Source organism: Streptomyces palmae, from assembly GCF_004684805.1.
GTDB lineage: Bacteria > Actinomycetota > Actinomycetes > Streptomycetales > Streptomycetaceae > Streptomyces > Streptomyces palmae.
The window spans coordinates 1-56,839 of the sequence record NZ_SRID01000004.1; the positions used below are offsets into that span (position 1 = coordinate 1).

Sequence of the window (56,839 nt, forward strand, 5' to 3'; positions counted from 1 at the left end):
GGGTTCGCACGGGGTGGGGTGGCAGTGGGCACGTCGAGAACTTCGTGAAGAGCCCGGCAGGCTCGGAAGCGGAGTCGGCGCCGGCGTGGTCACCGGCCGAGGCCGGGCAGGTGCCGAGGGGTCGGTGCTGCCCGCGGAGTCCCGTTCCGGACGGGGCCGAGCCGGCCAGCAGTCCCTCATCCTCACAGAAGCGGCGGGCCGGTGAGGGGCGGCCGAGGCCGCCGAGGGCACCTCGGGACCCGGGGACCCCTTGGCCCGCAAGGGATCCCCGGGCCCCGGTGAGGTTGACCACAGGGGCGCCCGGCGGGGCCGGGCTGTGCGCCCGGTCACTCCCGTTCGGGCGCCCACCTCACCGCCCTGCGGCCCCGCTTGTGGAATGGCACACTTTCTCCCGGTACGAGGAATTCCAGGCGCCATCCGCGGAGCCGGCGAAGGAGCGATCCCCATGCGGAGTTCCGTTCGGCAACCGCCCCGCGTCCTGGTGCTGCGGGCACTGGGGCTCGGCGATCTGCTCACCGCCGTGCCCGCGCTGCGCGCCCTGCGGCGGGCCCACCCGGACCACGCACTGGTGCTCGCCGCGCCCGGCCGGCTGGCCGAGGCGGCAGGGGCCACGGGCCTGGTGGACCGGCTGCTGCCCACCGGGGACGGGCCCGGCAGACCGGTTCCGCCCCGACTCGACTGGTCCGGCCCGCCCCCCGAGGTGGCGGTGGACCTGCACGGCAACGGCCCGCTCAGCCACCGGCTGCTCAGCGCGCTGGCGCCGGGACGGCTGCTCGCCTACGCCCACTCCGCGATTCCCGGCGTCCCCGGGCCCCCGTGGCGGGAGGACGAGCACGAACGGGCCCGCTGGTGCCGGCTGCTGGCCTGGTACGGACTCCCCGCCGACCCCGACGACCTCCGCATCCCGGTGCCGCGGCGGCGGTCCCCCGCGCCCGGCGCCCTGGTCATCCACCCCGGCGCGGACGCCCCGGCCCGGCGCTGGCCGCCCGAGCGGTACGCCGCCGTGGCCCGCGCCCTGCACACCGCGGGCCACCGGGTGGTCATCACCGCAGGCGCCGGAGAGGGCCCACTGGCCCGGCGCGTGGCCACCCTGGCCGGACTGCCCGCCCGCTCCGCTCTGCTGGGCGGTGCCGCCGACGTGCCCTTCGCCGACCTGGCCGCGCTGGTCGCCCAGGCCCGCGCGGTGCTCGCCGGCGACACCGGCCTGGCCCACCTGGCCAGCGCCCTGGGCACCCCCTCGGTGACGCTCTTCGGCCCGGTCGCCCCCCGCCTGTGGGGGCCGCCCCCGCTGCCGCTCCACCGCGTGCTGTGGCACCCGGACCCCGGCGATCCGCCGCGCCCCGGTGACGCCCACGGCGGCCATCCCGACGCCCGGCTGCTGCGCATCACCACCGCCGAGGTCCTCGGCGCCGTCGCGGACCTGCTCGCGGCGGGCCGGGACATCGCCGCCCCGGTGGCGCCGTGAACACCAGGGTGCTGCTCACCGGATGGTTCAGCTTTCTGCACGGCGAGGTCACGGCGGGCGACCTGCTGGCGGAGGCCAGCGTCCGGCAGGCCCTGAGCGAGGCGGCCGTCGCCGTGGAGACGGCCTGGTCGCCGGTGTTCCGCCCGGGGGCGCTGCGCCTGGAGGCCGCGGATCCGGACCGGTTCAGCCATCTGGTGTTCGCCTGCGGGCCGGTGCACTCCACCCCCGGCCCGGGTGCGGGGCCCAGCCCGCTGCTGGAACTGCACGCCCGTTTCGCACGCTGCCGGCGCATCGCGGTCGGGGTCTCCGTCACCGATCCGGCGGATCCGGCGGTCACCGGCTTCCACGAGGTGCTGGCCCGGGACACGCCGGGCGTCCCGGTCGCCTCCCTCGACCTCAGCCTCCACGCCCCGCTGCCGGACCGGCTGCCCCCGCTCGTCGGGGTGATCCTCACCGAGGGCCAGCACGAGTACGGACCGCGCCGGCTGCACGCCGGGGTGTCGAAGGCGCTGACCGACTGGCTGGGCGGGTCGGACGCGGCCACCGTCGTCCTGGACACCCGTCTGGACAGCCGGGACTGGCGCCTGCCCACCCGGCCCGAGCATCTGCAGGCGGCGCTGGTCCGACTGGACGCGGTGGTCACCACCCGGCTGCACGGGCTCGTCCAGGCACTGCGCGCCGGGACCCCGGTGCTGGCCGTCGACCCGGTGGCCGGCGGAGCCAAGGTCAGCGCACAGGCGGCGGCCCTGCGCTGGCCCGCGCTGCTGCCCGGCGAGCGGCTGCGGACCGCCGACCTCGACCGGCTGCTGGCCTGGTGCCTGTCGGCGGACGGCCGCGCCGCGGCGGCCCGCCACACCGCGCCGCCGCGGGGCAGCGAGCTGCTGACCGGCCTGGTGCGCGAGGTGCTGGCGCACTCCGGCGGCGACCGGTGAAGGGGGGACCGCCGGCAGCGGTGGGGGACCGACCGCCGGCAGTCCCGGTCAGAACAGGCCGCGGTAGGCGCCGCGGTGACGCAGCAGCGGCCGGCCGCCGGTGTGCCGTGCGTGGCGTACGTCCCCGACCAGGATGGTGTGGTCGCCGCCGGGGTGGGTCTCGTGCACCCGGCAGACGATCGTGGCGACCGCCCCGTCCAGGACCGGCACGCCCTCGCGGACGTGGTGGGCCACGCCCGCGAAGCGCTCCAGGAGCGGGCCCTGGGCGAAGGCCGTGGACAGTTCGGCCATGGTGTCGGCGAGCACGTTCACCGCGAACGCCCGGTGCCGCAGGATCTCCGCCAGGGTGCCGGAGCCGTTGGCCACGCAGACCAGGACGAGCCGGGGCGCCAGGGACAGCGAGGCCACGGCGCTGGTCGTCATGCCCACGGGACCGGCCGCGGCCATGGTGGTGAGCACCGTGACCCCCGCGGGGAGTTCGGCCATGGCATCGCGGAACCGCTGCTGGTCGGGGTCCAGGCACGGCCGGGTGCCGCGCGGGGCGCGGGGAACGGTGGAGGAGGCCATCTAGGTCAGCTCCCCGGCCGTGTAGCGCTCGCGCAGCTTGGCGCGCTGGCGCTTGCCGCTGGTGGTCCGCGGGATCCGGCCGCGGCGCACCACGACCACCTCGCGCGGAGTGAAGCCGAAGGCCTGGCGTACGAGCATGGCGACCTCCCCCTTGATCCTGGCGGCGGCCTCGCCCCGCGCCTTGCTCTCCACCACGGCCACGACCTGCTCGCCGGAGTCGTCCGTGTGGGAGAAGACGGCGCTGTTGCCCGCCTCGATGTCGGGGTGGGCCTCGATGGCCTGCTCGACGTCGTAGGGGGGCAGGTTGCGGCCGCGGACGATGAGCATCTCCTTGAGCCGGCCGACGATGTACAGGTCGCCGTCGCGCTGGAAGCCGAGGTCGCCGGTGGCGTGGGTGCGGGCGTCGACCGGTCGGGGGGCGCCGTCGGGCCCGAGGTAGCCGGCCATGACCGAGTCGCCGCGCAGATGCACCTCGCCGATCTCGTTCTCCGCGCAGCCGCCGCCGTCGGGGCGGCGGACCTCGATCTCCAGGCCGCCGACGGGCCGGCCGCAGGCCACCACGGTGATGTCGGGCCGGCCGTCCCGGGCGTCGGTGACCCGGTTGTGGTGGTGCAGCTCGGAGCGGTCCAGCCGCAGGGCCTTGACCCGGCCCCAGCTCAGCTCCGCGGACGGACGGCGCGCCAGGGACATGGTGGAGGCGAGCACCGTCTCGGCCATGCCGTAGCAGGGGATGAGGGCGCTCTCGTCCAGCCCGTGCGGGGCGAAGGCGTCGCGGAAGTCGGTCAGCACCGGGAACGGGATGGGTTCGGCGCCCACATGGGCCTGCCGCAGCGAGGACAGGTCCAACTCCGCCAGGGGCGTTCGCCGGTGGCGGTCGGCGGCGGAGCGGTACCCGAACGGGGGCGCGCTGGTGATGGTCGCGCGGCGTTCGGAGATGTGCCGCAGCCAGGACAGCGGGTCGCGCACGAAGCCGATGGGCGTCATCAGGTCCAGGGGCGTGCCGCTGTGCAGGGCGGTGAGGGCCACGACGAAGCCCATGTCGTGGTGGAGCGGCAGCCAGTTGCAGATGCGGTCGCCGCCGGGGTGGCGGTGCAGCTCGAAGGCTTCGGTCAGCGCGGTGACGTTCGCGGTGACCTGCGCGTAGGTCAGGGCGGCGGCACGGGGCGCGGAGGTGGAGCCGGAGGTGAGCTGGATGTGGTGGAGGTCGTTCGGCCGCGGGGCGGCGGGCTGGGTCGCGGGGTCCCCGTCCAACTCGGCGGGGGTCAGGTACACCGGGCCGGCGATCGCCGCCAGGGCCCGCGCGGTCGCCTCGTCCGGGGCGATGACCGCGGCCGGTCCGACCGCGGAGACCACGGCGGCGAACTGGCGCATGCCGGGGGACCGGGGATCCTCCGGGTTGGGCGGCGAGACCACGGTGCACGGGACGAAGCCGCCCAGCAGGCAGCCGGCGAGCGCGGTGAAGTACGCGGGGCCGGTCGGCATCGGCAGCAGCACCCGGTCCTGGAAGCGCACCCCGCGGGCGCTGAGGGCACCGGCCGCCCTGCGGGCCTGCTGGGCCAGGTCCGCGTAGCGCAGTCCACCGGTGACTCCTCGGGAGTCGAGGAAGCTGAGGCCCTCTTGGTGGCCGCCGAGGAGCCGGTAGTCCAGCACGGGCTGCGCGAGCGTGGTCACGCGTCCCCCCTCCGCTCCGCGGTACCGGCGGCCTTGGCCGCCTTGGCCGCCTTGGTCTCGGCTTTCTCGCGTACGAAGTCGACGAGCTCGCCGACCTTCTTGAAGGCGAATGCCTTCTGCTCGGGGATGAACACCCGGAAGCTCGTCTCCAGGAAGCTCATCGCGGCGACCAGGGTGAGCGAGTCCAGCGGCAGGCTCAGCAGCGGTGTGTCCCGGTCGATGGCGTCGAGGTCGACCTGGGCGAGGTCGGCCGCGTCGAGGACCTCGGTGAGAGCCTTGCGCAGGGTGGCCAGGACCTCGTCGTCGGTGGGCACGGCGGGGGAAGGGGTGGCGGCGGTCACGGCCGGGTGTCTCCTGTCGGGATGGTGACGGTGTCACTGCGGGGGTCCAGGCCGAGGGCCGCTTTGCCGATCATGTCGCGCAGCGCGTCGAGGTTGCTGCCCATGACGGCACCGGCGCGGGCGTCGCGGTAGTGGCGCTCCAGCGGGTTGGCGCGGAGGAAGCCGTGGCCGCCGGTGACCTGCATGGCGGTGTCGGCCACGTTGATGGCGGCCTTGTTGCACACGTACTTGGTGGTGTTCAAGGCGCCCAGGACCTCCAGCGGGTCGTTCTCCGCGGTCCAGGCCCCGTGCAGCAGGGTGAGGCGGGCGGTGTGGATGGCGGTGGCCATGTCCGCGATGTGCAGGCGTACGCCCTGGAAGGCGGCCAGCGGTTGGCCCGTGGGGGCCAGCTTGCGGCGCATCACATGGTCGTTGGCGAAGGACTGCGCGGCCCGTGCGATGCCCAGGGACGCCGCCGCCAGGCCGAGGATGAGGGCGGGCAGGGCATGGGTGAGGCGGGGCATGCCGCCGCCCGGGCCGCCGACGCAGTGGTCGAAGGGGACGCGGCAGTCCAGCAGCAGGGTGTTGGCGCTGTTGGCGCGCATGCCCATGGCGTCCCAGGTCTCCTTGACCGCGAGGCCCTCCACACCGGCGGGGACGACGGCCATGGTCTGGCTGCGGCGGAAGTCCTCCTCACCGCTGTGCGCGTTGATGACGTAGTAGTCGGCGTGCCCGGCGCCGGTGCAGAACGCCTTGGTGCCGGCCAGGTGCACCTCCTCGCCGTCCACCGCGGCTCGCAGTTGGGGGATGAGGATGTTGCCGCCGGTGCCGGGCTCGGAGAAGCCCCAGCTGAGCAACGCGCCGTCGGCGGTGATCTCCTTGAGGACCCGCGCGGCCAGCGGGTTGTCGGCGGCGTCCGCGGCCAGCAGCCGGGCGGCCCCGGAGTGCATGGCGAAGACGAGGGCGGTGGATCCGCAGGCCTCGGCGAGTTCCGCCACCGCCAGGGACCAGGCGGTCAGGTCGGCTCCGGTGCCGCCGTACTCGGTGGGTACGAGCAGACCCAGCAGTCCGGCCTCGTGCAGGTCGGTGATGTTCTGCCGCGGGAAGGTGCCGGAGCGGTCGTGCTCGGCGGCGCGCGGCGCCAGGCAGCGGCGGGCCACCGCACGGGCCTGGTCGATGATGTCTTGCTGGTCGCTGCTCAAAGCGAGGTCAACCATGAGGATCTCCTAAGGGGACGCTGTCACCGGCTGCTGGGAGCGGAGTACGGCGACGCGCTCTGCCAAGGCGGTGCGAGGGTGGAAGCGGGCATCGACGATCACCTCGCCACCGGGCGCCGGCGCGGCGGGTGCGGTGGCGTAGACGGCGTTGCCGTAGACCGTCAGCGGGGGCTGGTGCGGACGGTCGGCCACCGCGATGGGCTCGAGGTGGCCGTGCCCGAGTTGCCAGCGGTGGGTCGCCGAGATGGCGAGCGGTGTGTCGCAGGCGGACCGGCAGGCCGTCAGCGGGAGTCGGTGGTGCCGCGCGGTGGGGCAGGAGCGTGCCCAGGCCAGCGGGACGGCGTCGGTCAGCCGCCGTATCCGCCAGTGCGCCTCCCGCGGTACGACCGCCGTGGGGTCGGCTTCGAGCACCCGGGGGCCGAGGCCCTCCAGTTCGCCGAGGAAGGCGGGCTCGTACACGATGGGCTCCAGGACGCTCCTGGGGTTCTCGGCCGCGTCGTGGGGCCGGCCGGGAAGCAGGGCCAGGCCGACGGCCAGTTCGCAGTCGGGCAGGTCGACCGCGGCCAGCGCGGCCAGTGTTCCCAGGTCGTTGACGGTCACCGTCAGCGCTCCGTGCCGGGCCAGCCCGACGGCCAGCTCGACCAGTGCCTCGGCGCCGCGCTGCCAGGCCGCCGGCAGCACCAGGCCGGCCCGCAGCCCCGCCCCGCGCACCCGCTCCAGGGCAGGGCCGAGCGCGGCCGCGTCCGGGAGCTTGGCCGCACAGCCCTCCTGCCCGATGCTGATCGCGTCCACCGCCAGGCCCAGGACCTCGTCCAGCCGGTCGGGCGTGGAAAGTCGCACTTCAACTGTCATCCGGACCTCCCGGTCACACGTGGGCGCGGCGGTGCGGGGTGTCGCGGAAGCGGCAGCGCTGCTTCTCGCACATGCGCGGCACCCAGCCCATCTGCCACGTCAGCTCGATCCGGTCGATGTCCTCGATGGTCTGCTTGGTGCTCCAGCCCCTGGCGATGCCGTCGAGGGCTCGCCGGTACATCTGCGTGATCTTGGCGTTCTGGCGGACGATGGGGCTCTCCCGGCCCGGGATCTGCAGGGCGGTCACTCCCAGGGCCACCAGGGCGGGCACATCGCACAGGGCGCAGTCCGAGGCGCCGTCCAGGAACGCCGCCAGATCCTCGGCCGCGCCGCCGGCCGTGCCGCCCCGGTATCCGGCGCGGCAGCCGAGCCCGGCGCCGCGCTGGTCCGGCAGCCGGCAGGAGTGGCAGCTCGCCCCCGATCCGGTCTGCACCGGCACCTCGACCTCGAGTCCGTCCACGGCGCAGAAGGCCGCGATCTCGTCCAGGCCCATTCCGTGGGGGACCACGACGCGCCGGAACCCGTAGGTCTCCCGCAGGTACCGGGCGGCCGAGACGGTGGTCACCCCCAGGCCGGAGGCCGCCACCAGGGGCGTGTCCGGGTGGTCCCGGGCGATCCAGCGGGCGGTGGACAGGGCGCCGACCACCACGGTGTCGGCGCCCGCCTCGACGCCCTGCGCCACATGGGCCAGGAAGTGGGCGCGGGATGCGGCGCCGACGGCGGGCGCGTCCGCGCACAGGTGCACCCGCAGGCCCGCCTCGTGCGCCTGCGTGATGATCTCCTTGAGCAGGCGCCGGTTGGAGATCTGGGTCGGCTCGCCGTCCCGCCTGCCGGGCAGGGCGTCGAAGCTGCCGCCCTGCCCGGCCGGGGCGCGGTGGGCGACGTAGATCTCGTCGGCGCCGCCGGCGATCTGCAGTTCCAGCATCTGCAGATTGCGTACGGGGGCGTTCAGGGCGACCCGCGCGGCGGCGGTGGGCTCGGGCAGCCGGACGAAGGGCGCCTCGCGCTCGGTGTGGCCGGGGGCCATCTTCCATTGCTCGCTTACTGCGGTCATCACTTCACTTCTTCGCGCGAGTGGCGGGCGGCACGGCCGGGCCCAGCGAGCGCAGCCTGGTGACGGCGTCGACCGTGGTGGCGGCGGCCTCGGTGACGGCGTCCACGGTGGTGGTGCGTCCGGCGCTGAACCGCACCGCGGCCTTGGCGCGCTCGGCGGGCAGCCCCATGGCGGTCAGCACATGGGACGGCGCGTCACTCCCGGCGTGGCAGGCGGATCCGGCCGAGACGCAGACGCCGCGCACGGCCAGCACGTCGACGAGGGTGTCACCGCGCAGGCCGGCGAAGGACACGTTGAGGATCTCCGGCAGGCAGGACGCCGTATCCCCGTTGACCTCCAGGTCGCCCGCCTGTTCGAGCCCCTTGAGCAGGCTCGCCCGCAGCGCGTGGCGATGGTCCTGGAAGCCGGGGTCGGCCAGTCGCCGCACCGCGGCGGAGGCCGCGGCCGCCATGCCGAGGACGCCGGCTACGTTCTCGGTGCCCGCGCGCAGACCGCGCTCCTGGCCGCCGCCGCGGATCAGCGGGGCGAGCCGCACCCCGGCGGCGACCTTGAGCGCACCGACCCCCTTGGGGCCGTAGAACTTGTGCGCCGACACCGAGATCAGGTCCGCACCGGATTCGGCGAGCGGGATCTTCCCCGCCGCCTGCACCGCGTCGGTGTGCATCAACGCACCGGCCTGATGGGCGAGTTCGGCTATCTCGGCGACGGGTTGGACGACACCGGTCTCGTTGTTGGCGTGCATCACCGACACCAGCACGGTGCCGGGTCGCAGGGCGCGCCGTACCGCCTCGGGGTCGACCCAGCCGCGCCCGTCCGGCTCCACGAGGGTGACCTGGGCGCCGAGTTCCCGTGCGAGGCCGCACGACTCCAGGACGGCGGAGTGCTCGATCGCCGTGGTGATCACATGCGGGGTGCGGTCCCGCGCGGCCAGGACCGTGCCGCAGATGGCCAGCGCGTCGGCCTCGGAGCCACCGCCGGTGAACACCACCTCGTCGGCGGTGCAGCCGAACAACCGGGCCAGCTGCTCCCGGGAGGACCGCAGCGCCTCGTGGGCCTCGTCGCCCGCGCCGTGCCGGCTGGACGGGTTCCCGGTGATCTCCATGCCGCGCAGCACCGCCTCGACGGCCTCGGGGCAGACGGGGCTGGTGGCGGCGTGGTCGAGGTAGATCCCCCGCGCCCCGCCCGGGGGCTCGGGCCGGTCAGGAGCAGACGAGGGGGGCTTCATCGTCGACTCCTTCCCGGTGGTTGCGGACCAGCCGGTGGGCGACCTGGCGGCCGAGCGTGGCCACGTGCCGCTGGTCGGGGCCGAGCCCGCCGAGCAGGCTCGTGACGTACGCGTCGTCCCACTGCTCAAGGTCGGTGATCGGCAGTCCCTGGGCGGCTTCGGTCAGCACGCTGGCGGTGGCCAGGGAGGCCGCGCAACCGTGTGCCCGGAAGCGGATCTCGGTGATGGTGCCGTCGGTGACGGTGGCGGTCAGCATGATCTGGTCCCCGCACACCGGGTTGCCGATGAAGGCCCGGACATCGGGGTCCTCGAGTTCGCCGGCGTTCCGCGGGTTGGTGAAGTGGTCCACCACGGTGGGGCTGTAGCGAGCCATCGGCTCAGCCTTCCGCGGGGGCGGCCTGGGGGACCTCGCACTCGGCGACGATCTCCTGGCTGTCGATGAACTTCTCGATGCTGACCGCGCAGCAGCCCAGCTCGGCGCCCTGCAGGCGGCGGCGGAAGGACACCGTCTGGCCGGTGCGGCCGCACGGGCACGGGGTGTGGTCGACCTCGCCGACGTCCTCGCTGAGGATGAAGCCCGGGTAGCCCGTGTTGAGGGCGTCGAGCAGGGCGATCACGCCGGTCTTGCCGGGGGCGAGCTCGACGTCGGTGTCCTCGACGTCGCGGATGGAGATGTAGGACCACGGGGGTACGTGCTTGCGGTGCTGCTCGCACTCCATGGCCAGCATGTTCGACTCGATCATGCCGTACATGTCACGGACGTTGGCCGCGGGGATGCCCAGGTACTTCTCGATCTTGGCGTTGAACTCCTCGCGGCTGATGCTCTCGCCCGTGTAGCGCTTCCAGCCGCCCAGGGTGATGACGTGCGAGCCCGGGTCCAGCTTGAGGGTGATGTCCTCCATCTCCAGGTAGCGCAGCAGGCGCCCGACCAGGAAGGGCGGCCCGATGATGTGGCGGGTCATCCGGTCTTCCCACGCGTCGAGCCGGCCGAGGGCCTCCTCGGGGTCGAAGGCGTAGTCGCGTACCACGTAGGCGTGGTCGTCCAGCAGGCCGTTGAGTACGTTGAACGCCTTGACCATGCCCATCTCGGGGGTCTCGGCGGTGGACGGGCACAGGAACAGGCCGGCTCCGTTGCCGATCCCGAAGAACTCCCGGTACTGGGCGAAGATCGCCGTCAGCACGCGGCTGGTCGTGGTGGTGTCCCGGCGGGCCACGCTGGGCACTCCGCCGGTTCCGGTCGAGCGGATCTCCAGCTCGACGTCCGTGAGCGGCGCGGTCATCAGCACGTGCGCGTCGGGCTGCTTGAACATGCGCACCGGCAGCAGCGGGATCCTGACCAGGTCCGAGAGGGCGGCGAAGTCCTCGGCTCGGACGCCCGCCGCCTCGCACTGGGCGCGGTAGAAGGCGTTCTCCTCGGCGTGCTGGGCGAAGGCGCCGCGCAGGGCCTCGGTCACCGAGGCCTGCCAGTCGCCGTCGGCCTGCCGGAATGCCGCTTCCGGACAGCCGAGCATGGCGGAAAACTCCATGGGTCCCCCAAAGGAAAAAGTAAAGAAGAAGGCACGCGGAACCGACGCCGATGACGGTCGTCCCTCAGCCGCGGCCAGGGCCTACTATCGCAGTAGTACTACGGCGATAGTCAAGGGTCTTCGGATGGCCTATGCTGCTCGGCATGGCACAACTGGGTGATCTCGAACGGGCGGTGCTGGGCTGTTTGTGGCAGGCGCCGGGACCGCAGACCGTTCGCGAGGTGCAGGAGTCGCTGGCGCGTGAGCGCAAGCTCGCCTACACCACCGTCATGACCACCCTGCAGCGCCTGGCCCGCAAGGGTCTGGTGGAGCAGGACGCCCAGTCCCGGGCCCACCGGTTCAGTGCCGTGGCCACCCGGGAGGAGATGTTCGCCGAGCTCATGACCGACGCCCTGGGCATCGCCGGCGACGACCATCAGGTGATGCTGCGGTTCGTCGACGTCATCAGTCCCAAGGCCCGTGAGGTCCTCGCCGAGACGCTGGACAGGCGGGAGCGGGAAGCGGACTGAGGTGATCCATGGCGCGGGTGGTTCCCGCGCCGTGCCGTCGCGGGTGGCTGGTCCAGGGGTGGGTTGTGCCCGCTGTGCAATCGGCAGTTCGTGAAATACGGGGGGTTACGTGGATGCGCTCTGTCTTGTGCTGCTGTCGGTGGTCCTGTCGGGCTTGACCTCTGTTGTCACCATCATGTTCAGCTGGCCGTACCGGGCGCCCTGCGCGGCCCTGGGGCTGTGGTTGGGCGGGGGAGTGGGCTCGCTGACGGGCCTGCTGCTCGCCACCTGTTCCCTCGCCTTCGGCCTGGGCAGCCCGGAGCACCGGGTGCTGCGGCTGTTAGTGGATGTGGTGGCCGTGATGGCGGCCTGGGCCTTCGTCGCCTGGGTCGCGAAGGCATTCGTCGCCATCCACCGCGGTGCGCGCAAGCGGCGGGAGCGCCACCGCGCCCTGCTGGCCCTGTTCGGTGAGTCGGTCGAGCACCTGAGCGCCGTGGTGCTCCCGAGCCGCCAACTCCTCGCCTACAGCGTCCCGGGCCCGCGCGGCGGCCACGCCGTCATATCCGACTCCCTGCTGACGGAGTTCACCCCCGAGGAGATCGCCTCCGTCCTCGCCCATGAACAGGCTCATCTCAAGCAGCGCCATCACCTGTTCGGCGAACTCAGCGACGCGCTGCGCACCGTCTTGCCGAAGCGGCGGTTCACCGGTCGCTTCGCCGAGCGGTTCGGCAGCCTGATCGAGATGCGCGCCGACTGCGCGGCTCGTACCAAGTGCGGACGGCAGGCCACCGCTCGGGCCCTGGCCCGCTGGTCGGGCACTCGGGAGGCCGAGCCGGTCCCGGCCCTCGACTGCCCGGTCACCATACGCCGCCGCCATCTGCTGGCCAGCGAGCGATGTTGCGGCTCACTCACCTCCCAGGCCGTCTTCGGTGCCGCACTGCTGGCCGCCGTCGCACCCCTGGCGCTGATCACCACAGGCGGCATGGCCGCCGTCTGCAGGTGGATCTGCCACTGAACACTCCCCAGGCCCCGCGCCGCCGAGGGCCGGACACCGACGTACCGAAGGGAAACCGATGCCGCAGACCGTCTCCGAGACCATGGAGATCGCCGTCCCTCCGCAGCTGGTGTACGACACCGTCACCAATGTCGCCGAGATGGGGAGATGGAGCCCGGAGTGCACCGGCGCCACCGTCCACGAAGCCGGCCGGGCCGCCTGTGTGGGGATGCGCTTCACCGGCCGTAACGCCTCGCACCTGAAGAAGCGGCCCTGGTCGACGAACTGCACCGTGGTGGCGGCCGAGCCCGGCCGGCTGTTCGCCTTCAGCGTGACGGCCATCGGACTGCCGATCTCCATCTGGAGCTACCGCTTCGAACCGCTGGACGGCGGGGCGGCGACCAGGGTCACCGAGACCTGGACGGACACCCGCGGGAAGGCCATGCTCTTCATCGGCCCCAAGGTCAGCGGCATCCACGACCGCGTCACCCACAACCGCCAGGGCATGCAGGTCACCCTCAGGCGCCTCAAGGAAGCCCTGGAAACCGCGCACCGGTCAGGGTGAGGGCCTGCGGTCCCCGGTCCCGGCCCGCCGCACTCAGCAGCAGCCCTCGGTGTCGGCGTCCGGGCAGGTCCGGTCGGCCTCGACGGCGATGACCGCGGCCCGCAGGTCGTCCAGCGCGTGCCCCAGCCGGTCGTCGGCCAACTCGTAGCGGGTGCGCCGTCCCACCGGAACCGCGACGACCAGTCCGCAGTCGCGCAGGCATGCCAAGTGGTTGGACAGCCGGGTCCGCGAGATGTCGAGCCGCTCCGCGAGGTCCGCCGGATGTGCCGAGGCCTCGCGCAGGGCGAGCAGCAGCTGGCAGCGGATCGGGTCGGCCAGGGCGCGGCCGAACCGGGCGAGGACTTCGATGTCCGGGGCGATGGTCAGCACCCTTCCAGCGTACAGAGGGTGGGTGCGCACGCCTTCGCGCATTCGGCGGCGTGTGAGTTCAGGAAAACGTGAATTCACGCTATCGTGTACTGACATCCCGTGCGACACCCGTTCCGCCGTCTCGCGGACCTGACGCCACCGCCCGCCGAGCCCGCCGTCCCAGCGGCGGCCAGCCCCGTCAACCCTCCGAAGAAAGGCCGCCGTTCATGGCCGCCGAGTCCACCTCCGGCCTCTTACCCGCCCGACGCGAGGCCCTGGTCCGCCGCATACGGTGGCTGGTCGCCGCGACGATCACGTACAACGTGCTCGAGGCGATCACCGCCCTCACCGCCGGCACCCTCGCCTCCTCCACGGCGCTCATCGGCTTCGGCCTGGACTCGGTCATCGAGGTCTCCTCGGCGGCCGCGGTGACCTGGCAGTTCTCCGCCGCCGCACCCGCTGTGCAAGAGGCCCGCGAGAAGACCGCGCTCCGTGTCATCGCGCTCTCGTTCTTCGCCCTGGCCGGGTATGTCGCCCTCGACGCCGTCCGCGCCCTGACCGGGACAGGCCAGGCCGAGGAGTCGATCCCCGGGATCGTGCTCGCCGCACTCTCCCTGGCCGTCATGCCCTTCCTGTCCGCTGCCCAGCGCAGGGCGGGGCGCGAGCTGGGATCCGCCTCCGCCGTGGCCGACTCCCAGCAGACCCTGCTGTGCACCTACCTGTCCGCCCTGCTGCTGGTCGGCCTGGTCGCCAACGCGACGCTGGGCTGGTCCTGGGCCGACCCGCTCGCCGCCCTGGCCATCGCCGCCATAGCGGTCAGGGAGGGCGTCGAGGCCTGGCGCGGGGGCGGCTGCTGCGCCCCCGCCGGACTCGCCCAAGCCCGTGCCGGCCGGCCGACCGAGGAGGGCGGCTGCGCCTGCGGCAACGGCTGTACGTGCTGTGACTGACCACCCCAGACCGCGGCTGCCACGCCCATGGACGGAGCCGACCGGTCCGTCCGGGCGCGACAGCCGTACCGGCCCCCACCGCGCGCTGTCCGCCGCTCGGGGGGCGAACTCCCGCTCCGTCCGATGACCACCCCACCGCAAGGTGCCGAGGACCGCTGATGACAACCTCCAGCAAGACCACGTCCGACACCCCAGCACCGCCGGCAGACGGCCTTGCCCGCAAACGCTGGCTCGCCCTGGCGGCTCCCGTCTTCGGCCTGATGATCGTCGGCCTGGACGCCACCATCCTGACCGTCGCCCTGCCCACGCTCGCCACCGACCTGAAGGCCACCACCACCGAACTGCAGTGGTTCACCGACGCCTACACGCTGCCCTTCGCGGGCCTGCTCCTGCCGCTCGGCGTCCTGGGCGACCGGGTCGGCCGCCGGATCGTCCTGGTGTCCGGCCTCCTGCTGTTCGGCGCCGGCTCGGCGCTCGGCATGGTCGTGGACACGGCTGACGGCCTGATCGTCGCCCGTGTCGTCATGGGCGTGGGGGCCGCGGCCATCACCCCGCTGGCGCTGTCCATCGTCCCGCTGATGTTCCCGCCCGAGGAACGCTCCAAGGCCATGGCCATCGCGACCGCGGGCTTCGCCCTGGGCGTCCCCCTCGGCCCGCTGGCCGGCGGCTGGCTCCTCGACAACTACTGGTGGGGCTCGATCTTCCTGATCAACCTGCCGATCGTCGCCATCGCCGTGATCGGCATCCTGGTCTTCGTCCCCGAGACCAAGGCCGCCAACCCCAAGCGCCTCGACCTCGTCGGCACGCTGCTGTCCGTCGCCGGCGTGACCGCGTTCGTCTACGGCGTCATCGAGATCCCCAACGCCGGATGGTCCGACCCTCCGGTGCTGGCGGCGACGGTCGGCGGCCTGGCCCTCATGGCGCTGCTGTTCGTCTGGCTGCGCAGGACGGCCAACCCCCTGGTGAACCTGGGGTTCTTCCGCAACGCGCGGTTCACCTGGTCCAGCGTGGCCGTCTCCGTGGTGATGTTCATCCTCTTCGGCGTGCTGTTCGTCGTGCCGCAGTTCTTCCAGCAGGTCCAGGGCAAGGACGCCCTCTCCACCGGACTGCACCTACTGCCGCTCATCCTGGCCCTGGTCGTCGCGGCCCGTGTCGGCGGACGACTCGTCGAACGCGTCGGCACCAAGGCGGTCGTCGCCACCGGCATGGTGCTGTGGGTCGTCGGCCTCGTCGTCCTCGCCCTGGTCGAGGTCGACACCGGCTTCGGCACCACCGGCACCGCGCTGGCCATCATGGGGGCCGCCCTGGGGTTCACCATGCCCACCACCCTGGACGCCATCCTGGGCTCACTGCCCGCCGACGAGGTCGGTGCCGGCTCGGCCCTGGCCAACTCCATGCGCCAGATCGGGGCCTCGGTGGGCGTCGCCATCCTCGGCAGCTCCCTGAACTCCGCCTACCGCAACGGAGTCGACGACGACATCCCCGCCGCCGTGCCGGAGCAGGCACGCGAGGCGATCCGCGACAACATCGCCGGCGCGGCCCAAGCCGCCCAGCGGCTGCCCGGCGAGGAGGGCCGAGCGGTCATGGAATCCGCCCGGGAGGCGTTCGTCTCCGGCATGTCCGCCGTGGCCGTCATCTGCGCGGCCCTCGCCGCGGTCACCACCCTGGTGGTGATGGCCCTGCTTCCGGCACGCCAGGAGGCGGATCGGCAAACCCCCTGACAACCCCGCCGCGCGGCCCCGCGTGCGGCGTCTGGTCTTCCCGGGCGTGCTCGTTGCGAGTGGGCGCGGTGCGCGGCGCCCGGGTCGGCGCCGGGGGGAAGGCTGCCGCGTCCCGCGCGGGTTCCCGACGTGGTGCCGGACCGCGGCGGCCGATGAGTCGGCCGCCGCGGTCGGAAGGGCGTCCACCGCCCCCGCATAGGGAGTGGGATCGAACCCCTGCCATGCGACCTGGTCTGGGCCACCGACTGGGAGGAGGAGGCCGATATCGAGCTGGCACCGCGACTTGGCCTGCCGCAGTTGCCGGTCGTGAACCGGCCAGAGCCCTCAGCCACCCACCGAACGCGCAGACCAGTGGTTCGGGCTCCATTGGAGGACCCGAACCCTCGTCGCATGCGCGGCCTTACCGACCGGCGAGCTCATCGGGACGCGCTCGACCTGGGGCGATGCGTCGCGGTCGGGTCGGGGACGGCCTGCTTCCTTCTCGGATGTCGGGCCGCAGGTAGGCACCCTGAGCCTCGCGGCCACCCGGTGTCACGGCATGCCCGCACCGTGACGCCCCGGCTGCACACTGCGGACGGGCTACGTCATCAACTCGATGTGCGGATGCTCGGGCTCCGCCGGGCAGACGAACAGGTGCTGCCGGTAGCCGCTGCCTATCTGGACACCGGACGCGTTGTAGCCGCGGTGGCCGGGGTACGGTCCAGCACCTGGGTGGGGGTGCGGAGACCAACTGTTCCCGGCGTCGTCCCCTTCCTCGAACGTGGCGACGGTCATCAGGAGCTCCATGCCGGTGCCGCACTCGGAGCAGGGCCGCGGGCTGGGGTCGGTGGAGTTCCAAGCGGGCCAGCCGCCGACCTTCCAGCCGGGTGCGTTGGACAGCACACAGTCGTAGTACGTGTCCGGGTCCATGTCTTCCTCTGCTGCCTGCGGCACACTCCATTGCTTGAGCTGCTCCTGCAGTTCTTCGCTCAGCTCCAGATGGTCGGGGTACTCGGTGATCTGCTCCGGTTCGAGCACGCACGGTTCCGGTAGATAGCCGTCGAACTGCACGGCGGGCGGCTCGGGGGGCGTGTCGAGGATGTCGGTGACGGCGGCTGCCGAACGCCAGAAGAGCAGGGTCCTGGGCATGATCGGATGATCGAAGGGGCACCACAGAACCTGCAGCAGGTCCTTGCCCTCCGGCGGGCTCAGATCGGGCACATCCCGTGCGTACAGCTGCGCGACGGGCAGCATCGCCATGGGGCCGTCGTACGACTGGACCGCCGGCCTCACCGGATACGTCCGAGGGGGCCGGATCCGCTTGAGAGTCTCCCGTTCCTCCGGAGTCAGGTCCCGGCCGTGCGAGGCGGCGAAGATCCGTCGTTCCAGCCGCAGATCCGCCGGGGACTGGGCTGGGTTGATGCCGTCCACCACATGCGGTTCCTCACAGTGCGGCCACGGCTCCTCAGCGGGCCACAGCAGCGGCCCGCCGATCGAGCTGTCGTGCCACGTCGGCGCCCCAGGGCGGGGGTGCAGGCGGGTCGCCGTGCGGGCCAGCGGAGCCAGTTGGGGAATGACCGCGGCGACGTCGATCGGCCGTGGCGGAGTGACAGGAGTGACATGCATGGCCGTAATCTTGCCAATCGCCTCGGACAACGGCCCTCGTGGCCGCTCCACGAAGAGCCCCGGCACGGGCGCCACCCGGGAGAGCGCTACCGCCGGTCCGTTGCCGGCAGATGCCCCGCGAGCAGGTCCGTGATCGCCGCGTGGATGTCCGTCCACGCGCGCGGTTCGTCGCCAATTACCACCTGGACAGGGACGACGCGTCCATTCCGTCCGCACCGCCGCCGGTCAGGAGATGGTCCATCACGATCTCCATCGGCCGGTAGGTCGTGGCCGAACCCCTTGAAGTTGAGCATCTCGCCGATGGTGAGTACGCAGACGGCTTTGGTGCCGCCCCACGGGGAGAGGGCGGCACCAGGGCCGATCTTCGGATAACCGTAGCGCTGACGTGCTGGTCAGGGGCGGCGAAGCGGCAAGCCGGGCTGTTCGCGTGAGGCGGGACTTCGGGGACGTACGACACGAGGTCGGGCACCGGCCTGCCGGTGGGCTGGGTGTCGACGACGAGGCGTGGGCTGCCGTGGAAGACCCGTCGGGGCCGTCCCGCGCGAGGAGCAGCCCTTGCTGCGAGCAGCCGACCAGGACGGTACGGTCACGTCGCAGGTCCTGGCGCCACTGCGATTCCAGGGCGCCGAATGCGCGCTGGGCCGCGCGCCGCCAGTCCTGGTCCGACCAGCGGTCGTCACTGGCGTCGTCCGCGTTGCGGATGGCGGCACGGATGAGGTCGTGGACATGGAAGGGCCATGTACCGGAGGGGGACTCCCGGATGAAGGGGCGCTCGGTCAACCGTAGGGCGGGCGCGTCGTGGTCCATGCCGGCGACCTGGGTGGCCAGAGGAACAGAGAACGCGTCGAGCAGGCTGACCGAACGGAGCACGTGGCGTTCCTCGGCGGTCAGGTCGCTGAGGGTACGGGCGATCAAGGCCGGGAAGTCGTGGTCGAAGTCGGTGACCTGCGGCTGTCTGCCGCTGCGCCGAAGCTCCAGGTAGCGCATGACCGACAGGTCCAGGTACAGAGGCAGCCCGTGGGAGCGCTCAGCGATGATCCGGCGGACTGGTTCGTCGATCAGCGGCCGCCCGTCGCGGCTGAGCCTGCGGGCCAGGTAGTCCTCGCAGTCTTCGGGGGAGAAGTCGCCGATCAGGATCTGGCGGCCGGATACGCCCGAGCCGGTATGTGACGTTTGGGAGACCAGGCCGGGCCAGGCATTCGGTCCGGTCCAGTCGAGTTGCCCTTCCAGACTTGTCTTTGCCCACTGAAGACGGTTGCGTCCGGTGACGACGAAGAACGCGTTGGGCATCAACCACACGATGCGCTGGAGCAGTCGTTCGAGGTCGCGGTGGACGCGGTCACCGGTGTCCTCGAAGGTGTCCAGCAGGATCACAGGTAAGCGCGCCCTTGTCGGCTGGGAGTTGGGCCAGGTCCCAGGCTAGAAGGTGCGGGTAGAAGCTGAGGGCTTCCAGGTCGGGCTCGGCTTCCAGGAGGTCGGCCAGACGGGAGCAGCCGGTGAGGGCGCGTACGGATCGGCGTCGCTCGCGTAACGCCTTGATGAGCGCTCCAGTGCCGTGCCCGAGCGCGCTCCCGACAGTGCCGGGCAGGAGCAGGGCCTGGGCGACGTCGCTGAGGGCTGACTGCATCTGTTGGGACAGGGCGGCAGCGGCGCTGAAGCGGCTCAGCAGCCCGCCCCTGCGCAAGTAGTCCTCGATCGGTTCGCCCGGGTGGTTGTGCTCCCAATAGCGGCGGAGGGCGAGGACCAGGTCTTGCCGGTCCTCGTCCCGGCCGTCGCGAGCGTCCCGATGGCCACCGCACCGCGATCAGGCCGGCCGGGGTCGGCGTGATCGCGGTGCGGAGGGGTCAGTAGGAGTCAGAAGTAGAGGCCGACGGCGTCGTCGTTGCCGAAGAGGCTGCCGAAGCCGGCCTTCGCGGCGAGGGCGTGCACGCTCCCGGGGGTCATGGAGACCGAGCCGGTCGCGGTGAGGCCGGTGGCGGTACCGGGCAGCGACCAGGTGGCACCGGTGGCGTTCTCCTGCGGGGCGGACACCGCCAGCTCGGCCTTGCCGTCCTTGGCCACATCGAGCAGCCGGACGGCCCCGCCGAAGCGGTCATTGGCCTCCGCGGCGCCCGCGATGCCCTGGGTGTCCTGGTGGAACGCCTGGGCACCGGTCCCACGAAGACCGCCGCGGGCGGACGCTGTCCGGCACCACCCGGGCCGCCAGGTCGCCCTTGCCGTCGTGGTCGAAGTCCCCGAAGTCCGGGCTCCCGCCGTGGACGCTGCCCACGGAAATCCTCGACGGGAGCGGACCACCGGCGTGGAGTCGCCGGTGGGAACGCCGACTACCTCTGGAACCGGAGCGGGGCGTCCGCCGCCTCGGCGATGCCGCGTTCTCGGGCGGGACCCGGCTGCCGCGCCTCAGGCGAAGAGGACGTTGGAGGCCGCCGGGACGGGCAGCGAACCCGCGCGGTGCGGGATGCCCGTCGCCGGGTCGACGTCCAGCCAGGTGACGTCGCCCGAACGCTCGTTGGCCGCGTACAGGCGGGTGCCGGAAGGGTGCAGGGCCAGATCGCGCGGCCACCGCCCCCCGCACGGTACGGAGTCGATCAGCTCCGCCCGCTCGCCGGCCGCGTCGAGAGCCAGGACGGCGATGGTGTCGGGGCCCCGTACCGCCGCCCACAGGAAGCGGCCGTCGGCGGAGACGACCGGCGCCGAGGGGGAGACCGCGCTCTCGGTGCCGCCGGGGAACAGCGGGGTCGCGCCCACCGGCTCCAGCACGCCCGCGGCGGCGTCCCAGCGGCACACGGTGACCGTCGGATCGAGCTCCCCCAGCAGGTACGCATGGCGTCCGGACGGGTGGAAGGCCAGGTGGCGCGGCCCGGTCCCGGGCGGCAGCGCGGTTTCCCCCTTCAGGGCCAGCGTGCCCGCACGGGTGTCCAGCGAGTGGACCCGCACCGCGTCGCTGCCCAGGTCGACGCTGAGCACCCAGCGCCGGGAGGGATCGAAGAGCACCTGGTGCGCGTGCGGGCCCCGCTGGCGGTCCGGGTCCGGGCCGCTCCCCGAGAACTGCCGCACGTCGCTGGGGGACCGCGGGGCGCCGTCGGCGGCGAGGGGCAGCACGGTGACGCTGCCGGATCCGTAGTTGGCGGTGAGCAGGTGCCCGTGGGCGACCGACAGATGGGTGGGCTCCTCCCCGCGCACGGCCACCGGTACGCCGATCGGGCGGGCCGCCGGACCGGCGATGTCATAGGCGGCGACCGAGCCCCGCGCCGTCTCGGAGACGGCGTAGAGCACCGCTCCCGCCCCAGGGCGATCGAGGGCCAGATAGGACGGGTCGGGTACGGCATCGATGACGCCGGTCTCGGTCAGGGCTCCCGTTGCCGCGTCCACCGCGGCCACGACGATCCCGCGGCCGCCCGATGAGGTGAACGATCCGATGAAGGCCCGACCTCTGCCCGCGTCACCCACGGTGACCTCCGCCCATTGCCTCGGTTGATGCCCACGCTCCCAGGTTGCCCTCGCCGCCCTGGTCAGGCGATTCGGGAAAGCGAGTCGGGGGCGCCGGCCGCGGGGGCGGGGGAGGCCACCCGCGAAGCGGTCGGGTCGCGAGCCGGCGTCGGCCTTGGGACAGTGTCAGCAGTGAACGGCTGCTGCGCGCCGGGTGCCGATCCCGCGGACGCGCGGTGGCCGCGGACACGGTGTGCCAGGCGGAAGGCGGGCAGATGAAGGCATTCGTGATGAAGGAGATCGGGCGGGTGGCCTTCATGGAGAAGCCCGTTCCCGAGCCGGGACCGAACGACGCCATCATCAGGACCACCAGGGCCCTGATCTGCACCTCCGACTCCCACACCGTCCAAGGCGGCATCGGCCCGCGGCAGGACCTGACACTGGGCCACGAAGCGGTGGGCGTGGTGCACGCCGTGGGCGGCGGCGTACGGGACTTCCAACCCGGCGACCGGGTGCTGGTCGGCGCCATCACCCCCGACTGGGGCGACCTGGCCACGCAGAACGGCTACCCCTCGCAGTCCGGCGGGCCGCTGGGCGGCTTCAAGTTCGCGAACTCCAAGGACGGGGTCTTCGCCGACTACTTCCATGTGAACGAGGCCGACGCCAATCTCGCGAAGATCCCCGACACCATCAGCGACGAACTGGCGGTCTACTGCGCCGACATGATGTCGACCGGATTCGTGGGAGCGGAGCACGGGCACATCCCGATCGGCGGCACCGTGGCCGTCCTCGCCCAGGGACCGGTGGGCCTGATGGCGACGGTCGGGGCCAGACTCCGCGGCGCCGGACGCGTCATCGGCGTCGAATCGGTCCCCGACCGGCAGCGGCTCGCCCGGATGTACGGCGCCGACGACATCATCGACTTCACCAGCGAGGACGTCATCGAGCGGATCGACGAGCTGACCGGGGGACAAGGGGTCGACACCGCCATCGAGGCACTCGGCGCGGACATCACCTTCCAGACCGCGGTGAAGATCACCAAGCCCGGTGGCACGATCTCCAACATCGGCTACTACGGCGAGGGCGAGTTCGTCCACATCCCCCGCGTGGCGTGGGGCGTCGGCATGGCCGACAAGACGATCACCACAGGGCTCTGCCCCGGCGGCAGACTCCGCATGGAACGGCTGCTGCGGGTGCTGGAGACCAAGCGCGTCGACCCCTCGCACCTGACCACGCACACCTTCTCCTTCGACGAGATGGAGCGTGCCTTCGAGGTCTCGGACAAGAAGCTGGAAGACGTCATCAAGGTGATGATCACCTTCTAGACGACGGCCCTTTCGGACGTACGCAGCACGTCGGACGGGACCTTCGGCACCGCGGAAGCGAGGAGCCATGCACGACCCCGAGCCGCCGTTCCGCCCGGTCCGCACCCGGGAGGGCTACCTGCCGCTGGAGGACCTCGGCCTCATCGGAGACGGCACGACGGCCGCGCTGGTGGGACGGGACGGCTCGATCCCCTGGATGTGCCTGCCCCGCTTCGACTCCGAGCCCCTCTTCTGCGGCCTGCTGGACCGCACCCGAGGGGGGCACTTCACCCTCGCGCCCGAGGACCTGGTGGAGGCGCGCCAGCGCTACCAGCCGGACACCGGCGTGCTCACGACCGAGATGCGCTGCGCCACCGGACTGGTGCGCGTCACCGACGCGCTGGCCGTGCGGCCCGGCGCCGACCTCACCGACGACGCCCCGGCCGGGCGGCGCGAACTCGTCCGTTCGGCCGTGGTGCTGTCCGGGCGGGTCCGCCTGGGAGTGGTCCTGGAGCCCCGCGGCGGCGGCACGGCGCAGGCCCTGTTCAGCGGCATCGAGGTGCGGCCCGCGCGGCGCCCCGACCTGCGCCTCCACCTGCGCTCCAACCGCCCCCTGGCCGGCCTGCGCAGCACCCATGAGCTGAGCCAGGGCGAACGCCTCGACCTCGTGCTGTCCTGGGGCCGCTTCCACCGCCACCACCGCTTCGACGCCGCGGAGATGCTCGCGGCCACCGCGGACGGATGGCGGCGCTGGATGGGGCACTTCGCCTACTCCGGGCCCCAGGAGGCGCTGGTCCGGCGGGCCGCCATCACCCTGAAACTCTGCGACGACTGGACCAACGGCGCCCTGGTCGCCGCGCCCACCTCCTCCCTGCCGGCGCCCACCGGCGGCATCCGCAACTGGGACTACCGCTACGCCTGGATCCGCGACGCGGCCTACGCCGTGTTCGCCCTGCGCCGCATCGGCTTCGCCGGCGAGGCCGACGCCTTCCTCGGCTGGGTCCTGGACGCCGTCGAGCAGAGCCACACCCCCCGGATCATGTACGACCTCGACGGTGGCCCCGTACCCGACGAGATCGAGGACGCCGAACTGGAGGGGTACCGGCGCTCAGCCCCGGTGCGCTGGGGCAACGGCGCCACCGACCAGCGCCAGCACGACCTCTACGGCGAGATCCTGGACTGCGCCGACCAGTGGCTGCGCACCGGCAGGCAGGTGCAGCCCGCGCTGTGGGCCGGCCTGGCGGGCCTGGCCGACACCGCGGAGCAGGCATGGCGCCAGCCGGACCAGGGCATCTGGGAGGTGCGCAGCCAGGGCCGGGTGTTCACCTACTCGGCCGGCATGTGCCAGGTGGCCCTGGACCGGGCCGCGGCCATCGGCGAGCGGCTCGGCCTGCCCGGCCGGATCGCGGACTGGCGAGCCTCCGCCGACCGGCTGCGCAGGCTGGTCCTGGAGGAGTCCTGGGACGAGGAGGCGCAGACGCTGAGCGTGCACCTCGACGGCGGTGGCGTACTGGACGCGAGTCTGCTCGCGCTCCCGCTGCGCCATGTGGTGCCGGCGGACCACCCGCGGATGACCGCGACCACCGCGGCCATCGCCGAGCGGCTGTCGGCCGGCGGCGGCCTGCTCTACCGCTACCTGCACGAGGAGGCGCCGGACGGCCTGTCCGGCGACGAGGGCGCCTTCGTCCTGTGCAGTTTCTGGCTGGTCGACAACCTGACCGCCCAGGGGAGGCTCGACGAGGCCGAGGAGCTGTACGACTCGCTGTGCGACCGCGCCAGCCCGCTCGGGCTGCTGTCGGAGCAGATCGACCCGTCCTCTGGAGAGTTCATGGGCAACTTCCCCCAGGCGTTCAGCCACATCGGGATCATCGCCAGCGGGGTGAACCTCGCCCGGGCGAAGGCAGTACGGGCATGATCGAACGGATCGCCGTCTTCGGCGCGACAGGGGACCTCACCGCCCGCTACCTGCTGCCGGCCCTGGCCGCGCTGCGGGCCGCGGGACACCTCGGCGACCGGTTCCGGCTGATCGGGGCGAGCCGGGAGGGCTGGGACGGCGACCGGTTCCGCGAGTGGGCCGCCGGGCAGCTCGACCGCCACGGCCAGGCGTTCCCCGCCGAGGCGCGGAACGCCGTCGCGGCCTTCGCCGACTACCGGCAGGCCGACGTCACCGACGCCGCGGACGTCGCCCGGGTCGTGGCCGGCGAGGACCCGGTCGCCGTCTACCTCGCCCTGCCCCCGGCGCTCTTCCCGCACGCCGTCACCGCGCTGCACGACGCGGGCCTGCCGGCGGGCAGCCGGATCGTGCTGGAGAAGCCGTTCGGCGAGGATCTGGACAGCGCCCGCGAGCTGAACCGGCTGCTCGCCGACCTCGTTCCGGAGGAAGCGGTGTTCCGGGTCGACCACTTCCTCGCCATGACCACCGTGCAGAACGTGCTGGGCAGCCGGCTCGCCAACCGGGTGCTGGAGCCCCTGTGGAACAGCACCCACATCGCGGAAGTGGAGATCGTCTGGGACGAGACCCTCGCCCTGGAGGGCCGGGCCGGCTACTACGACACCGTCGGCGCGCTGAAGGACATGGTCCAGAACCACCTGCTGCAACTGCTCTGCCTGGTGGCCATGGAACCACCGATCACCCTCGGCGAGCGGGACCTGCGCGACCGGAAGGTCGACGTACTGCGATCGGTACGGCTCCTCACCGACCACGACGTCGTGCACCGCACCCGCCGGGCGCGCTACACCTCCGGCCGGATCGGCGACCACGCCGTCCCCGCGTACGTCGACGAGGAGGGCGTGGATCCCCGGCGGCGCACCGAGACCTTCGCGGAGGTGGAGCTGGAACTCGACAGCTGGCGCTGGTCCGGCACGACGTTCCGGCTGCGGAGCGGCAAGGCGCTCGGCCGGGACCGCAAGGAGGTCGCGGTGCGCTTCCGCTCCGTTCCCCACCTGCCCTTCGGCCACGAGGGTCAGGCCCTGCCCAATGTGCTGCGCTTCCAGCTGGAGCCGGAAGGGCTGACCCTGGACCTGACCGGGATCGGTTCGAGCGCCCAGACCCTCACCCCGCTGTCGCTCACCGCGCGGATGGAACCGCCCGCCCTGCCCGCCTACGGACGGCTCCTCCTGGACGTCATGAAGGGTGACCCGGCGCTGTCCATCCGGGGCGACGAGGCCGAGGAGGCGTGGCGGGTCCTGGCGCCGGTGCTGCGTGGCTGGGAGAGCGACCTCGTTCCGATGCGGGAGTATCCGGCAGGCTCGGACGGGCCCGCGCCCCGGCCGGACGAGGCCGGGCAACGGCGCAGCGACCTGCTGTACGCCGAAGGGCTGCCGGACGATGCGCCCTGACCCGGGCGGCGCGGCGGGCCGTGCGGCCACGCACACGGGAGCGCGCACGCGGACCCACCCGGGAAGCTTCACCGGAGCCCACACAGGGAAGCAGAACCGGTGTGGTGACCCCCAGCGCTGAGCGCCGCCCCCCGTGCATCGTGGTCATCGGCGTGGCCGGGACCGGTAAGACCACCATGGCCCGCCTGCTCGCACGGCGGCTGGACCTGCCCTTCGCGGAAGGCGACGACTTCCACTCCGCGGCGGACATCGCCAAGATGTCCGCCGGTACACCGCTCGATGACGCCGACCGTCAGCCCTGGCTGGAGTCCATCGGCCGCTGGCTGCACGAGCACGAGGCGGAGGGCACGGGGGCCGTGGTCGCCTGCTCCGCACTCCGGCGCCGCTACCGGGACACGCTGCGAGCGGCCTGCCCGAGCGCCTTCTTCCTGCATCTGACCGCCGACCGTGCGGTGCTGGCGGAGCGGCTCCTCCGGCGCACCGGCCACTTCATGCCCAGATCGCTTCTCGCCTCGCAACTCGCCACGCTCGAACCCCTGGAACCGGACGAGCGCGGAGCCGTGCTCGACGCGACGCCGCCGCCCGAGACCACCGCCGACATGGCCGCGGACCTCCTGCGGCAGCTGTAGCGCCGCCCGCACCCATCTCCTGGTCCTGGAGGACCGCGGCCTTCCCCCGGACGACCGCGGCCGGACGGCGGCCGCGCCCGGACCTCCTCGGGGCGGGGGAGCCCCGGGCCGTCATGCCGGGCGCTTGGCGCGTCCGCGGAGGCGGTGCCCCCAGTCGCCGAGCGGCCCGGGCCCCCGCCCCGGCAACTCGCCCAGTCCGGGCGGGGCCACCGGCCGGCAGGAGGCGGTCCAGCCGCCCGCCCGCGCGGCCGGTACGACCGGTCGATGGCGGGCTCGTTCGGGGAGAACGCCGCCTGCCGAGGGGGAGGATCGGGCCGGCGAAAGGCGCGCGATGACGGTGCGTACTCACTCGAAAGGCTGTTGTGAAGGGGCGGTCGTGCGCAGGTACGGGTGGCATGAGGGAGGGGCGCGCACCCGGAAGGGTGTGCCCCGGAAGGAGGACGTCATGTTCCGCTACTCGATACGCACGCTGGTGGTCGGCCTGTGCACGCTGGCCGCAGCCGCTCCGGCGGCCACGGCCGTGGCGCTCACGGCGCCGGCCGGTCGACACCAGGCCCCGTTCGGCGGACCTTCGGCTCCGCACGCGCAGACCCTCTCCGACCTGGCCACCGCGATGAAGGGGGAGGCGTTCGCCTACGCCGCCTACAACCTCTTCGCCGCCGAAGCCGACCGCCAGGCCCACCCGGCCGTCGGCAAGCTCTTCCGCAGCACGGCGCGGACCGAGCTGACGGAGCACCTGCGCCAGGCAGCCGCCCTGGCCGGAACCGTCGGATCGGACACGGCCAACCTGCGCCAGGCCATCAAGGGCGAAAGCTACGAACACCAGGTCATGTACCGCGGGTTCGCGGAGCAGGCCCGCAAGGACGGAGACCAGGAGGCCGCCCGCCGGTTCACCGAACTCGCCGGCGACGAGGGCCGTCACCGCGACGCCTACCGCACCGCGCTCACGGTCGTGACCACCGGCCGGGGCACCATCCCGGCGCCGCCGAAGGCCGACAGGGTTCCGGTGCCCGCGGGGCCGCCGAAGGTGAAAGCCGCCCGGACGAAGACCAACCTCGACACCGCGATGCACGGTGAGGCGCTCGCCCACGCCAAGTACATGCTCTTCGCCGCCCATGCGCGGCAGGCCGGCAACACCGCGCTGGCCCGCCTGTTCGAGGGCACCGCCGGGGTGGAGCTGAACGAGCACTTCGCCGACGAGGCGGTCCTGGCCGGCCTCGTCCACGCCACGAAGACGGACCTGCGCACGGCCATCACGGGGGAGCGCAACGAGGCCACCAGCCTGTCCCCGGGGTTCGCCAAGCGGGCCGCCGCCGTCGGCGACACGGCCGCCGCCCGCTACTTCCGCGACACCGCCGCCGACGAGGCCAGGCACGCGGCCGCCTTCCAGCAGGCGCTCAACCGACTGCGCTGACCGCCCTGGCCAGTCACCCGACCGGCCGCACACATGCCCCGAGGCGGTCCGGCCCACGCCTCTCACGGACGGCCGGACCGCCTCAGCGCGCTGCCGGCGGGCGCCGAACCGGCTCCGCCGCCCCACCCCCGATCCGCCCCTGAGCGGCGCCGCTCGCTCAGGGGCCTGGTGGCACCACGGCCACCGGGCAGGGGGCCTGGTGCAGCAGGGTCCGGCTCACCGAGCCCAGGAGGAGACCGCGCAGGCCACCTCGGCCGCGCGTGCCGACGACCAGCAGGCGAGCGTGCCGGGCGCGGTGGCACAGCACCTGGGCGGGCTTGCCGACATCCTCCACATGCTCCACCACGATGCCCGGTTCCCGCTCCGCCCAGCCCGCGGTGGCCTCCGACAGTTCGGCCCGAGCCCGCTGCGCGAACCACTCCTGGGCCTCGTCGGACACCGCCGGGTGGCCGGGGTGCGCCTGAACCGCCTCGACCCGTGCGCCGTGGGCGGCCGCCTCCTCGAAGGCGAAGGCGACCGCGTCCCGGGAGGACCGCGACCCGTCGACGCCCACCACGACGACCGGCGGCCGGCCCTCCGGGGCAGGTCCCTCCTGGACCACCACCACCGGACATCGGGGGTGCGCGCTCAGCGTCGCGCCGAGCCCGGCGCGGGTCACCAGTTCCTCGGCCATGGTGAGCCGCTTCTCGCCCACCACGACCATGGCGGCCTGGGGCTCCTGCTCCCGCAGCACCCGGGAGACGGGTCCGTCCTGGGCACACGTCTCGACCTCCAGCGCGGGCCAGTGCCGGTGCGCGAAGTCGGCGGCGTCCCGGAGCACCGCCTCCGCGGCGGCCCGGTGGCGCCCGCTCCAGGTCTGCTCCGGGTGCGGCACCCGGGGATGCGGATCGGCACCCGGCGGCCAGTCCAGGGCGTGCACCAGGCGCAGCGGCAGCCCGCGCACGGCCGCGGCCTCCACGGCCCACCGCACCTCCGGGCTCACGGCCGACCGCCCCACTCCGACGACCACCGGCCTGGCCACCGCGGCCCCGTCGTGCGTGGTGGTGGTCATCTCCGGCGCCTCCACGGCTCCTGGCCAGGCCGCCTGCGGGGCGGTGGCCCTCCGGCGGAGCCCTGCATCGGGAAGTCATGACCATCGTAGGCCCGGCACTCCGCGCGGCGCCTGCCGACCGCCGCCCGGTCGGCAGGCGGCTTCCGACCAGGGGCGCGCTTCGGCCGTGCCGTACCCTGTTCGTCGGCGGCGGCCCGACCGGGCGGCCGCGCGGCGGTGGGGCCCGCCGTACCCGAACCGCGGCATCGGCGCCGCCAACGGTCCCTACTTGCGATCACGCGCGCCCTGGGGACCAGGGTGCCCGGCGAGTAGGAGACGTGTACCCGTGAAGCCCTCGCAGTCCCTGGCCGTCGGCGAGTCCATCGCCCCGGAGGCCGACCCGCACGTCCCCGTGCGGCGGCCCGGCGCCTGGCGGGACCAGGGCCCGGTGGTGGCCGTGGTGGCACTGGGCGGCGCGATGGGCGCCTCGGGCCGCTATGGCGCGTCCCTGCTGTGGCCGACGGCGGGCGGTGGCTTCCCATGGATCACCCTGGGGGTGAACGCGGTCGGCTGCGCGGTGATCGGCGCGTTCATGGTTCTCATCAGCGAGGTGCGGACGGCCCACCGGCTGGTGCGGCCGTTCTTCGGCACCGGGGTGCTGGGCGGGTTCACGACCTTCTCCACCTACGCGGTCGACACCCGGAAGCTGGTGGACGGCGGTCGACCCGGGGCGGGGCTGCTCTACCTGGGGCTGACGCCGCTGGTGGCGCTGGCGGCGGTGTGGAGCGCGGCCTGGGTGACGCGCCGGGCCGCGGCGTGGCGGCACAGGCCGGCGGAAGCCTCGTGATCCCCCATGAGTGCGCGGCCGTCCGCCGTGCCGGCCGCGGAACGGAGTGCGCGAAGTGAACTGGTTGCTGGTGGCCGTCGGAGCCGCGGTCGGCGCCCCCCTGCGCTATCTGACCGACCGGACGGTGCAGAAGCGGCACGACACGGTCTTCCCATGGGGGACCTTCACCGTGAACGTGCTCGGCTGCCTGGTCCTGGGTGTGCTGACCGGCGCCGCCCTCCGCGGTGCCGCCTCCGACTCGGTGCAGCTGCTGGTGGGCACCGGACTGTGCGGGGCGCTGACCACGTACTCGACGTTCTCCTACGAGACGATGCGGCTGGCCGAGTCGGGCGCGAGGTTCCTCGCCGCCGCCAACCTGGTCGCCAGTGTCGTGGCCGGGCTCGGTGCGGCCTTCCTCGGCGCGGCGGCGGCGGAGGCGGTGTGGGCCTGAGCCGGACGGCCCTGGTCACGCCGGTCGCCGCGGCTTCGGCAGCGGCGCGCGGTCCGCGGCCGTAGAACCCCCTCGTGTCGCGTGCTGTACGACGCCGGCGAGTGGTCCGGCCGGGCCCGGCGGCACCGGCCCGCGGGCGCGGCCGGCAGTCCGCCGGCGGTACCGGCTCCCCGCCCGCGCCGCCGCTGACGGGCCGCTCGTCCGCCGCCGCTCGGGCGGAGCCGTCGGACCCGCCCGGCCGGCTCAGGACGGCGCGCTGGTCAGGACCTCCACCTTGCCGGTGTCCAGCGAGTAGAAGGCGCCGACCACGGCAAGGGAGCCCCTCGACACGAGGGGGGCGAGGACCCCGTCGGACCGCAGATCCGCGGTGAGCAGCGTGACCTGGACACGGGCCATGGTCTCGACCGGGTCGGGGCCGCCTTTTCGGACTGCCTGAGCGTATGCCGGCCGCAGGGACCTCACGATCGCCTGGAGGTTGCCGGGCAGCGGCTTGCCGTCCCGGAGAGACGTGTACGCCGCCTTCACTGCGCCGCACCGCTGATGCCCGAGGACCACGATCAGCGGGGTGCCACTGGTGAGCGGCCCGTACTCGACGGAACCGGTGACCACCGGGCCGTCCGCCTCCCCGCCGGTGCGCATCACGTAGAGATCACCCAGCCCGGTGTCGAAGAGGAGCTCGGGCGGAACTCGGGAGTCGATGCACGAGAGGATCGAGCCGAAGGGCTTCTGCGTCTGGGCCACGAGCTGCCGCCGGTTCGGATCCCGGTCGGGATGGTGGAGGTTTCCGCTCACCCAGCGCTGGTTGCCCTCCATCAGTCTGGCGAACGCCGCGGAGGGTGTGGTCGGCCGCAGGCTCGGCGAAGCGCCGGCCGCCACCAGGGAGGTCCTCGTCGACGAGCACCCGCAGAGCGCGGCGGTGGCGCCCGCGAGGACGCCGGCGAGCAGCGTTCTGCGATCCGGACGTACTGCTCTGTGCATCGGCCGTTCCCCTCGATACCGCTCGGACCCGTCGCTCCGTCCTGACCGGGGCAATGGTCCAGCGATGTGCGGGGAGCGCGGAGCAGGCGCGAGCGGGTGGGCGTGACGTTGACACGGACGGCTCAGGGAAGGGCCACGGACGGCCGACGGCCGGGGCCCCGAAAGGCCGCGGAGGGTCGCCGGGTCGGGTCCGGGCGGCCTGTGGGGGCTCGGGGAACGGCGCCGTGGCCGGGCCATCCGGCGGGCCCGGTGATCGGCGCCGGCCTCAGGTCCACAGCTGTTCGCCGAGGGTCCCGTCGGGTGCGGCACCGGGCAGGACGTAGGCCACGGCCGAGGCCCGGTGCTGGAGGAAGGGATTGAGGGCGTCGCGGGCGGCCAGCCGGTTCTGCACACGGGTGAACTGGGCGGGGTCGCGCATGAAGGCGCAGAACAGCAGGCCGCGGTCGGTCGGGCCGTCGTCGTAGCTGTAGCTGCGGCGGAGCATGCGGGCGCCGCCGTCGAAGCGGGGACTGGCCAGCCGCACATGGGCGGTGGCGGGGATGACGTAGGAGCCGTCGGGATTCTTCGCGTAGATGTCCGGTTCGTCGTGCTCGGCGGTGCCGCTGAGGGGGGCGCCGTCGCGGGCGCGGCGGCCCATCACCAGGTCGCGCCGGCCCTCCGGGAGCGCCGCGAAGCCGGCGACGTCCATGCGGATCCTGCGGTAGACCAGGACGGTGCCGTGCCGGTGGGCCCCGGCCGGTCCCCAGACCCACCGCTCGGCCGCCGTGCGGTCGGGGTTGGCGGTGCCGTCCTTGGAACCGAACAGATTGCGCGGGGTGGTGCCCGGGGCCGTGTGGGGCAGGAAGCCGGACTGGGTCCAGCGCGGCGCGGCACCGGCGGCGTGCGCGGCGGCGGCGACCAGTTCGGCGACGACGGTGAGGGTCCAGCGGTCGGCCGCGCACAGTTGGACCAGCAGATCGCCGTCACTGCGGCGCGGGTCGAGGCGGTCGCCGGGGAAGGACGGTAACGGGGCGAGCACGGCGGGGACGTCGAGGCGCAGCCGGGCGGCGAGGGCGGGGCCGATGCCGACCAGGGAGGTGAGCCGGGTGGCACCGCCGCCCTGGAGCCGGGGGTCCCGCGGGGCGTCGGAGGCCGCGGTGGCCAGGGTGCGGGTCAGCGCGGCGAGCACACCGCGCAGGGTCTTGCGGTCGGCGGCGGCGGAGGTGCGCGGGAGGTCGAAGGAGAGCAGGTGCGTCGCCGGCTGCTGGAAGGCCGTGACACCTGCCTGCCGGGCGCCGTGGAAGGGGATCGCGGCATCGGCCGGCGGGGCCCCGGCGGTGGCGCGGTCGGCATCCTGGTCGTCCTGCGCCAGCTCGACGGCCGCCGCGCCGGCCCCGGCGGCCAGCACGGCTCCGGCGGCGAGAAGCGCCCGGCGCCGCCCCAAACCGGCTGCCGTGGGTCTGGACGGATCCTGCGCGTTTCCCGGTTCGGTGGGCATGCGCCTATTGGAGACGATAAAACACCTGTCATGCAAACGCCCTCCGCAGAAGGCCTGTTGAGCCGCCGGAAAGCCCCGGCGGCGGTGTTCCGGACCGTGGTGTCCCGGGCCGCGCAGCGTCTGTCGCTGCTGGTCGTCCTGGTCGCGATGGCGGCCACCGGGTGCTCCGGAACGGATTCGGACTCCGGCGACGCGCGGCATCCGGCCGGGAACGTGGTGCGCGTTCCGCAGGACTTCCGCACGGTGCAGCAGGCGGTGGACGTCGCTCGGGCGGGGGACACGGTGCTGATCAGCCCGGGGGTGTACCGGGAGAGCGTGCAGGTCACCAAGGACCGCGTGGTGCTGCGCGGAACGGACCGCAACGCGGTGGTCTTCGACGGGGGTGTGCGCCTGGTCAACGGCATCACCGTGACCGGCGCCGGCTCGGTGGTCGAGAACCTCACCGTGCACGGATACCTCGCCAACGGCGTGCTGTTCACCGGCGTCACCGACAAGCGGTTGCAGCAGCGCGGCGCCGGCGGCTCCGCCTACGACCCGCTGGACACCGCCCGCTTCCCCGCCGTCCGGGGCTTCCGCGCGACCCGGGTGACGGCGTACGACAACGGCCTGTACGGCATCTACGCCTTTGACGCGCGCAACGGCGTGATCGAGGACTCCTACGCCTCCGGCCACCCCGACTCGGGCATCTACGTCGGCCAGTGCAAGCCCTGCGAGACCGTGGTCCGCGGCAACACCGTGGAGCGCAACGCGGTCGGCATCGAGCTGACCAACGCCTCGGAGGGCCTGTCCGTGCTGGGCAACCGCATCGCCCGCAACCGGGTCGGCGTCACGGTCAACTCCAATGACCTGGAGGCCCTCGCCCCCCAGCACGACGCGCTGATCGCGGGCAACGTGGTCGTCGACAACAACGCCGCCGACACGCCCCAGCAGGCGGACGGGGGCTTCGGCATCGGCATCGGGATCGGCGGCGGCACCGAGAACCGCGTGCTGCGCAATCTGATCCGGGGCAACCGGGCGGCCGGGGTGGTCGTCACCGACCCGGCGGGGCATCCGGCGAGCGGCAACCGCGTCGAGGGCAACCGCGCCACCGGCAACGGCACCGATCTCGTGCTGGCCTCCGTCGATCCCGGCAACTGCTTCTCGGACAACGGGCCGGCCACCCAGAGCCCGGACGGCCTGGAGGCTCGCGCGGGCTGCGGCAGCCGCGGTCGGCGCGCGCTGCCCGCCGGTCGGACGACGCCGGTGGAGGCGCCGCCCGGCGTCCCGTTCAGCCAGGTGCCGGCCCCGCCCGACCAGCCGTCCATGCCGGATCCGAAGGCCCCGGGCCGCCCGGCGACCGACCTGCCGGGGTCCGTCGACGCGGACGCGTACCCGCTCCCGAAGGCCACGGACGCGGTGCCGCGCCGACGCTGAGCCCGGCGCCTGGTGGACTCGGGCCTCGCCGCGCCCCCGGCGGCCGACGAGGCCCGAGCCGGGGAAGCGGGAGGCGACGAGGCCCGAGTCGAGGGCCGTCGCCGGCGGTCGTGGGAGCAGGGCGTGCGGGGGTGCGGACACGTCAGCCGGTGAGCCACGGCGCCTCGGGGAGCTTCGCGCGGCTGTCGTGCCCGGAGAACTCCAGGGTGGTCGGGGTCCCCAGGCCCGGCATCCGCATCGTCACCTTCCGCAGGCCGCCGTCACCGTCGACCCAGTACGTCAGCGGGGACCGTTCGCCGGCGGACCCCGCCTTGGGTGTGGTCCCCTGGGCGCGCGGCCCGGCGAACCGGTCGTAGTCGCGGCCGTCGATGCGGTCGCTCCCCAGCCGGCGCGCTCCCGACTGGGCCAGCAGCAGGGGGTTGTCGGGGCGGTCGGCGCCGAGCCCGATCAGCAACTGGAGACCGGCGTCCAGGGGATCGGTGGTGTAGGAGCGCGGGGACCAGGCCGAGCGCGGAAGGCGTTCGGCCTGCTGCCAGGGCGGGCTCTTGTCGCCCTTCCGCGCGGGGGCCAGGCCGAGGCCGCCGGTGTCCCAGACGATCAGGCCGCGGTCGAGCCGCTCGGCGGAGGACCCGCCGGCTTCGGCGGAGCCGGCGGCTCCGGAAGCCCCGGTGACCTGGTAACTCCCCACGCCCCGGCGGGACCGGTAGTCCACGACCCCTTCGACCCGCACCACCACTCCGCCGCCCTCGGTGGCGGTCAGGCTCACCTCCACCGGACTGGCCTGGTACAGATTCAGCCGCGACAGCGCCAGTCGGGACGCCTCCTCCGTCGTCACCGGACGCTCGGTGGTGCCATCGGACAGGGTCCGGTAGGCGGCCAGGCCGCCCACCGCGGCCCCGCACACCGCGACCGCGATCAGTGTTCTGAACCAGAGGGTCCGACGCGGCGTACGGCCGCTGGTCTTCCTCTTCCGAGCCATGCAGTCGCCTTCTCTTCTCGGTCGGTCACGCAGGAGGGCGGGTTCGCGAACCGCTGGTCCGCGAACCCGCCCGATCCGGCCCGGAGGTCACCGGTACCGGTCGCCCCGCTCGGGAGCTAGAGGTGCTGCGCCCTTCGTCTGCGCACCAGCAGGACCAGTGCCGCACCGAGCGCGGTGAGCGCGGCACAGCCGGCCATGGCCAGCGGAACCATCCGGCTCATGCCGGTGGTCGCCAGGTGCGAGCCGGGCGCCGGGCCCGGTGCCTGCGGGGTGCCCGGGCTGTTCGGGGTGCCCGGGGTGTTCGGTGCCGGCGTCGACGGTGGCGGTGTCGGCTTGGGATCGGGCAACCGTCGGTTGACCGCTGTCACTGAGACCCCGGCGTCGAGATTCTCCGAGGTCAGAACCAGCGGCCCGAACACCGGCTCGTCCGGTGCGGCGTATCCCGCGGGTGGGCTGACCTCCTGCCAGTAGTACGTCGCCGGCAGCCCGGTGCCCTGGCAGATGCCGTCCTTCCCGGTCGTACAGGGTTTGTCGACCCGGGTGTCCGGCTCCGTCCCGGTGGTCTGCAGGCCCTCGGAGTCGTTGCTCTCCTTCCAGAGCTGGAAATTCGCCCCGGCCAGCGGCTTGCCGTCCTGGTCGTGCTTGACCAGGCGCAGCACGCCCTCCTGTTGCCGGAAGCCGAAGTCGTAGGTGTGGTCGTTCTCGCCCGGCCCCCCGGTGGTCAGCGCCCGCTCCGGGAACTTCCCACCGCTGGGGACGACGCCCTTGGAATCGACGAAGTGGTTGTCGCCGACGTCCGCGTCCGTGGGGACCCACTGGTAGAGCGGGCCTTCCTTGGCGTAGTCGGCCGGGTTGTCGAGGCGGACGGTGTACTTGGTCCTCGGCTTGAGGCCGCCGGTGACATTGGAGTCGTCGAAGTAGTACTCGCCGCGCGCCGTCGTCTTGGTCGTCCCCACCACCTTGCCCGAGGCGTCGTACAGGTGGACGGTCACCCCCGCGACCGGGCGCTGGCCCGGACCCTGGATGCCCTTGCGCTCGGGGTCGTACCAGACCCGGTTGCCGATCTGGAGCGGGGCCTGGTCGCAGAGCACCTCCAGGTCGCCCATCGAGGCGCCCTTGCCGAACGGGGCGGTGGCCCCCGGCGGGTTGAGGCGCAGGCCGCTCTTCGGGTCCTGCTTGCCGTCGCGCTGGAGGAAGGCGGTGCCGTACCCGAAGGCGGTCTTGTTGGGGTCGAAGCCGGAGGTCGCGATGGTGTTCTCCACCCTGGAGAACGCGATGCCCGCGAAGTCCGCGTTGTGGTGGCCGCCCCAGCTGGTGTCGAAGAAGCGGGTGCCCCGGGGGGAGAGCCCGCAGCCGTTGTTGGTGTCCATCACGTACTCCCCGCCCGCCAGGCACGCCTTGTTCAGGTCGCCGCCCGACATGATCTGGCCGGGTGTGTTGGGCAGGGCGCCGGCCGGGGCGCGATCGCCGAAGCGGTCGCGGAAGGCCAGCAGCATGGAGCCGTCGGTCTCGAAGTCGATCTCACCCAGCTCCGGTTCGGGCTGCGCCAGATAGGACCGGCATTCCTGACCGTTCTGCGAGGTCGGGAAGGTGTTGGTCCAGGGGAACCAGCCCGCCCCGTCGCAGGGGGGACCGCCGACCGTGGACTGGCGCGGATAGTCCAGCGGCTGGTTCAGCACCGGCTTCTGGAACGCTCCGGTGGCCAGGTCGAAGGGCATGACCACCGCGCGCAGGTCCGAGACCTTCCCGGTGGACTCGCCCGAGCACACCCCGCCGAGGTAGCCGAGGCCGTCGTGCAGACCGAGGCCGAACGGACGCCAGTCCACCGCCGCCGGACAGCCCGGGTCCGGGATGGCGGTGACGGCCTTCGGCGCCGCCGCGGTCGCCGCGGTGGCGTCGTAGCGGTAGAGCTTGCGGTTGTTGAGGTTGACGACGAACAGGTCCCTGCCGTCATCGGTGATCTTGATGCCGCCCAGGCTCTCCTTGCCGGGCACGGGGAGGAACGCGTCGTCGGTACCCGAGCCGTGCGCCGTCGTCCCCGCGTCCGGGACGACGGTGAACAGCGTGGTCTTCTTCTGCGCGCTGTCGGTCACATAGATCCCCCCGGCGCCACCCGGACCGTAGTCCGTGGTGCGCTTCGCCAACGCCGAGGAGAACACCCGCTTGTCGGCCTTGTTCCACGCGATGCCGTACAGCGTGCCGGTCTCGGCGTTGGTGGCGACGTTCGTGACGTTGACGTCCACGCCGTCCTGACCGCGCGCGTCGTACGGGAAGGAGACCAGCGTGCGCTGCGTCCCGCCCTCACGCCTGGCGGCCTGGCAGGTCGTCACCAGTTTCGCGTTCTTCTGGCAGTAGTCGGCCGGATTCCACAGCCCGGTGGTGAACGCGACACTCTTCCCGCCGGAGAGATCGACGAACTCCTCGTTGCTGCTCAACTGGTTGGGCGCGCCGTCCAGTCCCTGGCGCGAGGCGAAGGCCGGGAAGAGCACGCCCGGCTTCGGATTGTGCACCTGTACCCGGTACTTGCCGCTGGTGGCCTTCCCCTCCTCCGGAGTCAGCGTCACGGTGCCGTCGGCCGCCGTGGTTCCCTCGACGCCTTCCCCGGCGTCGTCGGTGAGGGTCACCTTGACGCCCGCGATGCCCGGTTCCAGCGCGGGCGTCCACACACCGCTGGTGTCCACGGCCCGGATCACCCGGACCGTCACCGACCCGTCCCCCGCCTGGGAGTGTGCCGTCGGCGCCAGGGCCAACGAGCCACCACCTAATACCAAGGTGAGCGCGGCCACTGAGCCGACGGTGCGGCGACCGGGCGCGCCCGACCACCGCCGACGCGGCTGGGGCGCGGCTCCCTTCGCTTGTTCATTTGTAGATGTCATCCCCTGCTCTCAGCGTTCAGAAGGGCCTGCAGGCCTGCTTCAGGGAGTACATAGAGATACGGAGAACCGCCTCGCCAGTGAGCTTAAAGGGGATTTGGTCAAGATCGTGACGGAATGGTGAACTCAGGCCCGTAGAATAGTTGTGCGACGCCCTCGGGTGCCTCGCGGACGGGGCGAACGGACCTTGCCACCTGCCGGTGCCGGGACGCCGAGGGGGCAGGGCGGCGGCGCCGAGGTGCGGGCCACCACCGCGGCGAAGGGGCTCGATCCGGCCACTCCTGGCTGTCTCCGGTCTTAAGATCAGGGGCTGTTGGGGATCATACGGCGACCCGTTCGGACAGGTGATGGTGGGATGACCGCGGAAGCACTGGCGATCTTGAAGGCGGCCGGAGCGGAAGGCATCGAGCACCCCGGCGGAACACTGATGGCGCATCTGCGGCGGGTCAGCGCGCTTCTCGCCTCGTGGGGTGCTCGCCCGGCGCTGGTGTCGGCCGGGCTGTGTCACGCGTTCTACGGGACCGACGGGTTCCCGGTGGCGCTGCTGGACCTGGAACGCCGGGCGGAGCTGGTGGAGGCGATCGGCGCCGAAGCCGAGGAGCTCGTCTACTTCTACGCCTCCTGCGACCGCGCGTCCTCCCACCCCGGACTGACCGACGAGCCGAGTACCTTCGTGGACCGGTTCACCGGCGCACGGACGCGGCCGAGTATCGAAGCCCGTCGGGATTTCGCCGAACTCACCGCCGCCAACGAACTGGACATCCTCGCGGTGAGCCCGCAGGCCCGCGTCCGCTACGGCGCGGACCTGCGCGACCTGTTCACCCGATGGCGCCCACTGCTGTCGGAGCCGGCCCGCGCGCACTGCCGCAGCGTGCTGGGTGAGCCGGACCACTGACCCCACCACGGCCACACAGCCGGCACCGCGCATCGACGTGGGTGCCGGCGCATCGGCGAAGGCTCACCGATGGTCTTCGACCGGCAGCGACCTGGCCTGCCCGGTCGACCCGGGGCCGGCGAGCGCCCGCCTACCCGTCGCGGTGGCGGGCGCTGCCTGCCGGGGCGCCGTGGGTGCGCTACGAGCCCGCGGCGCGCATGGTGTGGCTGAAGACCCAGGTGGCGACGTTCTCCCCGAGCGCCAGTCCGTCACTCGCGTCCCACGGGTAGTGGACGCCGAGCCAGAGCCTGCTGTCCGCCTCCTCGCGCGCGGCCTGGCTGAAGCTGGTGAACGTGCGGGTCTTCACCGGAGACCTGGGCTCGTCGGTCGAGGCCGTGAAGGTGATGTTGTCGGTCTTGAAGTACTGCCGCATGATCCCCGCCCACGCGGCAGCGAAGGCGGCGTGACCGGACGCCCACGCCGGGAAGCACGGCGTCGTACCCGACAGCGGCTTCCAGCCGGTGTCCCCCAGACCCTCGCGGATGGCCGAGACCGGACGCCAGAGGTCGATCGGCGTCTGGTACTTGACGTCCCACTCGGCGATGGCCGAGTCCGCCATCGCGACCGAGACCAGTGCGAACAGCCGGGCGTTCTGGTACGGGGTCAGCCCCCGGTCCCGGGAGACCCGGGCAGTGATGTCGAGCAGCTGCCCCGGCGGCTTGTAGGTGCCGTTGGCGTCGTTGGCCCAGAACCAGGCCGCCGCGGTCTGGTCGGTGGTGCGCGTCGTGGAGTTCTCGGCGCCCAGGGAACGCACCTGCTCCACCTGCGCGGCGTAGGAGGGACTGGCGAGCAGGCTGTCGTACGAGGAGTACGTCCCCGGTGTCGACGGACGGTACTGGGAGCCGGAGGTCAGCGCCCACGGCTTGACCTTGCCCCACTCGGGGGTGGAGGCGTCGCTCGCCCGGGTGCACCCCGGGTCCGGAAGGTCGGGGTAGCTGGTGGGCAGCCAGGCACCGGGCTTGCCGTCGGCGGTGTACGCGGTCTGGTTCTCCGAGCCGTCGGCGTTGCGGAAGTTCCACATGTTGGTGACGATCGGTTTGACCACGGTCGCGTCGAGGAGGTCGAAGTCCGTGGGGTTGGTGCCGAACCGCTCCTTGAACTTGTTGTCCAGATAGGTCGTCTGGTCGGGAAACAGCTTGAGCAGGATGTTGTAGGCGGTGCGGCCGATCAACCGCTCCTCCTCGCCCGGACCCTCCAGCAGCGCCGGGTAGTTGATCGCCTGGAGGTAGGGGTCGGAGGTCATGGTGTGCCAGCGGAGCTGGTAGGAGCTCTCGGCGTCGTAGATCGCCGCGTTCATCTCGGCCGCGGCCCGCGAGATCGGGCCCGGCGGACCTCCGGCCGTCCTGATCGCGCCGAGGAGTACGTTGTTCCAGTACAGGACCGGGTCACCGGTGTAGTTGGGGGCCGCCGAGGCCGACTGCGGGGTGAGGGCGAGCGCGCCCGCCGCCGTGGCGATCACGGTGGTGAGGGTCACCGCCTTGGCGCGCAGGGATCCGCGTCTTCTTCTTCTTCTTCCCATGCGGAACATGCGGAACAGTTCCTCTCTGCCGATGTGTTTCGGTACGGAGGTGCTGTGCCTTGCGCGGGGCATTCTAGGCTCGGGCCCCTTCGGAGCACATCGGTGCCGGACGGCGGTCCGAACCGGCCGACTTCGGACCGGTCCCGCCCCGGTCCCCGCTCCTTCGGTCGACCGGGACACCATCCGCCGGGGACCTCCGGCGCCCGCGCGGGCCCTTGTCCCCGGCGGACGACCGCGCCTCGGACGCGGGCGGCAAGGTGACAGCGGACTCGGATGGCGTACGCGCCGTCGCCCATCCGGATGAGCGGGGCACTCCCCGGCGAGCGATCGCCACTGCTGCCGTTCGACGAGTCGTCGCCACCGCTGCCGTTGCCGCCGGCAACCCCTATCCTCGGTGACCCAGATAAGGTGAACGGACCTCACCCTGGGGCCGTCCGGACCAGTGGCCAGGGACCAACGGCCCATGCGGGCCGAGCGGGCCATGGGAGAGGGTGGTGTTCCAAGGCATTGAGTACGTGGAGGCGACCATGACCAGCACCATCACCGTGGGACTCGACGGCTCGGACCACTCCCTGGCCGCGGCGGACTGGGCGGCGGACGAGGCCGCACGCCGCGGCGCGCGGCTGCGCTTGGTCCACGCCTGGCTGTGGAACCCCCTCGACGTCGCCGTGGCCGCCGACCCCGATGTGCAGCAGCGCTGGGCCCGAAGCGTCCTGCGGGACGGCGAGTCCCGGGTCCGCGCCAACCACCCCGAGCTGGACGTCGTCGCCGAGCTGCTGGCCGAGGACCCGGTGCCCGGGCTGGTCGCCGCAGGCGCCGAGACCGACCTGCTGGTCCTGGGCTCGCGCGGGTACGGCACCGTACTGGGCTACCTGCTCGGCTCGGTCTCCCTGCGGGTTCTGCGCCAGGCCACCCGGCCGGTCGTGGTGGCCCGTCCGCCCCGTACCGACGACGGGCCGCGCAAGCTCGACGAGGTAGTCGTCGGTGTCGGTCCCACCGGATCCAGGGACCGCGATGTCAACCCGGTCCTGGAGTTCGCCTTCGCGCAGGCGGCCGCCCGCGGTGCCACCCTGCGCGCCATCCGTGCCTGGACCATTCCTCCGGTCTTCGCCTGGAGCCCCGGCTCGATGATGCTGGCCGACGAGGCCGGCGGGCTCGAGCCCCGGCAGCGCCAGGAGCTGGCCGAGGCCCTGGAGCCGTGGCGCAAGGAATTCCCCCAGGTCGAGGTCGTCGAACACGTCGAGATCGGCTCCGCCCCGGAGGTCCTGGTCTCCAACAGCGGCCGGGCCGCCCTCATGGTCGTGGGGCAGCACAACCCCGGGGCCCGCATGCGGCGCGTGGGCTCCACCGTGCACGCCGTACTGCACCACGTCCCGGCCGCCGTGGCCGTCATCCCCAGCTGACCCCAGGTGGGCGGGCCCGCCGGGCCCGCCCACGGGTGGCAGATCCCCGCGGCCGGCTACCGCGGACCCAGGTCCCGGGCGCTGCCGCGGAGGCGGCGGCAGCGCTGAGCCGATGTCAGGACCGCCGTCGTCTGCCCCGGCGGCAGCACCCGTACCGGCTACGTCGTCGCCGGCAGACCTCAGCGCCGCAGTTCGCCGTCCAGCCAGCTCAGGATCTCGGGGGTCACCGGATCGGTGATGTCGGCGAACTCCTCGTGCTTCTTGAGGAACTTGGCCACGTACGGGCAGACGGGGACGATCCGCTTCCCGGAGGCGCGTACATCGGTCAGGGCCTGCTCGACGAGGATGGAGGCGAGGCCCTGACCGGCGTAGCTGTCGTCGATCTCGGTGTGGAAGAAGACCCTGCGGTCCTCGCGGTCGCGGTAGGCGGTGAGGCCGGCGCGCTGCGCGTCGACCAGGATCTCGTAGCGGTGGCGGGCGTCGGCGCGGTGGACGACGGGGGCGGTGGCCTGCTCGCTCATGGTGGGCCTTTCGGTGGGCGATTCGGTGGCGGGGCGGATTGCCGCGCGGGGTGAGGACGGCGCTGGGAAGGTGGGGCGCGGAGGCGGTCATCGGGGTACTCGTCGACGTGCCCCAAGCGGTCGGAGTCCTTCTCCCAACTCGGTGCGGGCCTCGATGAGGTCCTCGTGGCCGCGGACTGCGGTTTCTTCCCAGGTCAGAGGCCTGGTGGGCCATCTGCGGTCAGCATAACGCCAGCAGGTGCCCGGTCTGTTCCGGCGGACGGGCGGACGTTGCGGGACACCGTTCTCCACCCGGGCGGTACCCGCTCCGGTGCTCACCGAGGCCGTGCCGGCGGCGCCGGCCTACCAGGCCCGGCTACCATCCGATTGACGGCAGCCTCAGGCCGTCCCGGACACCGCGGCCCCGCGGGCGCTGCCGATCGACGTTGCGTTTCATGCCGACCGCCTACGTCCTGCGCGGTCTGGCGTGCGCGCGGTGAGAGTCCGCCCGCCCGGCAAGGCCACTGGGCCGGCATCGTCGGCTTCGACGGCACCCTGGCCGACACCGGCGAGCTGCACCTCGGTGCTGTCCACCACGCCCTGACCGACGCGGCGTCACCGTCCCGCGCGCCTGCCCGGCCTACGGGAACACTGACGAAGGCATCGTCGCGGCCCGCACCGCCGGCATGTACGTCATCGACGTGCGGGCCTGACCCGGCATCAGGGTCGGCGGGTGGCGGGGGACCGCCGGGAACCCGTGCTGGTGGCCAGCTTCGGCAGGAGGCGGAGTACGTTGTCGCGGTTGATGCCCCGGCGCTGGCGGTCGCTGATGGCGGGGTCCTTCTCGAAGGACGGCACGGCGATGTTGGCGACGGTGTCGGCGGGGGTGGCGGGCCAGTCGGTCCCGAAGACGATCCGGCCGGGGTCCACGGTGGCCATCAGGGTGCCCGCCGGGGACATGGGGCCGGCGGTGTCGTAGTAGAAGCGGTGCAGGTAGTCCCGTACCCGGGAGGGCTCGACAGGCGGGGTGCAAGACCTTCCCTGGGCCTCCAGACGGGTGGCGATGTGCGGGAGGAACCCGCCGGCGTGCGGCAGGGTAATCGACACGCGAGGGTAGCGGTCGAGGGTCCGATGGAGGATCAGGTTGGCCGCGGCACGCGTGGTGTCCAGGAGGAAGTCGCACATGAAGTTGGGAAGACCGGGGACGGTGGGGGCGTCCGGCGCGGCGCCCGGCAGATCGTTGGGGTGCGTGACGACCACCGCGGAGCGTTCGTCGAGTTCGGCGAAGAGGCGATCGTAGGAAGGATCGCCGAGGTAGACACCGTTGTGGTTGGCCTGGACGCACACACCGACGGCCCCGAGCTTGTCCAGGCCCTCCCGCAGGGCCCACCGTGATACGTCGAGATCCTCCAGGAACACGGGCGCGAGGAAGGCGAAACGACCGGGGTGGGCGCTCGCCAGCTCGGACATCGCCCGGAAGAGGATGGTGGTGCCTTCCCGCATCTGCGCCGCGGAGCGGTACCGGCCTGGCGCCGTGGGTCTGAGGACAGCCGTGGCGATACCGGAACGGTCCATCAGCTTGAGCGTGGCATCGAGATCCCAGTGCGCGACGGGCGGCAGCTTCGCCCGCCGCACCAGTCCTTGCCTCTCGGCCCAGTCCACCCACTGCGGGGCGGTGTAGTGGTGGTGGAGGTCGATCCGTGCCCGGCGCGCGTCGTCGGTGCCGCCGGCCTCCAGGGGCGGGGCCGCGTTGTCCCCCTTGTGCGCCTCGGCCTTGCAGGCGAAGGCGGTGCTGGACACCAGCGCACCGCCGGCAGTGAGCAGGCCCCGCCTGGCGAGAGTCCTACGCTTGTCCCACATCCTGCTCCCCTGATCCCATGGAGTCCGCTCGTGGCACCCCAGGGTGCACCGGCCGGGCGCCCGATGTGCTTCGGCGTGCCCTGGGCGGGGGCGGGATTCCTCCGGTCGGCCGCAGCGCTCCGGCCGACCGGCCCATACCCGCCGCGGCGAGCCCCGCCGGGCACCTTCTCGGGGTATCCGGTGGGATGAGCACGTGACTCAGGGAGTGCCGACGAGCACGGCGGTCGCGGCCAGGGTCGTGTAGTGCATCGTGAAGCGCCCGCCCAAGGAGTCGATGGCCTCCCCGACCGCATCCAGTATTTCGGCCAGCTGATCGGGGTGGAGCCGGGTGAGGCCGCCGGTGGTGGGTAGCAGGCCCAGCCATTGGTCGCGCGTGTAGGACTGCTCCCAGTCGAATCGCCACTGTTCCGGATCGTCGAACCGTTCGGTCGCCCGGATCGCGTCGGCGAACTTCGCGTATCCCGCCTGGTAGAGGCCAAGTGGGCGTCGCGCCGGTTGACCGCTGAGCGGGGAGTCGGGCGCCACCCGCCGCAAGGCAGCGGCGAACGGTTCGGCCACCTCGGCAGGCGGCTCGTACACGTGCCCGAAGATCGCCAGCCGTCCCCCTGGGCGCAGCACACGGGCGGCCTTCGCGGTGCCGGCGACCGGATCCACCCAGTGCCACGACTGGGCGGCGATGACCGTGTCGAACGTCCGGTCGGCCGGCTGCCAGGTTTCGAAGGCCGCCACCTCGACCTCCAGGCCACGGGCGCGCGCGAAGTCGGCCATCCGCGCATCGGGCTCGACGCCGAGCACGGCGCACCCGGCGGCTTGGAACTGCCGGGCCGCGATGCCGGTGCCGCAGCCGATGTCGAGCACGTCGGGCCCGGGGCTCCCTGCGACGATCCGGGCCACCAGTGCGTCGGGGTAGCGAGGCCGGGCCTGGTCGTAGCGTGGGGCGTCCACGCCGAACGACTCGGCCGTCCGCCGGGCCTCATGCGGCTCCGCTGAGGATGGGTCTGGGTGTTCTCGCGGTAAGGTGGGCATGCGCCCACCTTAGTGGGCGCATGCCCACTAAGCAACGGAAGCCATCGGGCCGACCGCACGAGAGGATCTGCGAGTGCCGACTGGGGTGCACCTCCGCGACGCGCGGCAGCAACTGTTCGAGGCTGCCGAACGCGTGCTTCTGCGGGACGGGCCGAACGGGCTGACCAGCCGGGCCGTCACCGACGAGGCAGGCTGCGCCAAAGGCGTCTTGCATCGGCACTTCAGCGACTTCGACGCCTTCCTCACCGACCTCGTGCTCGACCGGGCCGCGCAGCTCGAGACACAGGCGAGGGCGTTGCGCGAGTCCGCCGGAACCGGCACGGTGGCCGACAACCTCGCCAGCGCGCTGACCACCCTGTTCGGACCGATTCCGGTGGCCGTCATCCCGCTCATCACCTTCCGGGACGAGCTGCGCAGACGGCTGCGGCAAGCCAGGCCAGGAGGAGGCATCGCGATCCTGGCCCAGGCCTCGACCGCGGTCTCCGCCTATCTGGCCGACGAGCGTGACCTGGGCCGCATCGCGGCCGACGCCGACATCGACTCACTCACCCTCTCCCTGGTCGGCGGCGGGCACCTCCTGTTCGCGGACCGCGACTCCGGCCCGCCGACCACGGCCGCCGTCGACAAGCTCGTGACAGCGATCATCGCCGACGCCGTGCAACGACGACCGATCTAGGTATTGCGGGACAGCACGTTGCTGGCGCTGGTAGGACGGGGCGGCCCGCTTGTGACCAGGGAGGGTCTTCTCGGCTAGGGCTTGTCGTCAAAAGATCTTGCTGAGACGGTGCGGAGGTCGTGCATGATGCGTGCGTGGGACATCTCTCTGTCGACGTGCGCGCTTCGCTTCGGCTGTTCGCCTTCTACTTGGCCAACGGCACCATCGACGTTGAGTTGCTCGATGGGTTCGACTACCGGTCGACCGTCTTTCACTCCGGCTCGTCGCTGGAGCAGGTCTTCGCGATCTACGGCAATGTGCTGCAAGTTGACGCAGACGGCATGGTGCTCAATGACGGGGATGCGCAGTACCGGGTCGCGCAGTGGATCCGGGCGTGCTGCGACCCGAGCTATCGGGTCGAGCCGCCGTTCGAAGCCTGGGAGACCGAACTCCATCTTTGAGGACCACTCGCTCGTCGCCGGGACATCACGTCCACATCAGGAACGAGGCGAGTGTGACCGCGGCTTGGTAGGACTCAGCAGTCTTGTCGTAGCGGGTGGCGAGGCCGCGCCACTGTTTCAGCCGGTTGAAGCACCGCTCCACCACGTTGCGCCGCTTGTACAAGTCCCAGTCGAACGCTGGCGGGCGGCCGCCGGCGCTTCCAGGTACGGATCGCCTTGGAGCTGTAGCCCTTGTCGCCGATGACGTGGTCCGGTCGTATCCGGGGTCGTCCCGGCCCGGTTCGGGGAAACCGGATCGCGTCCATCGCGGCGGTGAACTGAGGCGCAGTCGTTGATGTTCCCGCCCGTCAGCGCAAACGCGAGCGGCCGGCCCAAGCCGTCGCAGGCCAGGTGGATCTTGCTGGTCAGTCTGCCTCGGAACCGGCCTAGGGCAGGATTCGGGGCCCCTTCTTTTCGGGCTCCGGCGGCGTGCTGGTGGGCTCGGACGATGGTGGAGTCGACCGACACCAGCCAGTCGATGTCACCGGCCGCGTCGGCCTGCGCTTGCGCGGTCTGGAGCATCCGCTCGAACCTGCCGTCCGCCGCCCACCGGCGAAAACGAGTGTGGAGACTGGCCCACGATCCGTACCGCTCGGGCACGTCCCGCCAAGCGACCTCAGTGCGGAACTTCCACACGATCCCGTTGAGCACCATCCGGTCATCCAGACGCGGCCGCCCCAGCACGGACCTGGGCAACAACGGCTGCACAAGTTCCCACTCGGCATCGGACAGTTCATGGCGACGTATCACCCCAACGTGATCCACAACTCGGGATCACGTTGGCGACAAGCCCTGGGCCGGGGACTCAGGGGGCGCTGGAAGGGCCGCGGGGGGCCCAGAGTCGATCGGCGTCGCCGGCAGCGAGACGGCCTCGGTAGATGTCGACCTTGTGGGCGATGAGCTTCAGGTTCTCCTGGAGTTCGGCGATCCCGGCGAGCACGTGGTCAAGGTGCGCCTCCAGCAAGTCCAACCGCTCGTCTTCGTTGCCCCGGCCTGCCGCGACGAGCTCGGCATAGCGGCGGATGCCCTTGATGGGCATGCCGGTTGCCCGCAGCCTGGTGCAGATGGTGATCCACTCCAGGTCGAGCTGGTGGTAGCGCCGCCGACCGCCGTGGGTGCGATCGACCGGGGTGACGACCAGCCCGGCGCGTTCGTAGTAGCGCAGGGTGTGCACGCTGAGCCCGGTACGGCGGGCGGCCTCACCGATGCTCAGGCCCACCGGCGGAATGGCATGAACGGGCCCGGAGTTCGGCTGCGGATTGACCTCGACCACGCTCGAAATCCTAGCTTCGTGGTCAGTCACCCAGAACCCCTCACTGCCGGTCATCGGCAGTGCTACCGATGGGATCCGTATGCCCGAACTCAGCCGACGTCGCCGACTTGGGGTGCTCGCGATCTGCTGCGCCAGCGTTGTCGTCGTGGTGATGGACATCTCCATCGTCAACGTCGCGCTGCCGTCGATACGCCGTGACCTGCACGCCTCGGTGTCCGGTCTCCAGTGGACGGTCGATGCGTACACCCTGGTGTTGGCCAGCTTCCTGGTGCTGGCCGGGTCCACCGCCGACCGGGTCGGCCGGCGACGCGTCTTCCAGGTGGGCTTGGCCGTGTTCGGTCTCGGCTCGCTGCTGTGCGGCCTCGCGCCGAGCCTCGGCTGGCTGATCGCCGCCCGTGCGCTGCAGGCCGTCGGCGGCACGATGCTCAACCCGGTGGCGATGGCAATCGTCGTCACCACCTTCCCCGACCCGGCCGAGCGCGCCCGGGCCATCGGCACCTTCGGCTCGATGACCGGCCTGTCGCTCGCGCTCGGCCCGATCCTGGGCGGCACCTTGGTCGACAGCCTCGGCTGGCACGCCATCTTCTGGATCAATGTGCCGATCGTGGCCGTCGCGCTGGTGTGCACCGCGCTGTTCGTGCCCGAGTCCCGGGCCTCCCGGGCACGCCGCTTCGACCCGATAGGCCAGACCCTGATGTTCCTTGTGCTGGGAGGTGTCGTCTTCGCAATCACCGAGTCCGGGCGGTCGGGCTGGGCCGCGCCGGGCGTATGGGGACCGCTCGCCGCAGCCGTGGCCGGCGCGCTGGGCCTGCTGGGCTATGAACAGCGCCGTGTCGATCCGCTGCTGGAGCTGCGCCTGTTTCGCAGTGTGCCGTTCAGCTCGGCGATCGTCATGGCGCTGTTCGCTCTGTGTGCCTTCAGCGCGTTCCTGTTCGTGACCACTCAGTATCTACAGGAGGTGCGTGGCCTGTCGGCGCTGGCGGCTGGGCTGTGCCTGCTTCCGGTCGGGGCGCTGGTCGTGGTGCTCTCCCCTGTCACCGGCCGACTGGTCGGCGCGCGCGGTCCCCGGCTGCCACTGGTGGTCGCCGGAGGTGCGCTGGCCCTGGGCGGCGCCGCGTCGCTCTGGCTCGCACCGGCCACCCCGCTGGCGGTCGTGCTGGCGGTCTACCTGCTGTTCGGCGTCTTCCTGAGCACCGTCAACCCGCCGATCACCAACACAGCGGTGTCGGGCATGCCCCGCTCCATGGCTGGGGTGGCGACCTCGTTGGCCTCCGCCGGCCGCCAGACCGGCACCACCCTGGGCGTCGCGATCGCCGGAACGATCACGGGGCCGGCCCTGACCCACGGCGGAACGGCGTTCATCGACGCAGAGCGCGGCGTGTGGTGGATGGTGCTCGCTCTGGGCCTCGGCATCGTGGTCCTGGGGCTGCTCAGCACCGACCGCCGGGCCATGCACACCGCCGCGCGAGCGGCGGCACTGTTCGACGAGGTGGATCGTGGCGCGGATCTGCCAACCGGCCTCACCGGCCGCCGGTGATCCGCAAAGCCATGGCGGCATGCACCAGGACCGCCGTTGAACGGTCCTTCGGATGGTCTCCGGAAACGCCTACCGTGTGCTGGTTCACTCCCGAGCCATGAGCTCATGGAGGAGCGCGACAACGGCGGTGGCTACGGCGATCGCGGCTCCCAGCCCCGGGTGGTGAAGGACGGCGAATGCCGTGAGTCCTCCCACGAGCAGCAGCAGCACCATGCGGACGCTGATCTGGTCCATCGGAATCCCGCCCTCTCCAGGCGTCGAATCAATGCTTCCTGACCAGCGTCGATGCCCATCCCAGGGCGCTGACAGCCGCAGACGATCATTTATGAGATTCCACGGTCGCTGACAACCGTGGACCCTGGGCGGCACCCTGGGTTTACGGATTCTGACGTTCCCTTACGGCCGGGGGCGCGATGGCGGATGCCGGACTTACCGGACGGGCCGCCGCACACTCTCGACCGCGAACTTCACGCCCCGCACAAGCCGGCCACCGAGGCTCGGCTCGGAAGCTGAAGTCCATCGGTTCAAAGCCCTCTGGGGCGGAGCGCAAGGGTCCGGCCCCGGAGCGGAAGGTGGGGATTCGACCGGCAGTGCGTCACTGCCGGGCCACAGACCGCCGAACCCGGCCCCGACGACCGAACCCCTGGGCGGATAGGAGTGGGTCTTGAGGGGAAGCTCTCTCGAGCACGTGGAGTCCGAAGGGGCGCCCCGTGGCCTTATTTGTCAAGCACCTGACACGGGCATTCCGCATTGGGGCGCCGAAGAGAGAGGCACTGAACGCCATGAACAGACCCCCCTTCCGCGGCTTCCGCCGTACCGGTCTCGCGATTCTGGGCGCTGCGGTGGCCTCGGCCACGCTGGGTACCGCGGCGAGCGCGGCCGTGCCGCCGGACACCTCGCGCGCCGCTTCGGCCGGGGCGCGGACGGCAGCCGTGCGCGGGTGCGCCGTCGTCTACTTCGACCTGGGCGAGACCCTGGTGCACACGGACGAGGGCTCCCGCATCGGTTACATGCCGGGCGCGGCCGCCTATCTGCGCACGCTGCGGGAGCGGCACATCAAGGTCGGGCTGATCACCAACGTGCCGCCCTCCTGGGGCGAGACGGACGCCGAGCGTGCCGCCACTCTGAAGAAGGAGATCGACGGCGCCTGGAAGGGCTCGACCCCCTTCGCCTGGGAGGACTTCGGCGACCGGATCCTCACGCCACGCACCGAGGCGGAGCGCAAGCCGGCGCCCGCCCTGTGGGAGCGTGCCAAGACCCAGGCGCACGGCTGCCGGCTCGTCTACGAGGGAGAGACGGCCGAGGAGACCGACGTCGCGGCCTCCCTCGGTTACGTGGCCTACCAGACGGGCCGGCCCTCCCGCCCCGCCTACCTCCCGGCCGGCATGATCGAATGGCTGGCGCACGGCTCCCGCTGACGCGCTCGCACGGCTTCCCGCAAGCCCGCGCCCGAGGGAGAGCGCGGGCCTGAGCCCCTCCTAGACGGCAGCCTTGGGGCGCGCTTCCGACGTCCGCGGCTCCGCCGCCTCCCTGGGACGGCGCCGCGTCCGCTCGGCGCGCACCACCAGTTGGAACGCGCCGAGCAGCACCGCGGTCGCCAGGGCGCTGTGCCAGAGCAGGGCGTCCAGCCGTCCGGCGGAGAGGTAGGCGCCCACGGCGACGGCCGCCAGGGCGCACACCGCGCGGTCCACGATCGACTCGACCGACAGAAGCGTCGCCCGCGGGGCGTGGTCGGGCACGGCGTCGTTGACCAGCTTGCGCTGGATCGGGTACGCGAATCCGGCGGCGGCGGCGAACAGGCAGAGCAGGACCACGACCGTCCAGGACCCGCCGAGCGTGATGCCTGCCAGGGTGCCCGCGAGGGCGAGGCTGAGCACGGACACCCAGGCCACCGGGGAGAGCCGGCGGCCGAGCCACTGGGGGCGCGCCGAGCCCACGGCCTCCGCCACCGTCATGGCGGCGAGCACCCCGCCGTGTGAGGCCTCGCCGATGCCGTGGTCGAGCAGGATCGGCTGGAAGAGGTTGACCTGGCAGATCCTGGACAGCGTGAACACAGCCACGCCCTGCACCATCACCAGTGCCAGCCACGGCGAGGAGGCGAGGCAGCGCAGCGCGGCCTTCGCCTCGCCCGGCGAGCCGCCGCGCCCGCGCTTCGCGGCCCGGCCCCTTCCCGCGCGGCCCGGCGTGTCCGTACGCCGCGCCCCGGCGGGGACGGCCGCGCGGGGCAGGGCCATGACGCAGGCCAGGGAGCCTGCCGCGCTGAGGGCGCTCAGGACGTACGGCGCGGGATGGGCGAGGGCCATCAGCGGACCGACCAGTGGCCAGCACACGACCTTCGCGGCCAGTCCGAGCGCCCGGGCCGTGCCCTCCGCCCTCAGGTAGTGCTCCTGGCACCCCTCGGCACGCAGCCCGTCGTACAGGTAGGCGCTGGCCGCTCCCGAGGTGAGCGAGCGGCCGGCGGCGATGGCGAGGAAGTGGACCAGGAATCCGGTGTACGAGGCGCTGAAGACCGGGGCGAGATTCGCCGCGGTCATCACGACGGCGCCGGCCCGCAGGCAGTTGCGGGTGCCGATGCGGTCGGCGATCAGCCCGGTCGGGATCTCGAAGAGGCAGAAGGCCACATAGTAGATGCTCTGGATGCCGAAGATCTGCCCGTCGGAGAGTCCGGCGTCCTTCTGGTAGGCGTAGAACACCGGCATCCACCACAGCAGGTTGAACAGGAGCTGGAAGCCGTAGTTGAGCCGGATGATGCGACGGGCCGTGTCTGTCAGGGAGGTGGCCGCGGGCCGCCCGGCGGCCGCGGGGCGCGGGAGGCGGGGGCTCACAGCGCGTAGGGGCGGATCTGGACCAGGCGGAAGCCGCCCTGGTCGGTCAGCAGCCACTCGATGTCCAACGGGCCGTCCACCTCGGGCGCGCTGAAGTGGGACTGCAGCAGCCGCCCGGTCAGGGACAGGTCCGCGAGCCGGGCCCGCGTGGCGGCGGGAAGTCCCTCGCTCGAGGAACCGAGGGCGACGGTGCGCCCGCCGCCCTCGACGGTGTTGTAGAGGTACTGCTGCGGAAGGGTCTCACCCTCGACGACCTGTTCGGGCGAGCCCGGCGAACAGTTGAGGTAGACGTTGCGGAAGTCCTCGCGCCGGGTCGGGTCGCAGGTCACCAGGACGCCGCCGAGCGCGGCCGGGACGTACACCTGGATGATCACGCCCATGTACGTCTCGTCCAGGGAGATGCCCACCTGGTGACGGAGCCGTACGCTGCGCGGGGAGAGCAGCGAGGCCCACACCTGCCGCACGGCGTCGAGGAGTTCACCGGTGCCGCGCACGGCGGTGACGGAGTCGTAGACACCGGCCGCGGAGAAGCCCGGGAGGTCCTCGGCGTTGGAGGACGAGCGCACCACGAGCCGGCCGCCCGCGGCGAGCGGGGTGTGGCAGGCCCGCGTGATCTCCTGGGCGACGGGGTCGGGCATCGGGGTGTGCCGGATCAGGTGCTGGAGCTGCAGGCAGAGCGAGTCGAGCACCGCGGCGGCGTCGAGTTCGAGCGCCATCTTCAGCTTGCCGATGCCCTGCTGGAGCGCGGGGGAGGAGGTGAGGAAGCGGTGCATCAGGGAGAACGGCAGGGCGACACCCTCGGGGGCCTCGACGGTGTCGGCCACGAAGGAGGCCGCGGCCGCGCGGAGTTCCACGGCCGAGGGCGCGCGCAGGCCGAGCCGGGCCGCGAGGTGTCCGTACAGGTTCTCCCGCGGCGGGCGGGGGCGGCCGTAGAACGCGGTGAGGTCGGCGGTGCGGCTGTCGAGCACGTGGTGCAGCTCCCCGAGGTTGGCCGCCTTGGTGCCGTAGCGGTCCCGGTCGGCGCTGCGCAGCCGGTGCAGGGAGAGGACGGGCGCGTCCTCCAGGAACGGTGGTTCCAGCCGGATGCGCTGCTGGTGCCAGGCCGGGGCCCGCAGCTCCGGAACCTCTGCCAGCCGCTCCAGGACGATCTCGTCCTCGCACACCCGGTAGCGGACCCAGGCGCCGTCCAGATCCTCCTTCTCCACGAGCTGTTCCAGGTCGCGGATGATCGCGTTGGGGATGCCCCACCCGGAGGCGAGGACGTTGGTGTGGGAGAGCGGCGTGATGGGCATGGTGTTGATGAATCCAGCCACTCTCTGCACGCTGTCCGGCAGGCAGGGCATGGCGACGATGTCCGACCAGCCGAGCCCGCCTGCCGCTGCCTCGTACTCCTCGACGGTGCGGAAGTGGTGCAGCCGGCCCGTCGCGTCCCCGGGGTTGAGCGGCGTGCGGGTCCTGGTGCCGAAGAGCTGGTGGCTGAGAATGCGCGGCACCCGCTGCTCGCTGATCGCGGCGAGTTCTTCTTCCTGGCCGTGATTGGCCGGCTTGAGCAGGAGCGGCAGCCTGCCGTCGACGCGCTCGCGGACGAAGGAGTAGAAGAACTCCAGCAGCTCCCCGTGCATGGTGTCGGCCTCGGTCGTCTCCAGCACGAGGAAGGTGCGCTCACGGCCGTCCACGTCCTCGTCGGTGTGCAGGGAGAGCACCCCGAGCAGGAAGCGGCGTCCGGGGTCCATGTAGACGGACGCGTTGAACTCGTCCAGCGCGGAGTCGAGTTCGGCGACCTCCATGCCGAGGACACGGGTGGCGATGTAGTTGACGTGGAAGGGGTGCACGGCCGTGTCCAGCAGGTGCCAGGTGGACTCGGCGCGGTCGACGACGACCTTGAGGTACGGGTGGCCTGCCAGGACCCCGGAGAGTGTGCGGAACAGCGGCAGCGAGAGGTTCTCGCCGACGACCGTGCGATCGGTCGCGGGTTCCGCGATGTCGGTGGGGAGAGAGACGGTGCTCATGCGGGGACTCCCTCGGGCCGCGGCGCGGTGGACGCGGACTGGGCTACGGCGCACTCGGCGGGCGGCAGCACCCTGGGCAGCGCGTCTATCAGCGTCGTGAAGTCGCGGAGCACGGTGCGCGCGTCGGGGGCCGAGAGCAGACACAGGGCCGCCATCGTGTTGGCCCCGCCGGCAGGGTCGTAGACCGGCACGGTGCTGCCGTCCGGCAGTGAACTCTCCGGTACCACCGACAGAGTGCTGCCCTCGCTCAGCGTGACGGTCGCCCGCACCGCGGGGAAGTCCCACACCCGGCGGTCCCGCCAGGCCTCGCCGTGGCCGTCCACCGCGAGGACCACGAGGGAACCCGCGGCGCCTCGCGCCTGCTCGGGGCCCAGGGCACGCTCGGGCCAGTCGACCGGGCGGCCCAGGAGGTGGTCCACGAGCATGCCGACGAGGTCGAGTCCGAAGACCTCCTCGATCTGCGGGACGGTCATCGCGCCGCCGAGCCGGGCGGCCGTCTCGATCAGCCACATGCGTCCGTCGGCGCCGAGCTTGATCTCGGTGTGCGTGCCGCAGTCGCGCAGGCCGAGGGCGTCGACGGCGTCCCGGGCGAGGGCCACGACGCGGTCCTGGAGGTCCGCGGGAAGTAACGCGGGGGTGATGCCGGCCCGCTCGGTGAACGGCTCGATCGTCGGCATCCGGCCGCTGACGCAGACCGGACGGAAGACGCCGCCCGCCACGACGCCCTCGACACTGACGTAGTCGCCCCAGCCGGGCTCGTCGAACCACCAGGCGGCCTCGCCGGTCACGATCTCCTCGACCACGTAGTGCGCGTCGGCCTCGGCCACATGCAGTTCGGCGAAGCCCAGCTGGGCGGACTCGGCCATGGTCGCGCGCGAGCGCCGCCACGCGGCGTCGGCCTCCTGCGGGGAGCCGATGATCTGGTGGGCGGTGGAGCCCGCGCTCCAGGCCGCTTTCAGCAGCATGGGGACGGGCAGGGTGGCGGCGGCCTTGTGGAGGTCCGTCTCCGTGGTGACGGGGTGGAACGCGGGCTGCGGCAGGCCGTGCCGATGCCAGGTCTGCCGCATCCGCCGCTTGTCGCGGGCGAGCGCGGCGGCGCCTCCCGCCCCGGGGAGGCCGAGCGCCTCACACGCCTCGGCGACGGCCACGACCGCGTACTCGGAGAAGGTGAGAACGGCGTCCGCGCCCACGGCTTCGGCCCGCGAGACGATCAGCGCGACCAGGTCGGACCGCTGCGCTTCGGTCGGCCTCATGACCGAGGCGCACAGACTGCCCGCGGACGCGGCGACCGCCGGCGGAAGCTCGCTGAGCGCCAGCAGGTGCACGTCCGCTCTCGCCGCCGCCCGCGACAGGACATGGCCGAGCGGCGGACCACCCTTGGCGTGCACCAACAGCACTGTGCTCACGGAAGTTCGTCTCCTATCGAATCGCTGTGTCTTGTCCGGGGCGTCGAGAAGTGGCCCGGCCCCGCTGCACGACCGGTCGGCCCGGCTCGACCGGGCCCCGGGAGCAACCCGCGTAGAACGCGACGGGGTGCTGGCGGCGCATTCAAGAGAAGCAGACGGTGGACCCCGGAAACGCCCCCGGAGACGACCGCGCGGTCAGGCAAATGCCTGAGTCCCAGCCCTCTTCGGATGAGGAGGGAGGTTCTGGGGCCACATCTGGCGAGTTGTGCGGGGATGCGCTCACGCGCCGCGGTCGGCCGATAACCGAGCATGAGTGGGTCCGGCCCGGGATAGGCATCGCCACATCACCTTCCGCCGGCTGGCAGCACCCAGAGGAAAGGCAGTTGTGGACGATTCCGGTCTCAGAGCACTCCTGGAGCACCTCCCCGTGTGCTGGTGGGAGGCCGACGAACGGTCGCGCGTGGTGGAGTGGGGCGGCAGTGCCTTCGCCGACCTGTCCACCGCGCAGCGCTTCGTCGAGCGCGCGCGCCAGGAGATGTCCGCTCCGGGGCACCCCCTCGACGAGGATCACCGCCTGGTCCGGTTCGACGGCCGAACCTTCCATGTGCGCCGGCCCCCGGGCGAGAGCCCGGACCACGGCCGCACCCGCGGGCTGGCGGTGGAGACCGGCACCCAGCCGGGGGGCGGCCGCCGGTACGCCGCCTTCGCGGAATTCGCCGACTTCGCCCCGGCCGCGGCCTTCCTCCGCGACCGCGACGGCCGCTACTTATGGGCCAACCATTCCTACGCCCACCTCTACGGCACCACACCGGAGCGGATCGTCGGCAGCCGTATCGAGGACCTTGACACCCCCTCCGACGCCGCCCAGTTCCGCGCCCTGGACCAGGAGATACTCCGCCGGGGGAAGCCGGTACGCCACCATCTGAGCTATCACCGCGCGGACGGCAGCACGGGGCAGGCGGCGGGCCACCGCTTCCCCGTCCAGGAGAGCGGCGAGTCCTGCGTGGCCGGAATCTATGTGGACATCACCGAGCACGCCCGGGCGATGGACCAGCGCCGAGAGGCCGAGGAGCACCTGAAGGCACTGCGCGACCACAGCGGCCTGCCCTGCGCGCTGCTCTCGGTGGGCGGTCGTATCGAACAGGCCGGCACGGCCACCGCCGAACTGCTCAGGACACGCCTGTCCGACCTCATCGGCCGCCGCGCCCACACCCTGCTCGCCGCCACCCCCGACCTCCGCCCCCTGCGCCTCGCCTGGGAGGGGCTGATCACCCGCCGCATCAGACGGGCGGAGACCTCCGCCGTGCTCCTCGACGCCCAGGGACGCCAGCGCCGCACGCGGCTCCACCTGGCCACGGTGAACGGGCCCGCCGGCCGGGTCGCACACGTGTGGGCCGTCGTCACCCACCAGGGCATCGCCCACGAGGCCCACCCTCCGCTCACCGCCGCGCAGATCCGCATCCTGTCCCTCCTGGCAGGAGGCAGCACCAACGGCGAGATCGCCGCCTCGCTGGGGCTCTCCCGGCAGACGGTCGACTACCACCTCAGCCGGCTCCGAGCCCTGCTGGGCGCCGCGACCAGGCCCGCCCTCGTCGCCCGCGCCTACGTCCTCGGGATCCTCGGCCCCCACGCCTGGCCCCCGCGCCCGGCCACGGGAGGATCTTCCCGCCATGTCGGATGAATACCGGCTCCGGTGGCTCCGGTACCGCAGCGGACCCGTACGGCTCCGGTCGCCTCCCCGTTCGAAGGGGTT

Annotated in this window: 51 protein-coding genes and 1 pseudogene; 22 read left to right on the forward strand and 30 right to left on the reverse strand. The window is 72.5% G+C overall.

Translation table 11 applies throughout. From position 1 onward, the window contains the following. Positions 1-445 precede the first annotated feature (445 nt). Positions 446-1,465, forward strand: a complete 1,020-nt coding sequence (locus E4099_RS01020; protein WP_135336955.1) for a glycosyltransferase family 9 protein — start codon at positions 446-448, stop codon at positions 1,463-1,465. Continuing rightward, positions 1,462-2,397: a polysaccharide pyruvyl transferase family protein gene (locus tag E4099_RS01025; protein ID WP_135336956.1), complete on the forward strand. Its 936-nt coding sequence runs from the start codon at positions 1,462-1,464 to the stop codon at positions 2,395-2,397. Before E4099_RS01020 ends, E4099_RS01025 begins: the two co-directional genes overlap by 4 nt. A 48-nt stretch (positions 2,398-2,445) precedes the next feature. Here the strand turns inward: E4099_RS01025 and E4099_RS01030 are convergent, their stop codons facing one another. Genes E4099_RS01030 through E4099_RS01065 form a run of 9 tightly spaced genes read right to left on the reverse strand, consistent with a single transcriptional unit; the run spans position 2,446 to position 10,829 of the window. After that, positions 2,446-2,964 carry a flavin reductase family protein gene (locus tag E4099_RS01030; protein WP_135336957.1) on the reverse strand — a complete coding sequence of 173 codons (519 nt, stop codon included), beginning with the start codon at positions 2,962-2,964 and terminating at the stop codon, positions 2,446-2,448. Beyond that, complete coding sequence (locus E4099_RS01035) at positions 2,965-4,635, reverse strand: AMP-binding protein (RefSeq protein ID WP_167828253.1); 1,671 nt, start codon at positions 4,633-4,635, stop codon at positions 2,965-2,967. It abuts the gene before it with no gap. After that, positions 4,632-4,976: a phosphopantetheine-binding protein gene (locus E4099_RS32775; RefSeq protein WP_209446493.1), complete on the reverse strand. Its 345-nt coding sequence runs from the start codon at positions 4,974-4,976 to the stop codon at positions 4,632-4,634. The genes E4099_RS01035 and E4099_RS32775 overlap by 4 nt, the downstream gene beginning before the upstream one ends. Then, entirely contained in the window at positions 4,973-6,172 is a 1,200-nt protein-coding gene (locus E4099_RS01040) for an acyl-CoA dehydrogenase family protein (RefSeq protein ID WP_135336959.1), read from the reverse strand. Before E4099_RS01040 ends, E4099_RS32775 begins: the two co-directional genes overlap by 4 nt. A 9-nt stretch (positions 6,173-6,181) precedes the next feature. Next, positions 6,182-7,024 carry a hypothetical protein gene (locus E4099_RS01045; protein WP_135336960.1) on the reverse strand — a complete coding sequence of 281 codons (843 nt, stop codon included), beginning with the start codon at positions 7,022-7,024 and terminating at the stop codon, positions 6,182-6,184. 13 nt (positions 7,025-7,037) lie between these two features. Continuing rightward, positions 7,038-8,078: a peptidase U32 family protein gene (locus E4099_RS01050; protein ID WP_135336961.1), complete on the reverse strand. Its 1,041-nt coding sequence runs from the start codon at positions 8,076-8,078 to the stop codon at positions 7,038-7,040. A 4-nt stretch (positions 8,079-8,082) separates the two neighbouring features. Continuing rightward, positions 8,083-9,303 (reverse strand): cysteine desulfurase family protein, encoded by a 1,221-nt coding sequence (locus E4099_RS01055; protein WP_135336962.1) that lies wholly within the window; start codon positions 9,301-9,303, stop codon positions 8,083-8,085. After that, positions 9,278-9,676 carry an iron-sulfur cluster assembly scaffold protein gene (locus E4099_RS01060; RefSeq protein WP_135336963.1) on the reverse strand — a complete coding sequence of 133 codons (399 nt, stop codon included), beginning with the start codon at positions 9,674-9,676 and terminating at the stop codon, positions 9,278-9,280. The genes E4099_RS01055 and E4099_RS01060 overlap by 26 nt, the downstream gene beginning before the upstream one ends. Positions 9,677-9,680: 4 nt before the next feature. Next, positions 9,681-10,829, reverse strand: a complete 1,149-nt coding sequence (locus tag E4099_RS01065; protein ID WP_135336964.1) for a LuxE/PaaK family acyltransferase — start codon at positions 10,827-10,829, stop codon at positions 9,681-9,683. A 143-nt stretch (positions 10,830-10,972) separates the two neighbouring features. Here E4099_RS01065 and E4099_RS01070 point away from each other — a divergent pair, with 143 nt between their 5' ends. The 3 genes from E4099_RS01070 to E4099_RS01080 all read left to right on the forward strand — a co-directional run bounded on the left by E4099_RS01070 (position 10,973) and on the right by E4099_RS01080 (position 12,876). After that, on the forward strand, positions 10,973-11,338 hold the full coding sequence (locus E4099_RS01070) for a BlaI/MecI/CopY family transcriptional regulator (protein WP_209446494.1): 366 nt from the start codon (positions 10,973-10,975) through the stop codon (positions 11,336-11,338). A gap of 154 nt (positions 11,339-11,492) precedes the next feature. Next, positions 11,493-12,332, forward strand: coding sequence for a M56 family metallopeptidase (locus tag E4099_RS01075; RefSeq protein ID WP_135336965.1), 840 nt, complete (start codon positions 11,493-11,495; stop codon positions 12,330-12,332). Positions 12,333-12,390: 58 nt separating this feature from the next. Beyond that, complete coding sequence (locus E4099_RS01080; protein WP_135336966.1) at positions 12,391-12,876, forward strand: SRPBCC family protein; 486 nt, start codon at positions 12,391-12,393, stop codon at positions 12,874-12,876. A 33-nt stretch (positions 12,877-12,909) separates the two neighbouring features. On the opposite strand, the gene E4099_RS01085 is transcribed toward E4099_RS01080, so the two are convergent. Continuing rightward, complete coding sequence (locus tag E4099_RS01085; protein WP_135336967.1) at positions 12,910-13,245, reverse strand: ArsR/SmtB family transcription factor; 336 nt, start codon at positions 13,243-13,245, stop codon at positions 12,910-12,912. 206 nt (positions 13,246-13,451) lie between these two features. On the opposite strand from E4099_RS01085, the gene E4099_RS01090 reads away from it, so the two are divergent. Next, complete coding sequence (locus tag E4099_RS01090; protein WP_135336968.1) at positions 13,452-14,171, forward strand: cation efflux transmembrane domain-containing protein; 720 nt, start codon at positions 13,452-13,454, stop codon at positions 14,169-14,171. A gap of 158 nt (positions 14,172-14,329) precedes the next feature. Next, positions 14,330-15,892 carry a DHA2 family efflux MFS transporter permease subunit gene (locus tag E4099_RS01095; protein ID WP_135336969.1) on the forward strand — a complete coding sequence of 521 codons (1,563 nt, stop codon included), beginning with the start codon at positions 14,330-14,332 and terminating at the stop codon, positions 15,890-15,892. 579 nt (positions 15,893-16,471) lie between these two features. Here the strand turns inward: E4099_RS01095 and E4099_RS01100 are convergent. From E4099_RS01100 to E4099_RS01115, 5 genes are all read right to left on the reverse strand, one after another. Beyond that, complete coding sequence (locus tag E4099_RS01100; RefSeq protein WP_135336970.1) at positions 16,472-17,497, reverse strand: hypothetical protein; 1,026 nt, start codon at positions 17,495-17,497, stop codon at positions 16,472-16,474. Between the two features lie 240 nt (positions 17,498-17,737). Continuing rightward, complete coding sequence (locus E4099_RS01105) at positions 17,738-18,871, reverse strand: hypothetical protein (RefSeq protein WP_342451892.1); 1,134 nt, start codon at positions 18,869-18,871, stop codon at positions 17,738-17,740. Then, the gene (locus tag E4099_RS34985) at positions 18,837-19,181 is read right to left on the reverse strand and encodes a hypothetical protein (RefSeq protein WP_342451893.1); all 345 of its coding nucleotides are present in this window, start codon (positions 19,179-19,181) and stop codon (positions 18,837-18,839) included. Before E4099_RS34985 ends, E4099_RS01105 begins: the two co-directional genes overlap by 35 nt. A gap of 170 nt (positions 19,182-19,351) precedes the next feature. Continuing rightward, positions 19,352-19,792 carry a hypothetical protein gene (locus E4099_RS34990; protein WP_342451894.1) on the reverse strand — a complete coding sequence of 147 codons (441 nt, stop codon included), beginning with the start codon at positions 19,790-19,792 and terminating at the stop codon, positions 19,352-19,354. Between the two features lie 105 nt (positions 19,793-19,897). Further along, positions 19,898-20,947 (reverse strand): lactonase family protein, encoded by a 1,050-nt coding sequence (locus tag E4099_RS01115; protein ID WP_135336972.1) that lies wholly within the window; start codon positions 20,945-20,947, stop codon positions 19,898-19,900. A gap of 254 nt (positions 20,948-21,201) precedes the next feature. Between E4099_RS01115 and E4099_RS01120 the strand changes: the two genes are divergently transcribed. The 5 genes from E4099_RS01120 to E4099_RS01140 all read left to right on the forward strand — a co-directional run bounded on the left by E4099_RS01120 (position 21,202) and on the right by E4099_RS01140 (position 27,612). Then, entirely contained in the window at positions 21,202-22,251 is a 1,050-nt protein-coding gene (locus tag E4099_RS01120) for an NAD(P)-dependent alcohol dehydrogenase (protein ID WP_135336973.1), read from the forward strand. 67 nt (positions 22,252-22,318) lie between these two features. Continuing rightward, a complete protein-coding gene (locus E4099_RS01125; RefSeq protein ID WP_135336974.1) occupies positions 22,319-24,145 on the forward strand; it encodes a glycoside hydrolase family 15 protein in 1,827 nt (608 codons plus the stop codon). Then, positions 24,142-25,569 (forward strand): glucose-6-phosphate dehydrogenase, encoded by a 1,428-nt coding sequence (locus E4099_RS01130; RefSeq protein ID WP_135336975.1) that lies wholly within the window; start codon positions 24,142-24,144, stop codon positions 25,567-25,569. The genes E4099_RS01125 and E4099_RS01130 overlap by 4 nt, the downstream gene beginning before the upstream one ends. A 104-nt stretch (positions 25,570-25,673) precedes the next feature. After that, entirely contained in the window at positions 25,674-26,198 is a 525-nt protein-coding gene (locus E4099_RS01135) for a gluconokinase (RefSeq protein WP_245244466.1), read from the forward strand. Positions 26,199-26,643: 445 nt separating this feature from the next. Further along, positions 26,644-27,612: a ferritin family protein gene (locus tag E4099_RS01140; RefSeq protein WP_245244467.1), complete on the forward strand. Its 969-nt coding sequence runs from the start codon at positions 26,644-26,646 to the stop codon at positions 27,610-27,612. Positions 27,613-27,769: 157 nt separating this feature from the next. Here E4099_RS01140 and E4099_RS01145 read toward each other — a convergent pair whose 3' ends face one another. Continuing rightward, entirely contained in the window at positions 27,770-28,663 is an 894-nt protein-coding gene (locus E4099_RS01145; RefSeq protein ID WP_135336977.1) for a universal stress protein, read from the reverse strand. Between the two features lie 325 nt (positions 28,664-28,988). Here E4099_RS01145 and E4099_RS01150 point away from each other — a divergent pair, with 325 nt between their 5' ends. Both E4099_RS01150 and crcB read left to right on the forward strand, forming a co-directional pair. Further along, positions 28,989-29,489, forward strand: coding sequence for a fluoride efflux transporter FluC (locus E4099_RS01150; RefSeq protein ID WP_386389095.1), 501 nt, complete (start codon positions 28,989-28,991; stop codon positions 29,487-29,489). Between the two features lie 55 nt (positions 29,490-29,544). Next, positions 29,545-29,919, forward strand: a complete 375-nt coding sequence (gene crcB / locus E4099_RS01155) for a fluoride efflux transporter CrcB (protein ID WP_135336978.1) — start codon at positions 29,545-29,547, stop codon at positions 29,917-29,919. A 243-nt stretch (positions 29,920-30,162) separates the two neighbouring features. On the opposite strand, the gene E4099_RS01160 is transcribed toward crcB, so the two are convergent. After that, complete coding sequence (locus tag E4099_RS01160) at positions 30,163-30,897, reverse strand: carbonic anhydrase (RefSeq protein WP_209446495.1); 735 nt, start codon at positions 30,895-30,897, stop codon at positions 30,163-30,165. Positions 30,898-31,162: 265 nt separating this feature from the next. After that, a complete protein-coding gene (locus tag E4099_RS01165) occupies positions 31,163-32,374 on the reverse strand; it encodes a Dyp-type peroxidase (protein ID WP_245244468.1) in 1,212 nt (403 codons plus the stop codon). Positions 32,375-32,431: 57 nt separating this feature from the next. On the opposite strand from E4099_RS01165, the gene E4099_RS01170 reads away from it, so the two are divergent. Beyond that, a complete protein-coding gene (locus tag E4099_RS01170) occupies positions 32,432-33,787 on the forward strand; it encodes a right-handed parallel beta-helix repeat-containing protein (protein WP_245244469.1) in 1,356 nt (451 codons plus the stop codon). Between the two features lie 142 nt (positions 33,788-33,929). Here E4099_RS01170 and E4099_RS01175 read toward each other — a convergent pair whose 3' ends face one another. Continuing rightward, the gene (locus tag E4099_RS01175) at positions 33,930-34,766 is read right to left on the reverse strand and encodes a hypothetical protein (RefSeq protein ID WP_135336979.1); all 837 of its coding nucleotides are present in this window, start codon (positions 34,764-34,766) and stop codon (positions 33,930-33,932) included. A 116-nt stretch (positions 34,767-34,882) separates the two neighbouring features. Continuing rightward, on the reverse strand, positions 34,883-37,471 hold the full coding sequence (locus E4099_RS01180; RefSeq protein WP_135336980.1) for an SdrD B-like domain-containing protein: 2,589 nt from the start codon (positions 37,469-37,471) through the stop codon (positions 34,883-34,885). A gap of 523 nt (positions 37,472-37,994) precedes the next feature. Here E4099_RS01180 and E4099_RS01185 point away from each other — a divergent pair. Further along, a complete protein-coding gene (locus tag E4099_RS01185) occupies positions 37,995-38,534 on the forward strand; it encodes a DUF6817 domain-containing protein (RefSeq protein WP_135336981.1) in 540 nt (179 codons plus the stop codon). A 178-nt stretch (positions 38,535-38,712) separates the two neighbouring features. Here E4099_RS01185 and E4099_RS01190 read toward each other — a convergent pair whose 3' ends face one another. Next, on the reverse strand, positions 38,713-40,101 hold the full coding sequence (locus E4099_RS01190) for a vanadium-dependent haloperoxidase (protein ID WP_245244470.1): 1,389 nt from the start codon (positions 40,099-40,101) through the stop codon (positions 38,713-38,715). Between the two features lie 485 nt (positions 40,102-40,586). Here E4099_RS01190 and E4099_RS01195 point away from each other — a divergent pair, with 485 nt between their 5' ends. Next, complete coding sequence (locus E4099_RS01195) at positions 40,587-41,495, forward strand: universal stress protein (RefSeq protein WP_342451895.1); 909 nt, start codon at positions 40,587-40,589, stop codon at positions 41,493-41,495. Positions 41,496-41,674: 179 nt separating this feature from the next. On the opposite strand, the gene E4099_RS01200 is transcribed toward E4099_RS01195, so the two are convergent. From E4099_RS01200 to E4099_RS01210, 3 genes are all read right to left on the reverse strand, one after another. Further along, entirely contained in the window at positions 41,675-42,016 is a 342-nt protein-coding gene (locus E4099_RS01200) for a GNAT family N-acetyltransferase (RefSeq protein WP_135336982.1), read from the reverse strand. A 699-nt stretch (positions 42,017-42,715) separates the two neighbouring features. Then, the gene (locus tag E4099_RS01205) at positions 42,716-43,795 is read right to left on the reverse strand and encodes an amidohydrolase family protein (RefSeq protein ID WP_245244471.1); all 1,080 of its coding nucleotides are present in this window, start codon (positions 43,793-43,795) and stop codon (positions 42,716-42,718) included. A gap of 258 nt (positions 43,796-44,053) precedes the next feature. Further along, positions 44,054-44,881 carry a class I SAM-dependent methyltransferase gene (locus E4099_RS01210; RefSeq protein WP_135336984.1) on the reverse strand — a complete coding sequence of 276 codons (828 nt, stop codon included), beginning with the start codon at positions 44,879-44,881 and terminating at the stop codon, positions 44,054-44,056. Positions 44,882-44,954: 73 nt separating this feature from the next. On the opposite strand from E4099_RS01210, the gene E4099_RS01215 reads away from it, so the two are divergent. Continuing rightward, on the forward strand, positions 44,955-45,557 hold the full coding sequence (locus E4099_RS01215) for a TetR/AcrR family transcriptional regulator (protein WP_135336985.1): 603 nt from the start codon (positions 44,955-44,957) through the stop codon (positions 45,555-45,557). 134 nt (positions 45,558-45,691) lie between these two features. Further along, positions 45,692-45,997, forward strand: coding sequence for a DUF7677 family protein (locus E4099_RS01220; protein WP_135336986.1), 306 nt, complete (start codon positions 45,692-45,694; stop codon positions 45,995-45,997). Between the two features lie 25 nt (positions 45,998-46,022). Here the strand turns inward: E4099_RS01220 and E4099_RS01225 are convergent. Next, positions 46,023-46,783: pseudogene (locus E4099_RS01225) on the reverse strand (IS5 family transposase). Positions 46,784-46,841: 58 nt separating this feature from the next. Next, on the reverse strand, positions 46,842-47,309 hold the full coding sequence (locus tag E4099_RS01230) for a MerR family transcriptional regulator (protein WP_245244472.1): 468 nt from the start codon (positions 47,307-47,309) through the stop codon (positions 46,842-46,844). Between the two features lie 79 nt (positions 47,310-47,388). Here E4099_RS01230 and E4099_RS01235 point away from each other — a divergent pair, with 79 nt between their 5' ends. Then, a complete protein-coding gene (locus E4099_RS01235) occupies positions 47,389-48,846 on the forward strand; it encodes an MFS transporter (protein ID WP_135336988.1) in 1,458 nt (485 codons plus the stop codon). A gap of 84 nt (positions 48,847-48,930) precedes the next feature. Here E4099_RS01235 and E4099_RS32780 read toward each other — a convergent pair whose 3' ends face one another. Next, a complete protein-coding gene (locus tag E4099_RS32780) occupies positions 48,931-49,080 on the reverse strand; it encodes a hypothetical protein (RefSeq protein WP_167828252.1) in 150 nt (49 codons plus the stop codon). A gap of 548 nt (positions 49,081-49,628) precedes the next feature. Here E4099_RS32780 and E4099_RS01245 point away from each other — a divergent pair. Next, entirely contained in the window at positions 49,629-50,264 is a 636-nt protein-coding gene (locus E4099_RS01245) for an HAD family hydrolase (protein ID WP_135336990.1), read from the forward strand. 60 nt (positions 50,265-50,324) lie between these two features. On the opposite strand, the gene E4099_RS01250 is transcribed toward E4099_RS01245, so the two are convergent. From E4099_RS01250 to E4099_RS01260, 3 genes are read right to left on the reverse strand one after another with little or no spacing between them, the layout of a single operon-like run. Then, the gene (locus E4099_RS01250; RefSeq protein WP_135336991.1) at positions 50,325-51,671 is read right to left on the reverse strand and encodes an MFS transporter; all 1,347 of its coding nucleotides are present in this window, start codon (positions 51,669-51,671) and stop codon (positions 50,325-50,327) included. After that, positions 51,668-53,680 (reverse strand): PEP/pyruvate-binding domain-containing protein, encoded by a 2,013-nt coding sequence (locus E4099_RS01255; RefSeq protein ID WP_135336992.1) that lies wholly within the window; start codon positions 53,678-53,680, stop codon positions 51,668-51,670. Before E4099_RS01255 ends, E4099_RS01250 begins: the two co-directional genes overlap by 4 nt. Next, the gene (locus tag E4099_RS01260; RefSeq protein WP_135336993.1) at positions 53,677-55,086 is read right to left on the reverse strand and encodes an ATP-grasp domain-containing protein; all 1,410 of its coding nucleotides are present in this window, start codon (positions 55,084-55,086) and stop codon (positions 53,677-53,679) included. The genes E4099_RS01255 and E4099_RS01260 overlap by 4 nt, the downstream gene beginning before the upstream one ends. Before the next feature lie 385 nt (positions 55,087-55,471). Here E4099_RS01260 and E4099_RS01265 point away from each other — a divergent pair, with 385 nt between their 5' ends. After that, positions 55,472-56,767 carry a PAS domain S-box protein gene (locus E4099_RS01265; RefSeq protein ID WP_135336994.1) on the forward strand — a complete coding sequence of 432 codons (1,296 nt, stop codon included), beginning with the start codon at positions 55,472-55,474 and terminating at the stop codon, positions 56,765-56,767. Positions 56,768-56,839 lie beyond the last annotated feature (72 nt).

Excerpts from the sequence above, each read along its gene's own strand:
- E4099_RS01050 (WP_135336961.1), bottom strand. The coding sequence starts at position 8,078 with ATGACCGCAGTAAGCGAGCAATGGAAGATGGCCCCCGGCCACACCGAG.
- E4099_RS01040 (WP_135336959.1), bottom strand. The coding sequence starts at position 6,172 with ATGGTTGACCTCGCTTTGAGCAGCGACCAGCAAGACATCATCGACCAG.
- E4099_RS01100 (WP_135336970.1), bottom strand. The coding sequence starts at position 17,497 with ATGCATGTCACTCCTGTCACTCCGCCACGGCCGATCGACGTCGCCGCG.
- E4099_RS01185 (WP_135336981.1), top strand. The coding sequence starts at position 37,995 with ATGACCGCGGAAGCACTGGCGATCTTGAAGGCGGCCGGAGCGGAAGGC.
- E4099_RS01160 (WP_209446495.1), bottom strand. The coding sequence starts at position 30,897 with ATGCACAGAGCAGTACGTCCGGATCGCAGAACGCTGCTCGCCGGCGTC.
- E4099_RS01200 (WP_135336982.1), bottom strand. The coding sequence starts at position 42,016 with ATGAGCGAGCAGGCCACCGCCCCCGTCGTCCACCGCGCCGACGCCCGC.
- E4099_RS01125 (WP_135336974.1), top strand. The coding sequence starts at position 22,319 with ATGCACGACCCCGAGCCGCCGTTCCGCCCGGTCCGCACCCGGGAGGGC.
- E4099_RS01045 (WP_135336960.1), bottom strand. The coding sequence starts at position 7,024 with ATGACAGTTGAAGTGCGACTTTCCACGCCCGACCGGCTGGACGAGGTC.
- E4099_RS01060 (WP_135336963.1), bottom strand. The coding sequence starts at position 9,676 with ATGGCTCGCTACAGCCCCACCGTGGTGGACCACTTCACCAACCCGCGG.
- E4099_RS01120 (WP_135336973.1), top strand. The coding sequence starts at position 21,202 with ATGAAGGCATTCGTGATGAAGGAGATCGGGCGGGTGGCCTTCATGGAG.
- E4099_RS01070 (WP_209446494.1), top strand. The coding sequence starts at position 10,973 with ATGGCACAACTGGGTGATCTCGAACGGGCGGTGCTGGGCTGTTTGTGG.
- E4099_RS01190 (WP_245244470.1), bottom strand. The coding sequence starts at position 40,101 with ATGTTCCGCATGGGAAGAAGAAGAAGAAGACGCGGATCCCTGCGCGCC.
- E4099_RS01095 (WP_135336969.1), top strand. The coding sequence starts at position 14,330 with ATGACAACCTCCAGCAAGACCACGTCCGACACCCCAGCACCGCCGGCA.
- E4099_RS01020 (WP_135336955.1), top strand. The coding sequence starts at position 446 with ATGCGGAGTTCCGTTCGGCAACCGCCCCGCGTCCTGGTGCTGCGGGCA.
- E4099_RS01210 (WP_135336984.1), bottom strand. The coding sequence starts at position 44,881 with ATGCCCACCTTACCGCGAGAACACCCAGACCCATCCTCAGCGGAGCCG.
- E4099_RS01055 (WP_135336962.1), bottom strand. The coding sequence starts at position 9,303 with ATGAAGCCCCCCTCGTCTGCTCCTGACCGGCCCGAGCCCCCGGGCGGG.
- E4099_RS01140 (WP_245244467.1), top strand. The coding sequence starts at position 26,644 with ATGTTCCGCTACTCGATACGCACGCTGGTGGTCGGCCTGTGCACGCTG.
- E4099_RS01165 (WP_245244468.1), bottom strand. The coding sequence starts at position 32,374 with ATGCCCACCGAACCGGGAAACGCGCAGGATCCGTCCAGACCCACGGCA.
- E4099_RS01090 (WP_135336968.1), top strand. The coding sequence starts at position 13,452 with ATGGCCGCCGAGTCCACCTCCGGCCTCTTACCCGCCCGACGCGAGGCC.
- E4099_RS01145 (WP_135336977.1), bottom strand. The coding sequence starts at position 28,663 with ATGACCACCACCACGCACGACGGGGCCGCGGTGGCCAGGCCGGTGGTC.
- E4099_RS01130 (WP_135336975.1), top strand. The coding sequence starts at position 24,142 with ATGATCGAACGGATCGCCGTCTTCGGCGCGACAGGGGACCTCACCGCC.
- E4099_RS01255 (WP_135336992.1), bottom strand. The coding sequence starts at position 53,680 with ATGAGCACCGTCTCTCTCCCCACCGACATCGCGGAACCCGCGACCGAT.
- E4099_RS01235 (WP_135336988.1), top strand. The coding sequence starts at position 47,389 with ATGCCCGAACTCAGCCGACGTCGCCGACTTGGGGTGCTCGCGATCTGC.
- E4099_RS01175 (WP_135336979.1), bottom strand. The coding sequence starts at position 34,766 with ATGGCTCGGAAGAGGAAGACCAGCGGCCGTACGCCGCGTCGGACCCTC.
- E4099_RS01030 (WP_135336957.1), bottom strand. The coding sequence starts at position 2,964 with ATGGCCTCCTCCACCGTTCCCCGCGCCCCGCGCGGCACCCGGCCGTGC.
- E4099_RS01080 (WP_135336966.1), top strand. The coding sequence starts at position 12,391 with ATGCCGCAGACCGTCTCCGAGACCATGGAGATCGCCGTCCCTCCGCAG.
- E4099_RS32780 (WP_167828252.1), bottom strand. The coding sequence starts at position 49,080 with ATGGACCAGATCAGCGTCCGCATGGTGCTGCTGCTGCTCGTGGGAGGA.
- E4099_RS01245 (WP_135336990.1), top strand. The coding sequence starts at position 49,629 with ATGAACAGACCCCCCTTCCGCGGCTTCCGCCGTACCGGTCTCGCGATT.
- E4099_RS01065 (WP_135336964.1), bottom strand. The coding sequence starts at position 10,829 with ATGGAGTTTTCCGCCATGCTCGGCTGTCCGGAAGCGGCATTCCGGCAG.